Annotated in this window: 45 protein-coding genes (1 of these 45 cut by a window edge); 31 read left to right on the top strand and 14 right to left on the bottom strand. The window is 72.2% G+C overall.

Translation table 11 applies throughout. The features are described 5' to 3' along the window. The first annotated feature begins 122 nt into the window (after positions 1–122). Both Q0283_RS08995 and Q0283_RS08990 read left to right on the top strand, forming a co-directional pair. On the top strand, positions 123–398 hold the full coding sequence (locus tag Q0283_RS08995) for a hypothetical protein (RefSeq protein WP_298044278.1): 276 nt from the start codon (positions 123–125) through the stop codon (positions 396–398). Further along, a complete protein-coding gene (locus Q0283_RS08990; RefSeq protein WP_183526431.1) occupies positions 391–1140 on the top strand; it encodes a DUF3159 domain-containing protein in 750 nt (249 codons plus the stop codon). The genes Q0283_RS08995 and Q0283_RS08990 overlap by 8 nt, the downstream gene beginning before the upstream one ends. On the opposite strand, the gene Q0283_RS08985 is transcribed toward Q0283_RS08990, so the two are convergent. After that, positions 1116–1850: a TrkA family potassium uptake protein gene (locus Q0283_RS08985; protein WP_183526428.1), complete on the bottom strand. Its 735-nt coding sequence runs from the start codon at positions 1848–1850 to the stop codon at positions 1116–1118. The genes Q0283_RS08990 and Q0283_RS08985 overlap by 25 nt on opposite strands. Then, entirely contained in the window at positions 1847–2557 is a 711-nt protein-coding gene (locus Q0283_RS08980; RefSeq protein WP_183528398.1) for a TrkA family potassium uptake protein, read from the bottom strand. The genes Q0283_RS08985 and Q0283_RS08980 overlap by 4 nt, the downstream gene beginning before the upstream one ends. A 96-nt stretch (positions 2558–2653) precedes the next feature. Between Q0283_RS08980 and Q0283_RS08975 the strand changes: the two genes are divergently transcribed. From Q0283_RS08975 to acnA, 3 genes are all read left to right on the top strand, one after another. Then, positions 2654–4744 carry an APC family permease gene (locus Q0283_RS08975; RefSeq protein WP_183526425.1) on the top strand — a complete coding sequence of 697 codons (2091 nt, stop codon included), beginning with the start codon at positions 2654–2656 and terminating at the stop codon, positions 4742–4744. Positions 4745–4757: 13 nt separating this feature from the next. After that, a complete protein-coding gene (locus Q0283_RS08970) occupies positions 4758–6215 on the top strand; it encodes a class I SAM-dependent RNA methyltransferase (protein ID WP_298044276.1) in 1458 nt (485 codons plus the stop codon). Positions 6216–6495: 280 nt separating this feature from the next. Then, positions 6496–9195: an aconitate hydratase AcnA gene (gene acnA / locus Q0283_RS08965; RefSeq protein WP_010143314.1), complete on the top strand. Its 2700-nt coding sequence runs from the start codon at positions 6496–6498 to the stop codon at positions 9193–9195. 117 nt (positions 9196–9312) lie between these two features. Here the strand turns inward: acnA and cls are convergent, their stop codons facing one another. Then, positions 9313–10791: a cardiolipin synthase gene (gene cls, locus Q0283_RS08960; RefSeq protein WP_298044275.1), complete on the bottom strand. Its 1479-nt coding sequence runs from the start codon at positions 10789–10791 to the stop codon at positions 9313–9315. Positions 10792–10905: 114 nt separating this feature from the next. Between cls and Q0283_RS08955 the strand changes: the two genes are divergently transcribed. From Q0283_RS08955 to Q0283_RS08935, 5 genes are all read left to right on the top strand, one after another. Further along, on the top strand, positions 10906–12123 hold the full coding sequence (locus tag Q0283_RS08955; protein WP_298044273.1) for an AI-2E family transporter: 1218 nt from the start codon (positions 10906–10908) through the stop codon (positions 12121–12123). 149 nt (positions 12124–12272) lie between these two features. Continuing rightward, positions 12273–14264, top strand: coding sequence for a 1-deoxy-D-xylulose-5-phosphate synthase (dxs, locus tag Q0283_RS08950; RefSeq protein ID WP_183526415.1), 1992 nt, complete (start codon positions 12273–12275; stop codon positions 14262–14264). Next, positions 14261–14758: a hypothetical protein gene (locus Q0283_RS08945; RefSeq protein WP_010143312.1), complete on the top strand. Its 498-nt coding sequence runs from the start codon at positions 14261–14263 to the stop codon at positions 14756–14758. The genes dxs and Q0283_RS08945 overlap by 4 nt, the downstream gene beginning before the upstream one ends. An 82-nt stretch (positions 14759–14840) precedes the next feature. Further along, positions 14841–15815, top strand: coding sequence for an aldo/keto reductase (locus tag Q0283_RS08940; protein WP_298044272.1), 975 nt, complete (start codon positions 14841–14843; stop codon positions 15813–15815). Next, on the top strand, positions 15815–16105 hold the full coding sequence (locus Q0283_RS08935) for a PLD nuclease N-terminal domain-containing protein (protein WP_298044271.1): 291 nt from the start codon (positions 15815–15817) through the stop codon (positions 16103–16105). Before Q0283_RS08940 ends, Q0283_RS08935 begins: the two co-directional genes overlap by 1 nt. Before the next feature lie 20 nt (positions 16106–16125). Here the strand turns inward: Q0283_RS08935 and Q0283_RS08930 are convergent, their stop codons facing one another. The 6 genes from Q0283_RS08930 to msrB form a co-directional block, all read right to left on the bottom strand. Further along, positions 16126–16665, bottom strand: a complete 540-nt coding sequence (locus Q0283_RS08930) for a ubiquinol-cytochrome c reductase iron-sulfur subunit (protein ID WP_255459441.1) — start codon at positions 16663–16665, stop codon at positions 16126–16128. Between the two features lie 25 nt (positions 16666–16690). Then, entirely contained in the window at positions 16691–18910 is a 2220-nt protein-coding gene (locus Q0283_RS08925; RefSeq protein ID WP_298044270.1) for a 3-hydroxyacyl-CoA dehydrogenase NAD-binding domain-containing protein, read from the bottom strand. A gap of 123 nt (positions 18911–19033) precedes the next feature. Next, positions 19034–20233, bottom strand: a complete 1200-nt coding sequence (locus tag Q0283_RS08920) for an HRDC domain-containing protein (RefSeq protein ID WP_298044284.1) — start codon at positions 20231–20233, stop codon at positions 19034–19036. A gap of 82 nt (positions 20234–20315) precedes the next feature. Next, the gene (locus tag Q0283_RS08915) at positions 20316–20918 is read right to left on the bottom strand and encodes a DUF3000 domain-containing protein (protein ID WP_183526406.1); all 603 of its coding nucleotides are present in this window, start codon (positions 20916–20918) and stop codon (positions 20316–20318) included. 57 nt (positions 20919–20975) lie between these two features. Further along, complete coding sequence (locus Q0283_RS08910; RefSeq protein ID WP_183526403.1) at positions 20976–22046, bottom strand: low specificity L-threonine aldolase; 1071 nt, start codon at positions 22044–22046, stop codon at positions 20976–20978. Beyond that, positions 22043–22543 carry a peptide-methionine (R)-S-oxide reductase MsrB gene (gene msrB / locus Q0283_RS08905; RefSeq protein WP_183526400.1) on the bottom strand — a complete coding sequence of 167 codons (501 nt, stop codon included), beginning with the start codon at positions 22541–22543 and terminating at the stop codon, positions 22043–22045. Before msrB ends, Q0283_RS08910 begins: the two co-directional genes overlap by 4 nt. A gap of 104 nt (positions 22544–22647) precedes the next feature. Here msrB and Q0283_RS08900 point away from each other — a divergent pair, with 104 nt between their 5' ends. Beyond that, a complete protein-coding gene (locus tag Q0283_RS08900; protein WP_183526397.1) occupies positions 22648–24057 on the top strand; it encodes a S9 family peptidase in 1410 nt (469 codons plus the stop codon). Between the two features lie 28 nt (positions 24058–24085). Here the strand turns inward: Q0283_RS08900 and Q0283_RS08895 are convergent, their stop codons facing one another. Next, entirely contained in the window at positions 24086–26128 is a 2043-nt protein-coding gene (locus Q0283_RS08895) for a M3 family metallopeptidase (protein WP_298044267.1), read from the bottom strand. Between the two features lie 163 nt (positions 26129–26291). Here Q0283_RS08895 and Q0283_RS08890 point away from each other — a divergent pair, with 163 nt between their 5' ends. From Q0283_RS08890 to Q0283_RS08855, 8 genes are all read left to right on the top strand, one after another. Further along, positions 26292–27047: a YebC/PmpR family DNA-binding transcriptional regulator gene (locus Q0283_RS08890; RefSeq protein ID WP_298044265.1), complete on the top strand. Its 756-nt coding sequence runs from the start codon at positions 26292–26294 to the stop codon at positions 27045–27047. A 7-nt stretch (positions 27048–27054) separates the two neighbouring features. Beyond that, on the top strand, positions 27055–27759 hold the full coding sequence (gene ruvC, locus Q0283_RS08885; protein ID WP_298044263.1) for a crossover junction endodeoxyribonuclease RuvC: 705 nt from the start codon (positions 27055–27057) through the stop codon (positions 27757–27759). 90 nt (positions 27760–27849) lie between these two features. After that, a complete protein-coding gene (ruvA, locus tag Q0283_RS08880) occupies positions 27850–28491 on the top strand; it encodes a Holliday junction branch migration protein RuvA (protein ID WP_298044262.1) in 642 nt (213 codons plus the stop codon). A gap of 67 nt (positions 28492–28558) precedes the next feature. Continuing rightward, positions 28559–29659 (top strand): Holliday junction branch migration DNA helicase RuvB, encoded by a 1101-nt coding sequence (gene ruvB / locus Q0283_RS08875; RefSeq protein ID WP_298044283.1) that lies wholly within the window; start codon positions 28559–28561, stop codon positions 29657–29659. Between the two features lie 88 nt (positions 29660–29747). Next, on the top strand, positions 29748–30254 hold the full coding sequence (yajC, locus tag Q0283_RS08870; protein ID WP_298044260.1) for a preprotein translocase subunit YajC: 507 nt from the start codon (positions 29748–29750) through the stop codon (positions 30252–30254). Between the two features lie 65 nt (positions 30255–30319). After that, positions 30320–32086 (top strand): protein translocase subunit SecD, encoded by a 1767-nt coding sequence (gene secD / locus Q0283_RS08865; RefSeq protein ID WP_298044259.1) that lies wholly within the window; start codon positions 30320–30322, stop codon positions 32084–32086. Beyond that, positions 32083–33099 carry a protein translocase subunit SecF gene (gene secF / locus Q0283_RS08860; protein ID WP_298044258.1) on the top strand — a complete coding sequence of 339 codons (1017 nt, stop codon included), beginning with the start codon at positions 32083–32085 and terminating at the stop codon, positions 33097–33099. Before secD ends, secF begins: the two co-directional genes overlap by 4 nt. Before the next feature lie 327 nt (positions 33100–33426). Further along, positions 33427–35622, top strand: a complete 2196-nt coding sequence (locus Q0283_RS08855; RefSeq protein WP_298044281.1) for a bifunctional (p)ppGpp synthetase/guanosine-3',5'-bis(diphosphate) 3'-pyrophosphohydrolase — start codon at positions 33427–33429, stop codon at positions 35620–35622. Here the strand turns inward: Q0283_RS08855 and Q0283_RS08850 are convergent. Together Q0283_RS08850 and Q0283_RS08845 are read right to left on the bottom strand one after the other, a co-directional pair. Then, positions 35577–36272 (bottom strand): hypothetical protein, encoded by a 696-nt coding sequence (locus Q0283_RS08850; RefSeq protein WP_298044257.1) that lies wholly within the window; start codon positions 36270–36272, stop codon positions 35577–35579. The two genes, Q0283_RS08855 and Q0283_RS08850, sit on opposite strands and share 46 nt — an antisense overlap. A 94-nt stretch (positions 36273–36366) precedes the next feature. Then, entirely contained in the window at positions 36367–38166 is a 1800-nt protein-coding gene (locus tag Q0283_RS08845; RefSeq protein WP_298044256.1) for a DUF349 domain-containing protein, read from the bottom strand. Positions 38167–38340: 174 nt separating this feature from the next. On the opposite strand from Q0283_RS08845, the gene hisS reads away from it, so the two are divergent. Further along, positions 38341–39693 carry a histidine--tRNA ligase gene (gene hisS / locus Q0283_RS08840; RefSeq protein ID WP_298044255.1) on the top strand — a complete coding sequence of 451 codons (1353 nt, stop codon included), beginning with the start codon at positions 38341–38343 and terminating at the stop codon, positions 39691–39693. Here the strand turns inward: hisS and Q0283_RS08835 are convergent. Next, positions 39680–40978: an APC family permease gene (locus tag Q0283_RS08835; RefSeq protein WP_298044253.1), complete on the bottom strand. Its 1299-nt coding sequence runs from the start codon at positions 40976–40978 to the stop codon at positions 39680–39682. The genes hisS and Q0283_RS08835 overlap by 14 nt on opposite strands. Before the next feature lie 168 nt (positions 40979–41146). Here Q0283_RS08835 and aspS point away from each other — a divergent pair, with 168 nt between their 5' ends. Continuing rightward, complete coding sequence (aspS, locus tag Q0283_RS08830) at positions 41147–42979, top strand: aspartate--tRNA ligase (RefSeq protein WP_298044252.1); 1833 nt, start codon at positions 41147–41149, stop codon at positions 42977–42979. Continuing rightward, on the top strand, positions 42976–43200 hold the full coding sequence (locus Q0283_RS08825) for a hypothetical protein (RefSeq protein WP_183526363.1): 225 nt from the start codon (positions 42976–42978) through the stop codon (positions 43198–43200). Before aspS ends, Q0283_RS08825 begins: the two co-directional genes overlap by 4 nt. 32 nt (positions 43201–43232) lie before the next feature. On the opposite strand, the gene dtd is transcribed toward Q0283_RS08825, so the two are convergent. Continuing rightward, a complete protein-coding gene (dtd, locus tag Q0283_RS08820) occupies positions 43233–43685 on the bottom strand; it encodes a D-aminoacyl-tRNA deacylase (protein WP_183526360.1) in 453 nt (150 codons plus the stop codon). 31 nt (positions 43686–43716) lie between these two features. Here dtd and Q0283_RS08815 point away from each other — a divergent pair, with 31 nt between their 5' ends. From Q0283_RS08815 to aroC, 9 genes are all read left to right on the top strand, one after another. Beyond that, complete coding sequence (locus tag Q0283_RS08815) at positions 43717–45159, top strand: replication-associated recombination protein A (RefSeq protein WP_183526357.1); 1443 nt, start codon at positions 43717–43719, stop codon at positions 45157–45159. Between the two features lie 127 nt (positions 45160–45286). Beyond that, positions 45287–45796, top strand: a complete 510-nt coding sequence (locus tag Q0283_RS08810) for a general stress protein (RefSeq protein WP_183526354.1) — start codon at positions 45287–45289, stop codon at positions 45794–45796. Between the two features lie 349 nt (positions 45797–46145). Further along, positions 46146–46772 (top strand): 30S ribosomal protein S4, encoded by a 627-nt coding sequence (rpsD, locus tag Q0283_RS08805; RefSeq protein WP_010143281.1) that lies wholly within the window; start codon positions 46146–46148, stop codon positions 46770–46772. Positions 46773–46932: 160 nt separating this feature from the next. Next, positions 46933–47322, top strand: coding sequence for a hypothetical protein (locus Q0283_RS08800; protein ID WP_298044250.1), 390 nt, complete (start codon positions 46933–46935; stop codon positions 47320–47322). Then, positions 47319–50054, top strand: a complete 2736-nt coding sequence (alaS, locus tag Q0283_RS08795; protein WP_298044249.1) for an alanine--tRNA ligase — start codon at positions 47319–47321, stop codon at positions 50052–50054. Before Q0283_RS08800 ends, alaS begins: the two co-directional genes overlap by 4 nt. Next, positions 50051–50608 (top strand): Holliday junction resolvase RuvX, encoded by a 558-nt coding sequence (gene ruvX / locus Q0283_RS08790; RefSeq protein WP_183526344.1) that lies wholly within the window; start codon positions 50051–50053, stop codon positions 50606–50608. The genes alaS and ruvX overlap by 4 nt, the downstream gene beginning before the upstream one ends. After that, positions 50589–51968, top strand: coding sequence for an endolytic transglycosylase MltG (gene mltG / locus Q0283_RS08785; RefSeq protein ID WP_298044247.1), 1380 nt, complete (start codon positions 50589–50591; stop codon positions 51966–51968). The genes ruvX and mltG overlap by 20 nt, the downstream gene beginning before the upstream one ends. Then, positions 51961–52890, top strand: coding sequence for a shikimate dehydrogenase (locus tag Q0283_RS08780; protein ID WP_298044246.1), 930 nt, complete (start codon positions 51961–51963; stop codon positions 52888–52890). Before mltG ends, Q0283_RS08780 begins: the two co-directional genes overlap by 8 nt. Positions 52891–52939: 49 nt before the next feature. Further along, positions 52940–54018, top strand: the 5' portion of a protein-coding gene (gene aroC, locus Q0283_RS08775) for a chorismate synthase (RefSeq protein ID WP_298044244.1). It continues 163 nt past the right edge of the window; only the first 1079 of its 1242 coding nucleotides appear in the window; its start codon is at positions 52940–52942; its stop codon lies beyond the right edge, outside the window.

Raw genomic sequence — 54018 nt, 5'->3', positions numbered from 1 at the left:
CGCCGCGCCCAGCCGGACCCCGGGGGCCAGCCGGCTCCGGCCCAGCGGCCGCCGGAACGCGGCCCGGAGATCACGGAGGTCCGTTGATCGGTGGCACCGGAGCCGGGCCGTCCCATGGCACCGTGGTGCGCCGGGACGGCATGGTCGACAACGTCCGGCGTCCCGGCCGCGGCGCCCCGGCCCGTTTCGCCGCCGACCTCGTGACCCAGCCCGCCGGCCCCGGACAGGTGTCCGGGACCGGTGAACGGATCCGGCTCGTCTGGATCGGGCAGCGGTCCGTCCCCGGGATCGAGCCCGGCCGGTGGCTGCACGTCGAGGGCTTCCGGGCAGACCATGACGGCGTGCCCACCGTCTTCAACCCGCGCTACGAACTGCTGGCAGGTGCGCACCATGACTGATCCCCGACACCCGGACACCCCTGAGGAGGACGGCCGCCCGGCGGACCCGGTGGACGCGGCGCTGCGCCGGGTCGGCTCGATGGCCGCGACCACCGAGGACGGATCCCTGGACGTCCTGGCGACCATCGGCGGATGGAGGGGGCTGCTCGAGTCCGTGGTCCCCTCGGCGGTGTTCCTGGTGGCCTTCATCACCACCCAGCACCTCTGGGGTGCCGGCATCGCCGCCGTGGCCGTCGCCGCGGTCTTCAGCGTCGTCCGGCTCGCCCAGCGCCAGAGCCCGGTGCAGGCACTGGCCGGCCTCGCGGCCGTCGCCCTGTGCGTGGTGGTGGCCCTGAACACCGGGGAGGCCCGGGACTACTACCTCTGGGGCTTCCTCACCAATGCGGTCTACATCCTGGTGCTGACGGTGTCCGTACTGGTGCGCTGGCCGCTGCTCGGACTGGTCTTCGGCATCATCCGCGGCGAGGGCGTGGCCTGGCAGAAGGACCCACGACGCCGACGGCGCTACGCCCTGGCGACCTGGTTCCTGGTCACGGCCCTGGCCCTGCGACTGCTCGTTCAGGTGCCCCTGTACGCGGCCGAGCTGCTGACGGCGCTCGGCACGGCCCGGCTGGTGATGGGCCTGCCCCTGTATGCGCTCGCACTGTGGCTGGGCTGGCTGGTCTCCGCCCCGGCCGGCCGCTCACCGGCCGACGAGGACCGGCTGGAGCACCCGGGTCAGGGACCCTCGGCGCCGGCCTGATCGCGGGCGGCCCCGCGGCGGGGACGTCGGGCGGCCCGCGCCTGGCGCTCCTGTTCGGGGACCAGCAGGTCCCGCAGCCGGGCCTCCGACTCCTCGGTGGCGAGGAAGAACAGCTCGTCGGCCACCTCCAGCACGTCGTCGTCGCTCGGGGTGATGGGCCGGGTGTCCCGGATGATCGTCACCACGGAGACGTCCGCGGGCCAGGAGACCGAACCCAGCCGGCGCCCCTGCATCCAGTGACCGGCCGGGACGGTGAACTCCACCAGCGTGGTACGGCCCGAGCGCAGGGTCAGCAACCGCACCAGGTCCCCGGTCTCCACGGCCTCCTCGACCAGCGCGGTCATGATGCGGGGCGTGGACACCGCGACGTCGACGCCCCAGGACTCGTCGAAGAGCCAGTCGTTCTTGGGATTGTTCACCCGTGCCACGGTCCGGCCGACGCCGAACTCCGACTTGGCCAGCAGGGACACCACGAGGTTCGACTTGTCGTCACCGGTGGCGGCCACCAGGACGTCCGCCGTCTCCAGGTGGGCCTCCTTCAGCACGGCCAGTTCGCAGGCGTCACCCATCAGCCACTTCACCCCGCGCAGGCCCGAGCGGGTCACCACCTCCGGCTTCTGGTCCACCAGGAGCACCTCGTGCCCGTTCGCCAGCAGCTCGCGGCCGATGGACGACCCGACGGCGCCGGCACCGGCGATCACCACCTTCATGACCGCTCCCCGTCCTGGTCGTCCTGGACGTCCGGACCGGCCTCGAGGCCCGGCCCCGCGGCCAGGACCCGTTCGGCCTCGTCCTGTCCCGCGACGTCCATCACGGCGTGCAGGATGTCGCCCTGCTGGTAGAGGGTCTCGGGCCCCGGGACGATGCCCTCCCCGAATCGCGTGACGAAGGCGATCCGCACCCGCGCCCTCGACTCCAGCTCCGTCAGGGGCCGGCCGATCCAGGCCGGGGAGACATGGACCTCGGCCATGACGATGCGCCCGGAGGAATCGCGGAAGTCACCGGCCAGGTCGGTGTCCGGCAGGATGCGCCGCAGCACCTGGTCGGTGGACCAGCGCACGGCGGCCACGGTGGGGATGCCCAGTCGCTGGTAGATCTCGGCCCGGCCGGGATCGTAGATCCGGGCGACCACGTGCTCCACGCCGAAGGTCTCCCGGGCCACCCGGGCGGCGATGATGTTCGAGTTGTCCCCCGAGGACACGGCCGCGAAGGCGTAGGCGTCCTGGACCCGGGCCCGGGTCAGGGCGTCCCGGTCGAAGCCGACGCCGGTCACCCGCTGTCCGCCGAAGTGACGCCCGAGACGACGGAAGGCGTGCTCGTCCTGGTCCACGACGGCCACCGAGTGGCCCGCCCGCTCCAGGGTCAGGGCCAGGGAGGACCCCACGCGGCCACACCCCATGATCACGTAGTGGGCCATCCGGCCTCCCTCCTGCGTCAGGACGCCGCCCGAGCGACGGCGAGTCCAGTGTGCCACGCGGCCTCACCCCGGGGTGACCGGATGTACGGTTGAGCCGTGCCCAGGATCCTCGAGCCGGTCCGCCGACTGCTGGTCGGCAGGCCCTACGACACCGAGCGGCAGCGCAGCCGGCCCCTGGGGCGTGCCGTGGCGCTGCCGGTGTTCTCCGCCAACGCCCTGTCCTCCGTGGCCTACGCCCCGGACGAGATCCTGCTGACCCTCGCCCTGGGCGGCACGGCGGCCCTGGCCATGGGCCCGGACATCGGCCTGGTGGTGGTGGCCGTGATGCTGCTGATCGTGCTGTCCTACCGTGTGTCCATCAGCGCCTATCCGCGGGGCGGGGACTACGCCATCACCCGCGCCAACCTCGGCCCCTGGGCCGGGGTCACGGTCGGGGCGGCCATGATGATGGACCTGGTGTTCACGGTGGCCGTCTCGGTGGCGGCCATGGCGCACTACCTGGCGGCCGTGTTCCCGGTGCTGACCGGAGCCGAGCTGTGGGTGGCCGTGGTCGGCGTCGTGGTCCTGGCCCTGGCCAACATCCGCGGAGCCGGCCGGGGCCGGCTGCTCCCCGCCGTGCTGGTCTACCTGTTCCTGACCCTGCTGTTCGGGATGCTGGTGAGCGGGCTCGTCCAGGACCTCACCGGCACCCTCGGCGCGGCCCGGTCCGCGGACGTGGAACCCGTCCCGGACCCGGCGTTCGCCCAGGGGCTGGGCGGACTGGCCGTGGCGGTGCTGGCGGTGCGCGCCTTCTCGTCCGGTTCAGCGCTCGCCACGGGCGTGGAGGTCCCGGCCGCCAACGTGGACGCCATGGCACAGCCGCGGATCCGGACCGCGCGGTTCGTCATGCTGGCCATGGGCCTGCTCGCCGGCGCCTCCACCCTCGGGGTGATGTACCTGGCCGACCGCACGGACGTGGTCTTCGTCCTGGATCCCGCCACCCTGCGCACCGCCGGCGGGGGAGAGGTCCCGGCAGACTACGTCCAGAACCCGGTGCTCGCCCAGCTCGCCAACGCGGTGTTCGGGCAGGGCGGGCTCCTGTCCGGTGCCCTGGTGCTGCTGGTCGCCGTGCTGCTGCTGCTCGCCGGGCACTCGGCGTTCAAGTCCTTCCCGGAGCTGACCTCCCGGCTCGCCCGGGACGCCTACCTGCCCCGTCAGCTGCTCACCCGCGGGGACCGGCTCGGCTACACCAACGGGATCGTCCTGCTCACCCTGGCCGCGCTGGTCCTGGTGGTGGCCTTCCGGGCCCAGACGGCCCTGCTGGTCCAGCTGTACGTGATCGGCGTCTTCCTGTCCTTCACCGTCAGCCAGCTGGGGATGGTGCGGCACTGGACCCGCCAGCTCGCCCACACCCCGGGCGGCCGGCCGCGCCAGACGGTCCGGCTCCGGCGGGCGGTGAACCTGGTCGGTCTCGCCGTGACGGCACTGGTCGCCGTGGTGGTCCTGGTCACCCGGTTCACCTACGGTGCCTGGGTGGCCCTGCTGGCCATCGCCGTCATGGTCTCCGTGATGGCCCGCATCCGGGCCCACTACGACGCCGTCGCCGCGGAACTGGACCTCACGCCCGCGGAGGACGCCCGCGCGCTGCCCTCCCGCGTGCACGCCCTGGTGCTGGTGATGAGCGTGCAGCGCCCCACGCTGCGCGCCCTGGCCTACGCCCGCGCGTCGCGGCCGTCCAGCCTCGAGGCCGTGGTGGTGGACCTGGACAAGGCCGCCACCCGGAGGCTGCTGGCCGAATGGGACCGGTTGCAGCTGCCCGTCCCGGTCACCGTGCTGGCCTCCCCGTACCGGGAGATGGCCGAGCCGCTGATCCGCCACCTCCGCACGCTGCGCCGCAGTTCCCCGAGGGACCTGGTGGTGGTCTACATCCCCGAGTACGTCGTGGCCCGCGGCTGGCAGTCCCTGCTGCACAACCGCACCACACAGCGCATCAAGGAGCGGTTGCACCGGGAGCCCGGGGTGATGGTCGCATCCGTCCCGTGGCAGCTTTCCCGCAGGCAGGGGCCGGGTGCGGATACGCGACCGCTACCTGAATCCGAGGCGATCCCGCCGGGGACTGGACCCGGCCCAGTAGAGTCTTCGGTGAAGGACAGTGCGTCGAGGGTCGGCGAGACCGGCCCCCTCGACGCGGGTGCCCACGACCGCTGAGAGGACGTCGAGGATGACCAGTACCCGGGACACCAGCAGGTTCGACGGAGCCCTACGGCCCGTGGACGACGATTCCGGAGCCTATGACGTGCCCCAGCTGCTCGAACTCGAGGCCGGCCCCATGGCGCACGGCGGCCATTGCGTGGCCCGGTACGACGGCCGGGTGGTCTTCGTCCGCCACGCGATTCCCGGAGAGGTGGTCCGGGCCCTCGTCACCGAGGCGGGGGAGGGCGCCCGGTTCTGGCGTGCAGACGCCGTCGAGGTCCTGCAGGGCTCCGAGTTCCGCCGCACCCACCAGTGGAAGCTCGCGGACTCGCTGCGGGCCCATGCCGCCGGGCGACTGCCGGTGGGCGGGGCCGAATTCGGGCACATCGTGCTTCCGCACCAGCGCCGGCTCAAGGCACAGGTCTTCCGGGACACGGTGGCCAGGATCGCGGGCATCCAGCTCGACGTCCACGTCACCGGTGCCCCGGGGGACGACCCCTCGGGACTGCACTGGCGCACCCGCAATTCCTTCGCCGTGACCCCCACCGGCCGGCTCGCCATGCACGCCCACCGCTCCACCGTCCTGGTCCCGGTGCGGAACATGCCGCTGGGCGTGCCGGGACTGGACGCCCTGAAGCTGTGGGAACTGGACCTCACGGGCATCGAACGCGTGGAGGTCGCCACCCCCGCGGACGGCCAGCCCTCGCTCGTGGTGCTGACACCGGTTGAGGGAGCGGACATCGCCCAGCTCGGCGGCCGGATGCACCGCCAGACGGCACGGCTGCCCGAGGGGACCTCCGTGGTCCTGATGGGCCCGCCGGAGCGGCCCGGGGACCGGCCCACGCTGCACCGGTTGCGGGGGCGCACCTGGACGCAGGAGGTGGTGGAGTCCCGGATCGGCGGGAGGAAGACCTACCGGATCACCGGGGACGGCTTCTGGCAGGTCCACCGGGCGGCTCCCCAGATGCTGGTGGACGCCGTCCTCGAGGCGGCCGACCCGCAGCCCGGACAGGTCATCGCTGACCTGTACGCCGGGGCCGGTCTGTTCACCGCGTACCTGGCCGACGCCGTCGGGACGCAGGGACTGGTGCTGTCCGTGGAGGCCTCCCCGGGAGCCAGCCGCGACGCCCGGCGGAACCTGCACGGGGTCGAACAGGCCGCCGTGCTCAACGGCCTGACCGACCGGATCCTGGGTGGTTGGCTGAGGGATCCGGCGGCGCCGGTGAACGAGTGCGGCCTGGGCTCCCGGCACGTGGACACCGTGGTGCTCGACCCGCCCCGCGCCGGAGCCGGCAAGACCGCCGTGGAACGCATCCACCGGCTGGACCCCAAGCGCATCGTGTACGTGTCCTGCGACCCGGCCTCGTTCGCCCGTGACCTGGGCCTGCTGAACCAGGCCGGCTGGTCCGTGGAGGCCGCGGACGTCTACGACCTCTACCCGGACACGCACCACATGGAATCGGTCGCGCTGCTGGTCCGCCACTGACGCCCGCGGCGTCCGTCCACCGTGTCAGGAATCCCTGACGGGCCGTCAAGAAAGCCGTGTCACCGCCGGTGAATGGACGGATGACGGGCCGCCCTTCGGGATAGGATGGTCGGCGAGCCCCCTGTGACGGTGTCGACAGACCGCCGGCCCAGGACGGGCACCTGGCCGTCGCCACCGGTCCGGCATCGCCCGTACGCGGTGCCGGGAGAGCCGGTAGGCGCGGCAATGGCACTCAAGACCGGCCAATCGCCCTGACGCAGGGCGGGAAGAGGAGTCCTCCGTGACTACTGTTGACAGCTTCGGCTCCAAGGGCGTCCTGGACGTCAATGGAGCCGAGTACGAGATTTTCCGGCTCAACAAGGTGGAGGGTGCCGAGAAGCTGCCCTACTCCCTGAAGGTCCTGCTGGAGAACCTGCTCCGCACCGAGGACGGTGCCAACGTCACCGCCGAGTCGGTCAAGGCCCTGGCCTCATGGGATCCGAACGCCCAGCCGGACACCGAGATCCAGTTCACCCCGGCCCGTGTCATCATGCAGGACTTCACCGGCGTCCCCTGCGTGGTGGACCTGGCGACCATGCGCGAGGCCATCAAGGACCTCGGCGGCGACCCGACGCGCGTGAACCCGCTCGCCCCGGCCGAGCTCGTCATCGACCACTCCGTGCAGATCGACTCCTTCGGCAACGACCACGCCGTCGAGCGGAACATGGAGATCGAGTACCAGCGCAACGGTGAGCGCTACCAGTTCCTGCGCTGGGGCCAGACCGCGTTCGACGACTTCAAGGTCGTCCCCCCGGGCATGGGCATCGTCCACCAGGTCAACATCGAGAACCTCTCCCGCACCGTGATGACCCGCGAGGTCGACGGCGTGCTGCGTGCCTACCCGGACTCCTGCGTCGGCACCGACTCCCACACCACCATGGTCAACGGCCTGGGCGTGCTGGGCTGGGGCGTGGGCGGCATCGAGGCCGAGGCCGCCATGCTCGGCCAGCCGGTGTCCATGCTGATCCCGCGCGTCGTGGGCTTCAAGCTGACCGGTTCCATCCCCGCCGGAGCCACCGCCACCGACGTGGTCCTCACCATCACCGAGATGCTGCGCCAGCACGGCGTGGTCGGCAAGTTCGTCGAGTTCTACGGCGAGGGCGTCGGCTCCGTGCCGCTGGCCAACCGCGCCACCATCGGCAACATGTCCCCGGAGTTCGGCTCCACCGCCGCCATGTTCCCGATCGACCAGGTCACCCTGGACTACCTGCGCCTGACCGGCCGCTCCGAGGAGAACATCGCCCTGGTCGAGGCCTACACCAAGGAACAGGGCCTCTGGCACGATCCGTCCAAGGAGGTCCAGTACTCCGAGTACCTCGAACTGGACCTGGGCACCGTGGTGCCGTCGATCTCCGGCCCGAAGCGTCCGCAGGACCGCATCGAGCTGACCGACGCCAAGGACCAGTTCCGCAAGGACATCCACAACTACGCCTCGGAGGACGAGGCCGGTGCGGGCCGTCCGTCCAAGACCGTGCCGGTCTCCATGCAGGACGGCCGCCAGTTCGAGCTGGACCACGGCGCGGTGTCGATCGCCTCGATCACCTCCTGCACCAACACCTCGAACCCCTCGGTGATGATGGCCGCCGCCGTGCTGGCGCGCAACGCCGTCGAGAAGGGCCTGACCTCCAAGCCGTGGGTCAAGACCTCCGTCGCCCCGGGCTCGCGCGTGGTCACCGACTACTACGAGAAGTCCGGCCTGATCCCGTCGCTGGAGGCCCTGGGCTTCCACATCGTCGGCTACGGCTGCACCACCTGCATCGGCAACTCCGGCCCGCTGGAGCCGGAGATCTCGCAGGCCATCCAGGACCAGGACCTGTCCGTGACCTCGGTGCTCTCGGGCAACCGGAACTTCGAGGGCCGCATCAACCCGGACGTGAAGATGAACTACCTGGCCTCCCCGCCGCTGGTGGTCGCCTACGCCCTGGCCGGCACCATGGACTTCGACTTCGAGAACGACCCGCTGGGCCAGGACTCCGAGGGCAACGACGTCTACCTCAAGGACATCTGGCCGGACCCGACCGAGGTCCAGCAGATCATCGACGCCTCGATCGACACCGAGATGTTCACCCACCAGTATGGGACCATCTTCGACGGTGACGAGCGCTGGCAGGCCCTGGAGACCCCCGAGGGCGACACCTTCGCCTGGGACCCGAACTCCACCTACGTCCGCAAGCCCCCGTACTTCGAGGGCATGAAGGCCAGCCCGGAGCCGGTCTCGGACATCGAGGGCGCCCGCGTGCTGCTCAAGCTGGGCGACTCGGTGACCACCGACCACATCTCCCCGGCCGGTTCCTTCAAGTCGGACACCCCGGCGGGCCAGTACCTGCTGGCCAACGGCGTGGAGCGCAAGGACTTCAACTCCTACGGTTCCCGTCGTGGCAACCACGAGGTGATGATCCGCGGCACCTTCGCGAACATCCGCATCAAGAACCAGCTGCTGGACGGGGTGGAAGGCGGCTTCACCCGCGACTTCACCCAGGACGGCGCCCCGCAGGCCTACGTCTACGACGCCGCCCAGAACTACCAGGCCGCCGGCACCCCGCTGGTGGTGCTGGCCGGCAAGGAGTACGGTTCCGGCTCCTCGCGTGACTGGGCCGCCAAGGGCACGGCGCTGCTGGGCGTCAAGGCCGTCATCACCGAGTCCTTCGAGCGCATCCACCGCTCGAACCTCATCGGCATGGGCGTGCTGCCGCTGCAGTTCCCCGAGGGCCAGAACGCGGACACCCTCGGGCTCGTCGGCACCGAGACCTTCTCGATCACCGGGATCACGGCCCTGAACGAGGGCACCACCCCGAAGACCGTCAAGGTCACCGCGACGGCCGAGGACGGCAAGGTCACCGAGTTCGACGCCACCGTGCGCATCGACACCCCCGGTGAGGCGGACTACTTCCGCAACGGCGGCATCCTGCAGTACGTGCTGCGCCAGATCGCCGGCAAGTGACATCGCCCTGAGGTGAGGCCGGCCCCGACGCCGGCCCGCCGAGAGCGAGAGGACCGGGACCCCCAGCGGGTCCCGGTCCTTCGTCGTCCGGACACGTCCCGGGCGGACGCGGGACCGTCACTGGAGGGCGGAGGTGAGCCGTGCGAGCCCGTCCAGGACGGTGGAGCGCAGCGGTTCCCTCTCCCACTCGGCCAGGGTGAGCTCCCGGCTGATCTCGCGGTAGCCGTCCTCGACGCCGCGCATCTGCTCGACGAAGCCGGCCCCGCGCACGAGCAGCGACACCTCGAGGTCCAGGGCGAAGGACCGGATGTCCATGTTGCTGGAGCCGATGACGGCGGTGTCGTCGTCGATCGAGAGGTGCTTGGCGTGCAGGATGAACGGCGCGGGGTACCGGAAGATGCGGACCCCGGCCCGCAGCAGCGCGCCGTAGTAGGAGCGCTGGGCATGGAAGACCGGCCCCTGGTCACCCCATTCCGAGACGAACAGGTGCACCTCGAGACCGCGGTGGCAGGCGGACGTGATGGCGTACATCATCGCCTCGTCGGGCACGAAGTAGGGGCTGGTGATGATGACCCGGTGGCGGGCCGAGTAGAGCAGCGCGAGGAAGAGGTGCAGGTTGTTCTCGTACTCGAAGCCGGGCCCGCTCGGCACCACCTGGCATTCCAGCGCCGCCGGCGAGTCGTCGAACCCGACGGCGGGGGCGGCGACGTGCTCGCCGTCCAGGACCTCGTCGGTCTCGCAGTACCAGTCGGTCAGGAAGACCGCGTTGAGGCCACTGACCACCGGGCCGGTGGTCCTGGTCATCAGGTCCTGCCACTGCAGCCCGCGCCGCAGGTTCTTCGCCAGGTTGTAGCTGCGGTCGACCAGGTTCTGCGAGCCCATCCAGCCGATCCGGCCGTCGACCACGACGAGCTTGCGGTGATTGCGCAGGTCGGGGCGCTGCCATTGTCCCCTCAGCGGCCGCACGGGCAGCATGAACGACCACTGCACCCCGATCCGGTCGAGCTCCGCGACGGTCTCGCGGTGCCCGGGGGCGCGGACCGAGGCGACGTGGTCCAGGAGCAGGCGCACCACCACACCGCGGGCGACGGCGTCCTCCATCGCCCGGAAGAAGTCCCTCGTCGCCACGTCGTACGAGACGATGTAGAACTCGACGTGCACGAAGCTGGTGGCGCTGTCGATGTCGGCCGTCATGCCGACCAGCGAACCGGCGTAGTCGCCGACGAGCTCCGCCCGGCTGCCGCCCACGGCCGGCACGGCGCCGAGTGCCCGGTTGAGCTCCACCACCCCGTCGAACCACGCCGGCCGGCGGGCCCTGACCGCCTCGGGCACCAGGTGCACGTCCCGCACCCCGGCGGCGATCATCCGGTTGACCTCGGCCTGCCTCGCGCGCCGCTTCCGCGGCAGCTTCGGGCTGCCGATCAGCAGGAAGAACAGGATGCCGAGGTAGGGGACCAGGAGGATCGCCAGCAGCCACGCCATCGCCGCCGTCGGCTTGCGGTCGCGCGGGATGACAATGAGCGCGGCGATGCGGATGGCCAGGTCGACCGCGACGAGGACCACTGCGATGAGCACCGTCCCCTGCTGCGGCTCCATTCCGCCGACGATAGCGGGGGACGCCGAGGCGCTACATCACCCGATCAGGATGATGACCGCGCGCGGCGCCGTACCTACTCTGGCGATACCACTCGAGCACGAGACGAGGTCGCGATGAGCAGCACCGGTCCGCGCCTCGACGGCCGCACCGGCCGCTACCCCCGGGGGACGATCATCCTCCTCGGCGCAGCTGCCGCCGTCGTCGTGGGCGCGGGGATCCACGGCATCCGGGACATCCTGGCCCCCGTGCTGCTCACCCTCGTGCTCGTGATCTGCGCGAGCCCCGTGCGCGGCCGCCTCGAGAGGCTCGGGGTGCCGTCGGGGCTGGCCACCGGTTCGGTCATCCTCGTCGTGTTCGCGCTGCTGGCCGTGTTCACGTACACGCTGATCATCGCCTTCGCGCAGTTCGTGGCGATGCTGCCGACGTACGCCTCACAGTTCCAGGAGATCGGTGCCCAGATCGCCGCCGCACTGACCAGGCTCGGCATCGGGCAGGCCCAGATCCAGTCGTTCGTCGGCGGCCTGGACCCGGGCAGCATCGCCGCGGCCATCACCGGCGCCCTCGGAAGCGTCGCGAGCATCACGGGCGCGCTCGTCATCGTGCTCACCATGATGATCCTGATGGCGGCCGATGCCGCCTACGCCCGGACGATCCTGCGCCAGCTCAGTGAGCGACGGCCGGACCTGGTCCGGGCGCTGCGCGACTACGCCACGAACGTGCGGCGCTACATGGTGGTGACCACGGTGCTCGGCGTGGCGCAGGGTGCGCTCAACGCGACCGCGCTGTACATCATGGGGGTGCCCGCCGCCCTGCTCTGGGGGCTCCTGGCCTTCCTGTGCAGCTTCATCCCGAACATCGGCTACTTCTTCGCGATCATCCCGCCGATCGTCTTCGGCTTCCTCGTCGGCGGCTGGCCGACCGTGGTCTGGGTCGTCGTGGTCTACGGCGTCATCAACGGGGTGGTGCAGTCGATCGTCCAGCCCCGGGTGGTCGGGCAGGCCGTCTCCCTGAGCCAGACCGTCACCTTCTTCTCGGTGCTGCTCTGGGCCGCGCTGACCGGTCCGGTCGGCGCGATCCTCGCGATCCCGCTCACCCTGCTGGTCAAGGCACTGCTGGTGGACGCCAACCCGGAGGCCCACTGGCTGCGCCCGGTCATCGGCCCCACGGCGGAGACGCGGGAGATCCTGAGGTCCGAGGAGGCCGCGGCGAGGACGGCCCGCACATCGAGGCGGGCCGAGGCCCGACGTACCGGAACAGCCCGTCGCACCGGAACGGCCCGTCGCGGCACCAGTCCCCGGCGGGGCCCGACACCGTCCGCGCCGACCGCCTGATCGGGCCCGCGTGCGCATAGTACGATGAGGGAAGCAGCTGAGGCGTACTTTCCCCGGGGCGCTGGGTCCCGGGCCTTCCCCGGCTCCCCGGCCTCGTGGGAGGGGTCCCTCCGCGTCATCCCGTCCCCGGCCGAAAGGACCGCCAGCCCGTGGGCCTTCTCGAAACGATCCGTTCACCCCAGGACCTCAGCCGGCTCACGCCCAGCCAGGTCCGGAGGCTGGCGGAGGAGGTCCGGACGTTCCTGATCGCCAACGTCTCCCGCACCGGCGGTCACCTCGGTCCCAACCTGGGCGTGGTCGAGCTGACCCTCGCGATCCACCGGATGTTCGACTCCCCGCGGGACGCGGTGATCTTCGACACCGGGCACCAGTCGTACGTGCACAAGCTCGTCACCGGGCGGCAGGACTTCTCCACGCTGCGCCAGCAGGGCGGGCTGTCCGGATACGGCGACCGGGGTGAGTCGGTGCACGACGTCGTGGAGTCCTCCCACGCATCGTCCTCCCTGTCCTGGGCGGACGGCATCTCCCGCGCCTGGGCACTGCGCGGCGAGGGCGACCGGTACGTGGTCGCCGTGATCGGCGACGGAGCGCTGACCGGGGGCATGGCGTGGGAGGCCATCAACAACATCGCCGCGGACCGCGACCGCCGCGTCGTGATCGTCGTCAATGACAACGGCCGGTCCTACGCCCCGACCGTCGGCGGCCTGGCGAACCAGCTCTCGGCCCTGCGCCGGGCGTTCCTGGACAAGCTGCGCACCCACCGCACCTACGAGGACACCCTGGACTTCTGGAAGGGCCGGCTGCAGACCTCCGGTGCCGCCGGGCGCTTCGTCTACCGCTCCCTGCACGCCACGAAGAAGGGCATCAAGGACTGGTGGGCCCCGCAGGGCCTGTTCGAGGACCTCGGGATGAAGTACATCGGCCCCATCAACGGGCACGACCAGGATCAGCTCGAGGAGGCCCTGACCGACGCCCGGAACTACGCGGGCCCGGTCATCGTCCACGCCATGACGGAGAAGGGCCACGGTTACGCCCCGGCGGTCGCGCACGTGGACGACCAGTTCCACGCGATCGGCAGGATCGACCCGGAGACCGGCGAACCGGTGGCCTCGAGCTCCGGACCGTCCTGGACCTCGGTCTTCGGCGACGAGATCGTGGCGATCGCCGACGAGCGCCCGGACATCGTGGCCATCACCGCCGCCATGAAGATCCCCGTCGGCCTGGGCGCGATGGCCGAGAAGCACCCCCAGCGCGTCTACGACGTCGGCATCGCCGAACAGCACGCGGTCACCTCGGCGGCCGGCATGGCGTTCGGCGGGCTGCACCCTGTGGTCGCCGTCTACGCCACGTTCCTCAACCGCGCCTACGACCAGGTCCTGATGGACGTCGGCCTGCACCGCGCCGGCGTGACGTTCGTCCTGGACCGCGCCGGGGTCACCGGACCGGACGGACCCAGCCACCACGGCATGTGGGACCTGGCGCTGCTGCAGTCCGTGCCCTCGCTGCGGATCGCCGCGCCCCGGGACGCCGAACGGCTGCGCGAGGAACTGCGCGAGGCCGTGGCCGTGGAGGACGCCCCGACCGTGGTGCGGTTCTCGAAGGGCTCGGTCGGCCCGGAGATCGCCGCCCTGGAACGCCTGGACGACGGCGTGGACGTGCTGCTGCGCCTCGGCGCGGCCTCCGCGGAGCCCGGTGCCGAGCGCGACGTGTTGATCATCGCCGTCGGCGCCCTGGCCGAACTGGGCCTGGACGTGGCCGCACGGCTGGCCGACCAGGGCATCTCCGCCACCGTCATCGACCCGCGGTGGGTCCTGCCCGTGCGCCGCTCGGTCATCGAGATGGCCGCGGACCACCGGATCGTCGTCTGCCTCGAGGACGGGGTGCGGGCCGGCGGCGTCGGCTCCCGCATCCGGCAGGAGATGCGCGCCCGCGGCGTGGACACCGCCCTGAACGAGGTCGGCCTGCCCGTGGAGTTCCTGGCCCACGGCAGCCGCGAGCAGGTGCTCGAGCGCACGGGCCTGACGGCCCGCCAGGTCGCCCACGACACCGTGGCCCAGGTCCTCGGCACCAAGGTGCCGTTCGCCCGGCCGCTCACCGGCCAGGACACCGGCCCGATCCCGACGACGAAGGAGCAGTCTTGAGCATCGTCCGCACCTACCGGCGCAGCGAGTCCGACGGCCAGCCCCGGCTGGACTACCGCGAGGCCTGGTTCGCGCCCGGCAGCGGTGAGGTGGTGGTCCACCACGGCCGGGTGGGCACCACCGGCACGACGTCGGCCGAGAAGGTCGCGGACGACGTGGCCGGTGAGGAGCTGCTCGCCAGTTTCGCGGCGCAGTGCGCCGAGGACGGCTTCGCCGAGGTGCCCGCCGAGGAGATGGACCGGCTTCAGGTCGCCTACCGGCTCAAGGGCTTCGAGCCGACGCAGGTCGAGCGCGGCCTGGTGGTGCGGCTCCGCGGCGAGATCACGAACCAGCTGGCCTGGCGCGGACTGGGCGAGGTCGTCGGCGAGCGGCTCGAGTCGGGGCAGGTCGTCTTCGAGGTGACCACCCCGCACCGGCGCAAGGCCGCCGCCGAGATCCCGGCCGCGGCGAAGCTCGCGGGCGTCCAGGCCTCGCGCGTGACGACCTCCGCCTGAACCGCCCGGCCTGAACCTCCCGGCCTGGACCGTCCGAACCGCACCGCCCGATTCCGCCCTCTCCGGAAGGACCCTCCCACCCATGCAGTACCGCCGCCTCGGACGTTCCGGGCTGACCGTCTCCGTCGTCGGCCTCGGCTGCAACAACCTCGGCCGTCCCGGCACCGCCACGCTGGAGCAGGAGGGTACCGACGCCGTCGTGCACGCCGCCCTGGACGCCGGGGTGACCCTGTTCGACGTGGCGGACACCTACGGTGCCACCGCCGGCCTGAGCGAGGAACGGCTCGGCGCCGCCCTCGGCGCGCGCCGCGAGGACGTGGTGCTGGCCACGAAGTTCGGCATGGACGCCGGCGGGGCCAACGGACCCGACCTCGGGGCGCGGGGCTCCCGGCGCTACATCGTGCGGGCGGTGGAGGCGTCCCTGCGACGCCTCGGCACGGACTGGATCGACCTGTACCAGTTCCACACCCCGGATGATGCCACGCCCATCGAGGAGACGCTGTCCGCCCTGGACGACCTGGTCCGTTCCGGCAAGGTGCGGTACGTCGGGCACTCGAACCGGGCCGGCTGGCAGATCGCCGAGGCGGAGTTCGTGGCCCGGCAGCTGGGCACCGAACGGTTCATCTCCGCCCAGAACCACTACAACCTGCTGGACCGCCGGGCGGAGCTCGAGGTGATGCCGGCGGCCCGTGCCTACGGTCTGGGCGTGCTGCCGTACTTCCCGCTGGCCAATGGCATGCTGACCGGCAAGTACTCGGCCGGGTCGGCCCCGGAGGGCTCGCGGCTGTCCCACACCCGCACGCACATGGTCCGGGACGCGGACCTGGAGCAATTGCGGCGCTTCGGGGACTTCGCGCGGGAGCGTGGGCTGCACGAGGTGCACCTGGCCTTCTCCTGGCTGGCCGCGCAGGAACCGGTCGCCTCGGTGATCGCCGGCGCCACCCGTCCGGAACAGGTGCGCCAGAACGCCGAGGCGGTGCGCTGGGTGCCGACGCACCGGGAACGGGCCGAACTGGACGAGATCTTCCCGGCGGTGCCGAAGGTCGCGCTGTTCTAGTGGACTCCCTCTCCCTGACCGCGTTCGAGGTCCTGATGTGGATCGTGGCCATCGCCGTGGTGGCGGTGCTCGTCACCGCCCTGGTGTCCCTGTCGCGATCACCCCTGGACCCGGCCCGGCGGCTCCCGTGGGCCTTCGCGATGTTCCTGCTGCCGGTCATTGGCCCGGCGGTCTGGCTCTGGTGGCGTTTCTCCTACTACCCCCAGCGCAAGGCGGAGCAACCGCACTGGGACCCGAACCGCCGCGAGGTGATCGTCAACCCCCCGCGCCGGCCAGGAGCCGGGCGGTAGCCGCGCGGGACGGGACTGATCTAGAGCGTCACCATCACCCAGTCGCCGTCCACGGTGGCGGTGAACTCGGTCAGCGGCTTCTGTGCCGGCCCGCCGAAGGGCACCCCGGTGTCCACGGCGAAGTGGGAGCCGTGGCACGGGCAGGCGAAGACGTCCTGACCGGACTCCGTGGCCGGGGCGACCGTGCAGCCCTGGTGCGTGCAGACCGCTGAGAAGGCGTGGACGACGTCCTCCGCCTCACGTCGCAGCAACAGGGTGCGTCCCTCCACCTCGACCGAGGCGGACGTCCCCACGGGCAGCTGGTCCGCGGGCAGCGTCTGGGTCGGGGTGCCGCCCACGTGGTGGGAGGGCGCATCGGCCCGGTTGCGGATCTGGTCCGTGCACCCGGCCAGCCCCGCCGTGGCCAGCCCCGCCGCGCCGAGCACCGCGCCGCGTTCCAGGAAGGTCCTGCGGGAGGTGCCGCACCCGCACCCGGTGCCCGGGCCGGCGTCGGGGACGGGAGCCGTTCCGGAGGAACGGGGGGAGGGGGAACCGGGGCCTGGCTGGGCGGTAGTCGTCATCCCCCCATTATCAGCCCGCGCCGGCTCAGCCGTGGAACCTGGCGCCATTCACGCGCTGTGAGGCGCCCACGTCGTCCAGGTAGGGGGTGATCCCGCCCAGGTGCATCGGCCAGCCGGCGCCCAGGATCATGCACAGGTCGATGTCCCGGGCATCAGCCACCACCCCGTCGGCGAGCATCAGGCCGATCTCCTCGGCCAGGGCGTCCTGGACGCGCACGAGCAGTTCCTCGCCGGTCTGGGGGGAGTCGCCCTGATTCAGCAGCGCCGCCGTGCCGGCCGGGATCGTCTCACCCGAGGCGCCACCGGACTCGGCCTCGATCCGGTCTCCCGTGAGGTCCTTGGCCCAGAGGGCGGTCTTGCCCGCGTCGATGAGGCGCTGCAGGTTGGCCGAGACGGGGAAACGCGCGTCCCCGAAGGCGGCGTTGAGGGACTCGGTGACGTGCTGGGCGACCGGGATGCCCACCATGGCCAGCAACGTGAAGGGCGTCATCGGCAGCGCGAGGGAGTCGAGGGCGTGGTCCGCCGTGCCCGCCGGGGTGCCCTCGTCGAACGAGGCCTGCACCTCGCCCATCATGCGCAGCAGGACGCGGTTCACCACGAAGGCCGGGGCGTCCTGGACGAGCACGGCGGTCTTGCCCAGCGTCCGGGCCGTGCCGAACGCGGTGGCCAGGACCCCGTCCGTGGTGGCCGGGCCGCGGACGATCTCCAGCAGCGGCATGGCGGCCACCGGGTTGAAGAAGTGGAACCCGACGAGCCGTTCCGGGTGGTCCAGGTCCGCGGCCATCCCGGTCACGGAGAGCGAGGAGGTGTTGGTGGCGAGGATGCAGTCGGCCGAGACGATGGCCTCGAGCTCGGCAAGGACCTGCTTCTTGACGCCCATCTCCTCGAAGACCGCCTCGATCACGAAGTCGGCGTCCGCGTAGACGTCCTTGGACACGGAACCGGTGATGAGCCCGGCCAGCTCGGTCCCGGACCCGGCCGAGAGCCTGCCGCGGGAGACCAGCCTCTGCACCTGGGACCGGACGTGCGCCAGGCCGCGGTCCACGCGGGCCTGGTCGATGTCCGTCATCACCACCGGCACGCCCAGGCGCTGGGCGAACAGCAGGGCCAGCTGGCCGGCCATCAGACCGGCGCCGACCACGCCGACCTTGCGCACCGGCCGGGCGAGGGAGACATCGGGGGCCCCGGCGGGGCGCTTGGAGCGCTTCTGCACCACGTCCAGGAACGCGTAGACGGTGCGGTGGAACTCCGGGGTCTGGGTCAGGCGCGCCAGCGCCTCGCACTCGGCGGCGGCGGACTCGGCCCGGCTGCGGTGCCGGCCGGCCTCGAAGAGCTCCAGGACCGCGGCCGGTGCCGGGACGTGGCCGCCGGTCCTCGCGGCGACGATCCGGCGGCCCTCGGCGATGGCCTCGTCCCAGGCGGCATCCGAGCGGTCCCGGTCCCGCTGGGACTCCAGGGCCGCGAGGGTGTCCGCGTCCCCGGTCACGACGCCGGCGGCCCACGCCAGCGAGGCGTCCAAGAACCCGGTGGGGTCCGTGGGGTCCTCGGAGGGGTCGAACAGGGCGTCCGCCAGGCCGATCGAGTACGCGGTGCGCCCGTCGATGGAGCGGTTGTTGTGCAGCGGGTTGGCGAGCATCAGCGTCACCGCGTCCCTCGGGCCGGTGATCCGTGGGGTCTTCCACACCCCGCCCCAGCCGGGGACCAGGCCGATGAACGCCTCGGGCAGTCCCAGTCCCGTCGCGGCGGAGGACACCGTGCGGTACTGCGCGGCCAGCGCCAGCTCCAACCCGCCACCCAGTGCGAGGCCGTTGATGAACGCGAAGGAGGGTACGGGGAACTCGGTGAGCAGGTCATAGACCTCGTGGCCCAGCCGGGCCAGCAGTGCACCGTCGGTGGGTTCGGTGAGTTCCGTGATGGAGCCGAGGTCCGCACCGGCCACGAGGAACCCGGGCTTGCCGGTGACCGCGAGTGCGGCGATCTCCCCGGCGCGGGCCCGCGCGGCCTGGCCGGTGAGCACCTCACCGAGGCCGATCAGGGTGTTCGGGCCCAGGGTGGTGGGACGCCGCGGGCCGGCATGGTTGTCGAGCGTGATCAGGGCCAGGGTCCCGGCCCCGTCCGGGAGCACGAGGTCCCTGACCTCTGCCCGGGTGACGACCTCGTCCGGGAAGCGGGCCGCGAGGTCCCGGAAGGCCTCGAAGCGGTCGGGTGCGGTGGTCTCGGACGACGGGGCGGGCGAGGCGGGCATGCTGCTCCTGGGATCGGGACGTGTGGACGGTGTGGGCACCGCTCAGGTTACCGATCGGTAACTACAGGGGCAAGGGTGCGTCGGCGGTGGGCGGCCACGACCGCCGTCCGCGGGCCGCCGCGGTCACGCCGCCGGGTCGGGATCCAGGAGCGCGACCGTGATGATCGGCGCCGTGATCCGCACCTGCCACCGGCGGGCGCCGAGGTCCGCCAGCGCGGCCGAGACCGAGTCCAGGTCGATCGCCTCGGGCGGGGTCCAGCACACCCGGCGCAACGTGTCCGGGGTCAGCAGGTTCTCGGTGGGCAGGTTCAGTTCCTCGGCCTTGTTGCCCACCCACTCCTTGGCCGTCTTGAGTCTGCGGTCGGCCAGCGGATTGCGGTCCCTCCACACGCGCGGCGGGGGCGGGCCCTCGTTGGGCACGTGCAGTGCCGGCAGCCGGTCGGGGGTCCGTGCCGCCGCCTGCCCGGCCTGGATGGCCCGGAGCCAGCGCGGCGCCTCCTTGGCGGCGGCCCGTCCGTGGAAGCCCGGGGTCTTCAGCAGCGCGGGGACCGTGGAGGGCTGGGCCGCGGCCGCCGAGACGATCGCCGAGTCGGGGATCAGCCGCCCCGGGGCGGTGTCCCGGTTCCGGGCCAGCGCCTCCCGGGCCTCCCAGAGTTCCCGGACCACCGCCAGTTGCTGGGGCCGGCGCAGCTTGTGCATCCCGGAGGTCCGGCGCCACGGGTCCGTGCGGGGCCCTGGCAGGGGAGTGGTGCGGATGGCCTCGAACTCCTCCTCGGCCCAGCCGAGCTTGCCGGAGGCCTCGAGCATGCCCACCATGGCGGCGCGCAGTTCCACGAGCAGCTCGACGTCGAGCGCCGCATACCGCAGCCAGTCCTCGGGCAGTGGCCGCTTGGACCAGTCGGCGGCGGAGTGTTCCTTGGCCAGCGTGACACCGAGCAGTTGCTCCAGCACGGAGGCCAGCCCAACCCGGGGCAGCCCGAGGATCCGGCCCGCCAGTTCTGTGTCGAACAGCCGGTCGGGCCACATCCCCAGTTCCGAGAGGCAGGGCAGGTCCTGGGTGGCGGCGTGCAGGATCCACTCCACCCCGGCCAGGGACTCCTGGATGACCGCGAGGTCGTCGAACGCCTCCGGGTCGATGAGCCAGATGCCGGCACCCTCGCGCTTGATCTGGACCAGGAAGGCGCGTTGGCCGTAGCGGAACCCGGAGGCCCGCTCGGCGTCGACGGCCACCGGACCCGTGCCGGCCGCCAGCAGGCGGGCGCACCGCTCGAGTTCCTGCACGGTCTCGGTGACGAAGGGGATTCCTCCCGCCGGCTCCGTGATGAGCCGGGGGACCGCGGCCGCAGCCTCGGTCTGTGCCTCGGGCTCGGTCGTCTCCGGGATGCGGCTGGTCTCTGCGGTGATGTCAGTTCCTCCTGATGCGCGGCAGGGGCGTGACCCCGTCCGGGACCGGGGGCAGGCCGGCGAAGGCGCAGACCATGTCAGCCCAGGCCTCCAGGTGTTCGGTGGTGTCCGGACCCTCGGGGGTCCATGATGCGCGCAGCTCGATGTCGGTGGTGTCCGGCCGCGTGGCCAGTCCGCCGAAGCTCTCCGAGAGTACGCGCGTGGCCGTGCCGCCGGCCTCGGTGTAGCGGGCGTGGTGGGTCTCCAGTGCCTCGACGAGCCAGGTCCACGCCACGGCGCCGAGCATCGGATCACTGCCCAGGTCCAGCTCGAGCGAGGCGCGGATGTAGGTCACCACCCGGAACGTGCCCTGCCACACCTCGGAACCGGCCGGGTCGTGGAGCAGGATGAACCGTCCGGTGGCCAGTTCGGACGGGCCCAGGTCGGAGGGCTCGTGGACCTCGGCGGCCAGCGCCACGGCATACGGCGCCAGCCGGCCGGGGGCCGGGATCTCGTCCAGGGTGACCTCCTGCCGGTGCCGGGCGCGGCGCAGGCCCGCGAGCGCCTCGCGGAACTCCGTGGGAAGGCGCCGCGACTCTGCGGGATGGTGGCCTAGGGCAGTCACGGTGTCAACGTTAAAGCCCTGCCTGAGGGATGTCCGTGCGACGCGCCGTGGCGAGGCTCACCGCGTGGCGTCCAGTGCGGAGGACAGGGCGGCGGTGAAACCGTCCACGTCGTCGGCGGTCGTGTCCCAGGAGGTCATCCAGCGCACCTCGTTCCGGGAGCGGTCCCAGTCGTAGAACGCGTACCGGGAGCGCACGGCCTCGGCGACCACCGGGTCCAGCACGGCCAGCACCTGGTTGGCGGCCGGCTCCTGGGTGAGGGTGACGCCGTCGAGGGCGCGGACGCCCTCGGCCAGCCGTGCCGCCATCGCGTTGGCGTGCCGGGCCGATCGCAGCCACAGCTCGTCCGTGAGCAGCGCGACCAGCTGGGCCGAGACGAAGCGCATCTTCGAGGCCAGCTGCATCGAGGACTTGCGCAGGTACTCCACCGCCTTCCCGGCCCCCTGCGGCCCGGCCTGCACGGCGTCCGGGTTCAGCAGCACGATGGCCTCGGCCCCCAGGGCCCCGTTCTTGGTGCCCCCGAAGGAGACGATGTCCACGCCGGCGTCGGTGGTGAACGAGCGCAGCGAGGTGCCCAGCGCGGCGGCCGCGTTGGCCAGTCGGGCCCCGTCCATGTAGAGCGCCATGCCCAGGCCGTGCGCGTGGTCGGCCAGGGCCCGGACCTCGTCCGGGGTGTAGACCGTGCCCAGCTCGGTGACCTGGGCGATCTCGACGACGGCGGGCTGGGCGCGATGGACGAAGCCGAGGCCGTGGGCCTGGGTGTCGACCAGTGTGGGGGTGAGCTTCCCGTCCGGGGTCGGCACGGTGTAGAGCTTGGTCCGGGCCACGCGTTCGGGGGCCCCGCCCTCGTCCTGGTGGATGTGGGCGCTCTCGGCGCAGATCACCGCGCCCCAGGGGGGCAGCAGCGACTGCAGCGCGACCACGTTCGCCGCGGTGCCGTTGAAGACCGGGAACCCCTCGGCCCGCTCACCGAATTGCCCGCGGACCGCCTCCTGCAACCGTGCCGTCCAGGAGTCGTCACCGTAGGCGCTCTCGTGGCCGGTGTTGGCCTCGGCGATGGCCGCGAGCACCTCGGGGTGGACGCCGGCGTAGTTGTCCGAGGCGAAGCCGCGCGGGGCGGGTCCGCTCATGCGCCGGCCTTGGGCTGCAGAGTCAGGGACACCGAGTTCATGCAGTAGCGCAGGTCGGTGGGCGTGCCGAAGCCCTCGCCCTGGAACACGTGCCCCATGTGGGAGCCGCAGTTGGCGCAGCGCACCTCGATGCGCTCCATGCCCAGGGTGGAGTCGCGGATGTACTCCACCCGGTCCTCGGCCAGCGGGGCGAAGAAGGAGGGCCAGCCGCAGTGGGCGTCGAACTTGGTGTCCGAGCGGAACAGCTCCGAGCCGCACGCGCGGCAGGCGTAGACGCCCTCGGTCTCGGTGTCCCAGTACTCCCCGGTGAACGGGCGCTCGGTCCCGGCCTGGCGCAGGACCTGGAACTCGGCCGGGCTCAGGCGCTCGCGCCACTCCGCGTCCGAACGATCCCGCGCCGCCGGGTCACCGGCGGGACCGGGGGCGGCGGGCGAGGCGGGGACGGGGACGGAGTCGGGACTGCCGGGGGTGGGATGCGGATCACTCATGGTCCCCATAACACCACGGACCGGCCAGTTGTTTCCCGGGCCCGCCCGCGACGACCCGGCCGGCGACCCATCCGGTTGGCACACCGGTCCGCCCGGCGGACACAATGGAGCACATGAGCCCACGCACCACCTCCGCGCGTCCCTCCCCGTCCGGGCTGGCCGGCCTGACCGGCCGGTGGCGCGGCCGGGGCCGGAGCCTGCGCAAGGGCATCGGGAAGGCGGAGCCGGTGATGCGCTGGTCCTCGGTGGCCGCCGTGGCCGGCGTGGTGACCGGCTCGGTGGCCGCCGGCACCATCTCCGGGCTTGCCGGACTGTTCGCCCGGACCGTGGTGACGCCGGTGAAGACGCCGGCCGAGGACCTCGAGATCCTCGCCGTCGTCCAGGGCGAGTCCGGACTGGAGATCATCCTCCCGGTCAACGAGGAGACCACCGTGCCGGGGACGTACTCCCTGGTGTTCGACGGCGGCGCCGGCGTGGCGCGCATCGGGGCGGTGTCCTCGTTCGACCCGCGCGACGGCACCGTCCAGCGCGAGGTCGAGGAGGTGTACTCCGGGGACCTGTCCAGGGCCGTCCGGGGCCGGTGGGCCGGGTTCATCTACCCCGATCCGCGGACGCTGGGCTACGAGGCGCTGGACGTGAGGATCGCCGTGGAGAACGGCTCCGCCCCGGCCTGGCTGGTGCCGGCGGCCGGTGACCCCGCGCGCCGGACCGGCACGGCCACGGCGCACCCCGGTCCCGAGCAGGGCCCGGTGGCCGGCAGCCCCGCGCGCGTCCTGCCGGGGGAGGGCATCTGGGCGATCATGGTCCACGGCCGGGGCGCCAAGCGCACCGAGGGGATCCGCGCGATCGGCTCCGCCCGGGCCCTGGGCATGACCTCCCTGCTGATCTCCTACCGCAACGACGGGGACGCCCCGGCGGCCGGGGACGGGCGCTACGGCCTGGGGACCACGGAGTGGCGCGACGTCGAGGCCGCGGTCGCGTACGCGCTGGAGCACGGTGCCCGCGAGGTGGTGCTGTTCGGCTGGTCCATGGGGGCCGCCGTGTGCCTGCAGCTGGCCGACCGCTCCGAACTGGCCTCCTCCGTGGCCGCCATGGTGCTGGACGGCCCCGTCATCAACTGGATCGACGTGCTGGCCCACCAGGCGAGGCTGAACCGGCTGCCCGATGCCTCCGGGCGCCTCGGGCAGTGGCTCATGAGCAACCGGGCCGGCCGCTGGGCCACCGGACTGGCGGCCCCCGTGGACCTGAAGGCCATGAACTGGGTGGCCCGGGCCGACCAGGTGCGGGTGCCCACGCTGATCCTGCACTCGGAGGACGACGACTTCGTCCCCGTCGGGCCCTCGATGGACCTGGCCGCGAAGAACCCGCAGATGGTGAGCTTCGTGCGGTTCACGCTGGCCCGGCACACCCGGGAGTGGAACGTCGACCCGGAGAAGTGGGACCGCGCGGTGCGCCTGTGGCTGCACGCGGTGCTCACCTCGCCCCGGCCCGGCCTGTCCCAGCTGGTCGCGGCCGGGTCCTGAGCCGCCCGGCGCGGGACCGCCGGGCGGCTCAGCCCAGCAGCCCGCGGCGCCGCAGCAGGTGCTCCGGGTCCGCGTCACGGCCCCGGAAGGCCCGGTAGGACTCCAACGGGTCCCGCGTGTTGCCGCGGGAGAGCAGTTCCGCGCGGAAGCGCTCGCCGTTCTCGCGCGTCAGCCCGCCCCGGGACCGGAACCACTCCACGGTGTCCGCGTCCAGTACCTCGGACCAGATGTAGGAGTAGTACCCCGCCGCGTAGCCGCCCGCGAAGATGTGCTTGAAGTACCCGGTCCGGTAGCGGGGCGGGACCAGGGCGGGATCCAGCCCGGCGGCCTCGAGCGCCTCGTGCTCGAAGACGAGCGGGTCCTGCACCACCGTCCCCGGCGCCAGGGAGTGCCAGGCCAGGTCCAGCATGGTCGCGCCCAGGTACTCCGTGGTGCGGAACCCCTCGCCCCAGAGCGAGGACGCCTCGATGGCCGCCAGCACCTCGGGGTCGATCGCCTCGCCGGTGTCCACGTGGCGCGCGTACGCGGTGACGACCTCCGGCCAGTACATCCACATCTCGTTGACCTGGGACGGGAACTCCACGAAGTCCCGCGGCACCGCCGTCCCGGACAGGGAGGCATAGCGGGCCGTGGACAACAACCCGTGCAGCGCGTGCCCGAACTCGTGGAACAGGGTGGTCACCTGGTCCACGGTCAACAGCGCCGGCTCACCCTCGGCCGGGGCCGGGATGTTCAGGGTGTTGGTGACCACGGGCTGCTCGCCGAACAGCGTCGAGGCCTCGCGGAGGGAGTCCATCCAGGCCCCGCCGGACTTGGTCGGCCGGGTGAAGAAGTCCCCCACGAACAGGCCCAGCCCGGCGCCGTCGGCGTCCAGCACCTCCCACACGCGCACGTCCGGACGGTATCCCGGCAGCTCCGGGCGCTCGCGGAAGGTGATCCCGTAGAGGGCGGTGGCGGCGGCGAAGACGCCGTGGGTCAGGACCCGGTCCAGCTCGAGGTACGCGCGCAGCCCGGAGGCGTCCACGCGGAACCTCTCCCGCTCGATCCGGGCCGCGTGGAAGGGCCAGTCCCAGGGCTCCACCGGGTGTCCGGCCGCGGTCTCGACCTCCGCCCTCTCCCGTCGGGCATTCGCGGTGGCGGCCGGGATGATCCGGCCGAGCAGGTCCCGGACCGCCGCCAGGTCCGGGGCCGTCCGGTCCTGCAGGGCGTAGTCGGCCCAGCTGGAGTGTCCCAGCACCCCGGCCTTCTCGGCGCGCAGGGCGGCCTGTTCCACGGCCAGCGGCAGCGTGGAGTGCTCGTCGTCGGTGCTGCCCCGGTGCCAGGCGGCCTCGTGGACCCGCCGACGCGACTCCCGGACCTCGAGTGTCTCCAGCCAGGGCTGGGAGGTGAACATGGACAGCGTGAGGAGGTAGCCGTCGTCGTGCCCGGCGGTGCGGGCCGCCTCCGCGGCCGCGGCCAGGTCCTGTTCCGTGAGCCCGGCCAGCTCCGCCGCCGAGGCGAACCAGACGGCGGCGGCCGTGTTCCCCTCCACCATGCGGCGCCCGTACTGGGCGGAGAGCACGGCCAGGCGCTCGTTGATGGCGGCCAGGCGCCGCTTGGCGGCCGCGTCCAGGTCCGCGCCGCGCAGGCGGAAGGCCCTGAGGGTCTCCGTGGCGAGCCGGTGGTCCTCGCCGGTCAACGCCTCCGGGTCCACGCCGGCCAGCCGGCGGTAGAGACGCTCGTCGAGGTAGGTCGCGTCCTGGTGGGCCGACAGCTCCGGACTGATCTCCTCGTCGATCCGGTGGCGGGTGTCCGTGCCGTCGGCGGCCACCAGGTGGTGGAAGACCATGGACACCCGGCGCAGCGCCCGGCCGGACCGCTCGAACGCCAGGACGGTGTTCTCGAAGGTGACGGGGCCCGCGTCCGTGGCGATGGCCTCCAGCTCGGCCCGGTGCGCGGCCATGCCCGCCCGGAACGCCGGCAGGAAGTGGTGGTCCTGGATGGCGCCGAAGTCCGGCAGGCCGTAGGGGAGCGCGGACGGCGTGAGCAACGGGTTGGCATCGGTGCCGGCGGCGAGGGTGTCGGTCGTCATGGTCAGCAACTGTTTCACATCCACCGATCCGTGGACAGGGTGCTCGCTGCGCCGCGGCGGCGTCCCGCTAGACTCGTCAGCAGACTTCAGCCGGTACCCGCCGGACGTCACCAACAGCCGATCCCGGTCGTGCCGCGCGCGGCCGGGCAGGGGAGGAGAACACGTGGCAGGGCATTCCAAGTGGGCGACCACCAAGCACAAGAAGGCCGTGATCGACGCGCGTCGGGCGAAGGCCTTCGCCAAGTACGTCAAGGGCATCGAGGTCGCGGCCCGCGTCGGCGGCCCGGACCTGGACGGCAACCCCGCCCTCGAACTGGCCGTAACCAAGGCCAAGAAGCAGTCGGTCCCCAACGACAACATCGACCGTGCCATCAAGCGCGGCGCCGGGCTCACCGGCGAGGTCATCGACTACACCGAGATCATCTACGAGGTGCGCGGCCCCCAGGGCTCGGCGCTGATGGTCGAGTGCCTGACGGACAACAAGAACCGCGCCGCCGCCGATGTCCGCACCGCGGTGACCCGCAACGGCGGCACCATGGCCGACGCCGGCTCCGTCGCCTTCCTGTTCAACCGCACCGGGGTCGTCCGCCTGCCGGCCGAGGGGACCACCGAGGACGAGGTCCTCATGGCCGTCCTCGACGCCGGCGCCGAGGAGGTCGTGAAGTCCGGGGACTCCTTCGAGGTCCTGTGCGACCCCTCGGACATGTCCGCCGTGACCGCGGCGCTGGACGAGGCCGGGATCGAGTACGACACCGACGAGATGGAGTTCGTCGCCACCATGAAGGTCGACCTCGACGCCAAGGGCGCCAAGACCTTCCTGCACCTCGAGGAGGCCCTCGAGGACCTCGACGACGTGCAGGGCGTCTACTCCAACGTCGACATCGCCCCCGAGGTCCTCGCCCAGCTCGACGAGGACTGACCGGATCGTGGCTGGGGGTCCGGGACCGGTCCGCGCGGCCCGCCCGGCCGCGCGCCCGCTGCGCGTGCTCGGCGTCGACCCGGGGCTGACCCGGTGCGGCATCGCGGTCGTGGACGTGGCCCCGAACCGCACCGCCACGCTCGTGGGGGTGACCGTCGTCGGGACCGGGGCCGAGACCACGCTGGACAAGCGGTTGCTGGCCATCGACGAGGCGATCAACGAGTGGCTGGACCGGCACGCCCCGGACCACGTGGCCGTGGAGCGCATGTTCGCGCAGAACAACACCCCCACTGTGATGGGCACGGCCCAGGCCTCCGGCGTGGTCATCGCCGCCGCCGCGCGGCGGGGACTGCCGGTGGCCCTGCACACGCCCTCGGAGGTCAAGGCGGCGGTCACCGGCCACGGTGATGCCGGCAAGGACCAGATCGCGGCCATGGTGACCCGGATCCTGCGGCTGGACGCACCGCCGAGGCCGGCCGACGCCGCCGACGCGCTGGCCCTGGCCATCACGCACGCCTGGCGCGGTGGCCTGATGGGCCGGGGACTCGAGACCGGGAACCTCACCAGTCCCCGCAAGGACTCCCGCTTCCCGGCGTCGGCCGGACGGGCCGGGGCGGGCGGTCGCGGCGCGACGGCGGCCCAGCGGGCCTGGCTCGAGGCCGAGCGCCGGTCCCGCGGTTCCACCGGCTGGGGGAGCGGGTCCCGGGTCTGAGGGGCAGACAGGCTAGGCTGTTCGTAGATATCTTCGAACAGCGCCCGATGCGCCGCTGTCGTCCGACCCCGACCCTGGAGTGAGGCCCGCATGATCTCGTCCCTGTCCGGCACGGTGGAGACCGTGGGACTGAACCACGCCGTGATCAACGTGGCCGGCTTCGGCATGCAGTTCTCGGCCACGCCCCAGACGATCTCCCACCTGCACGTCGGGGACACCGGCCGGGTGCTCACCACCCTGGTGGTGCGCGAGGACTCCATGACCCTCTACGGGTTCGCCACCCCGGACGAGAAGGAGGTCTTCGAGGTGCTCATCGGCGTCTCCGGCGTGGGCCCCCGGCTGGCGATGGCCGTGCTCGCGGTGCACGATCCCGAGACCGTGCGCATCGCCGCCTCCTCCGGGGACGACAAGACGTTCACCCGGGTCCCGGGCATCGGGCCGAAGGGCGCCCGCCGGATCGTGCTGGAACTGGCGGACAAGCTCGTCCCCACCGGGGCCCCGGTGGCCGGTGGCCCGGACGAGGCCGGTCCCTCGACGGACACGCCCTGGCTGGACCCGGTGCTCGAGGCACTCACCGGCCTGGGGTGGACGGAGAAGGACGCCGACAAGGCCGTGAAGGACACGCTGCGGCACGAGCCGGAGCTCGAGGAGTCCGCGGACGTGGCCACGGTGCTGCGGGCCACCCTGCGGCACCTGGGCCAGGGCCAGTCCGCGCGGTCGGGACGCTCGTGAGGAACGCAGGAGGCAGGACATGACGGAACCAGTCAGCCCCCAGCCGGGGCAGGACGGCCCGGCCCGGATGGTCGGCGGCGGCGCCGACGGCGAGGAGCGTGAGCTCGAGGCGGCGCTGCGCCCGAAGAACCTCGACGACTTCGTCGGCCAGCACCGGGTCCGCCGCCAGCTCTCGCTCGTGCTGGAGGCCGCCCGGATGCGCGGCCGCTCCGCCGACCACGTCCTGCTCTCCGGCCCGCCCGGCCTGGGCAAGACCACGCTGGCCATGATCATCGCCGCCGAGATGAACGCGCCGCTGCGGATCTCCTCGGGGCCGGCCATCCAGCACGCCGGCGACCTCGCGGCGATCCTGTCCTCCCTCACCGAGGGCGAGGTGCTGTTCCTCGACGAGATCCACCGCATGTCCCGGCCCGCCGAGGAGATGCTGTACATGGCCATGGAGGACTTCCGGGTGGACATCGTGGTGGGCAAGGGCGCCGGTGCGACCTCCATCCCCCTGGAGATCCCCCCGTTCACGCTGGTGGGCGCCACCACCCGGGCCGGCCTGCTGCCCGGACCGCTGCGGGACCGGTTCGGGTTCACCGGGCACCTGGAGTTCTACAGCACCGAGGAGCTGGAGCTGGTGCTGCGGCGCTCGGCGCTGCTGCTGGACATGAAGGTCAACTCGGCCGGCTTCACCCAGATCGCCTCGCGATCCCGCGGCACCCCGCGCATCGCCAACCGGCTGCTGCGGCGGGTCCGGGACTGGGCCCTGGTCGGCGGCCTCGAGCAGGTGGACGCGCGGGCCGCCTCCGCGGCGCTGGACATGTACGAGGTCGACGCCATGGGGCTGGACCGGCTCGACCGGTCGGTCCTGACCGCGCTGTGCACCAAGTTCGGCGGCGGACCGGTGGGGCTGTCCACCCTGGCGATCGCCGTGGGGGAGGAGACCGAGACGGTCGAGACCGTGGCCGAGCCCTTCCTGGTCCGCGAGGGACTGCTGGGACGGACCCCGCGGGGCCGGATCGCCATGCCCGCGGCCTGGGAGCACCTGGGCCTGACGCCCCCGCCCGAGGCGCCGGGGGCGGCCTTCTGGACCGTGGCCGGGTCCGGGACGGCGAGCCCCGTGGACGGTGCGCCGGCCGGGACGGTCGACGCGCGGCGGGCCGACACGCTCTTCGACGCCTGAGGGGCCTCCCGGGGCGGCCGGAGGCGGGACACACCGTAGACTGGTGAAGTTGCCCTGTGCCCCCGACCCTGGAATGTGGTGTCCCGACGTGACCCTGTTGACTGACCTGACCACCGCCTCGATCGTCGCCGAAGGCGGAGCCGGGCAGAACCCCGGCCTGCCGTTCGACCCCTTCCTGCTGATCATGCTGCTGATCTTCGGCTTCCTGATCTTCAGCATGTTCCGCCGCAGCAAGAAGGCCCAGCAGCAGCAGCAGGAACTGCGCAGCAGCCTGGCCCCGGGCGTCGAGGTCATGACCACCATGGGCCTGTTCGGCACGATCGTCTCGGTGGACACGGAGGAGAACAAGGCCGTGATCGAGCTCTCCCCGGGCACCACCGCCACCGTGCACCTGCAGGCCATCGGCAAGGCCGTCGAGCCGGCCGCCGCGGCGCCGGCCGAGGCCGCGCCCTACGAGGCGCCGACCTACCACGAGGAGGCCCACGGGAACTCCGTCCCGGACTCCCCGGCCGCCCTGGACGAGACCCCGCGCCGTCCCGAGGACACCGACGGCACCGGACCGGACGACCAGCGGCCCGAGGGCAACCGTCCCTGATCCGACGGCCCCGCCGCCGACGAGCACCGTCCTTCCCACCGTGAACTGAAAGCCGTCAATCTCCCATGGCAGACAAGACCCCCCGAGGACGCGCCCGGCGCACGCTCTGGTGGCTCACCGGCCTGATCGTCGTCCTCACGGCGATCCTCGGCGTCGGTATCGCCACCCAGCAGGCGCAATGGGCCCCCAAGCTGGCACTCGACCTGGAGGGCGGCACCCAGATGGTGCTGGCCCCCGAGGTGGCCGGGGGCCAACAGGTCACCCAGGAACAGCTCGACCAGGCCGTGGAGATCATCCGCCAGCGCGTGGACGGTTCCGGCGTGGCCGAGGCGGAGATCGCTACCCAGGGCGGCAGCAACGTCGTGGTGTCCCTGCCCGGCGTGCCCGAGGCGGAGACCCGCGCCCTGATCCAGGCCTCGGCGAACATGGAGTTCCGGCCCGTCATCACCATGGGTCCCTTCGAGCCGGTCCCCGCGGACCAGCGCACCCCGGTGAAGGACTTCCCCGAGCCGAGCGCCGAGCCGCAGAACGGCTCCGACCCCAACTGGGTCACCCCGGAACTCGCCGCCGAGTTCGAGGCCTACGACTGCGCGGCGCAGATGAACAACCCGGACCGCAAGGAGTTCCCGGCCGACGGGCCGTCCATCGCCTGCCAGCCCGGTGACGAGGAGTCCGGCCAGCCGGGCGTGAAGTACCTGCTCGGCCCCGTGGAGGTCCAGGGCACCGACATCGCCGGTGCCGACTTCGGACTCGTCAACACGGCCACCGGGGTGTCCACCAACCAGTGGGCGGTCAACCTGTCCTTCAACGGCGAGGGCGCCGACGCCTTCCGCGAGGTCACCCAGCGGCTGACGCCCTACCAGGAGGGCGATCCGCGCAAGCAGTTCGCCATCGTCCTGGACGGCACGGTGGTCTCCGCGCCCCAGTCCAACGCGGTGATCACCGACGGACGGGCGCAGATCACCGGCAATTTCACCGAGCAGTCCGCCGCCGCCCTGGCCGAACAGCTCAAGTACGGCGCCCTGCCGATCAGCTTCACCATCGAGTCCGAACAGCAGATCTCCGCGACCCTCGGCGAGGACCAGTTGCGGCTGGGTCTGATCGCCGGGCTCATCGGCCTGGCACTGGTCGCCGCGTACTCGTTCTTCCAGTACCGCGTGCTCGGCCTCGTGACCATCGCCTCGCTCGTGGTGACGGGGCTGCTCACCTACCTGGCCATCGTCCTGCTGGGCTGGTCGGACAACTACCGGCTCTCCCTGGCGGGCATCGCGGGCCTGATCGTGGCCATCGGCCTGACCGCGGACTCGTTCATCGTGTACTTCGAACGCATCAAGGACGAGTTGCGGGCCGGCCGGTCGCTGCCGGAGGCCGTCGAGTACGGCTGGTCCCGGGCCAAGCGCACGATCACCGCCTCCAAGGCCGTGAACCTGCTCGCCGCCGTGGTGCTGTACTTCGTGGCCGTGGGCAATGTGCGCGGGTTCGCCTTCACCCTCGGCCTGACCGCGATCGCCGACCTGGTCGTGGTGTTCATGTTCACCCACCCCGTCATGCAGCTGCTGGCCCACACCCGGTTCTTCGGGGGCGGGCACCGGATGTCCGGCCTGGATCCCTCGCTGCTGGGCCGGGAGCCGTTGTACCAGGGCGCCGGCAAGGTCCGGCAGTTCCGGCCGAGCCCCGAGGCCACGTCCTCGAAGAAGGCCCGGAGGTCCGCCAAGGAAGCGGACCGCCGGCAGACGATCGCCGAGCGCCGGCGCGCCGAACAGATGTCCGGCGTCGGCTCGCAGGCGGCCGGGGCCACCACCCCGGCCGACCGGACGGAGGAACAGAAGTGAGTGCACTGGCACAGTGGGGTAACCGCCTCTACACCGGCAAGACGTCCTACCCGTTCGTCGGCAAGTGGAAGCTCTGGTTCGCCATCGCCCTGGTCCTGCTCGTGGTCGCGGGGGGCCTGACCCTGGCCCGCGGCGGGTTCAACCTGGGCATCGACTTCCGCGGGGGATCGGAGTTCACCGTCTCGAGCGTGCAGTCCACGGACGTCGCCGCCGGTGAGCGCGCCGTGAGCGAGGCGGTCCCGGAGGCCGAGGCGACGGTCACGAACATCGCCCCGGGCACCATGCGGATCCAGACGGACGAGCTGGACGACGACCAGACCCTGGCGGTGGGGCAGAACCTGCAGCAGGCCTACGGGGTGGGCGAGGACCGGGTGACCTCGACCTACATCGGCCCCACCTGGGGTGAGGCCGTGTCCCAGCAGATGGTGATCGGGCTGATCGTGTTCCTCGTCCTGGTCACGGTGCTCATGGCGATCTACTTCCGGACCTGGAAGATGTCCCTGGCCGCGGTGATCGGCCTGTTCTACGTCGTGGCCCTGACAGCGGGCATCTACGGGGCGACCGGCTTCGAGGTGACCCCCAGCGCCATCATCGGCTTCCTCACCATCCTCAGCTACGCGCTCTACGACACGGTCGTGGTCTTCGACAAGATCAGGGAGAACACCGAGCACAATCTCGAGGAGACCACCCGGACCTTCGGCGAGAACGTCAACCTCGCGATCAACCAGACCCTGGTGCGGTCGATCAACACCTCCGTGGTGGGCATCCTGCCCGTCGGGTCCATCCTGTTCATCGGGGCCTTCCTCCTGGGCGCGGGCACCCTGCGGGACATCGCCCTGGCGATCTTCGTCGGGATCATCGTCGGCACGCTGGCCACGATCTTCATCCAGGCCCCGCTCTACGCCCTGCTGCGTCGCGGAGAGGACCGGATCGCCGCGAACGACGCGCGGGTCCTCGAACGCCGTGCCGCCGGCGAGGGCGCCCCGGTGGGAACGGACACCGTCCCGGCCTGACGTCGCCGGAGCCGGACGGACTAGACTGGAGTATCCCGCGCGACGGGACGCGAGAACGTACAGTGCGGCACTCGCCGCGAAGCGGCGCTTGTCGCGGGAAGGCAGGCAGTTGTGAGTGCAGACTCCGCCCCGCCCGGCACGGCGCACGACGGCGGGCCGGCGCCCGCCGAGCGGCGTTCCAGCACGGCGTCCTACACCTCTGCCACGCCGACCTCCCAGCCGGCCGACGTCACGCCCGCCGAGCTCGAGCCCGCCCCGCCCGGCCCCTCCCCGGCGGCGATCGTCTCCCGGCGGCCCCGCAGCAGGCTGGCCCGGCTCACCGGGCGGATGGCGAACGACTACTCGCCGATCCTCGAACCGCTGATCCGTACGCTGAAGGTCCGGCACCCCAAGGAGGACCTGGACCTGATCATCCGGGCCTTCGAGGTGGCGGACAAGGCGCACGCCGGCCAGCGGCGCAAGAGCGGCGACCCGTACATCACCCACCCGGTGGCGGTGGCCACCATCCTGGCCGAACTGGGCATGACGGGCACGACCCTGGCGGGGGCGCTCCTGCACGACACGGTGGAGGACACCAGCTACTCCCTGGAACAGTTGCGCCGGGACTTCGGGGACGAGGTCGCCCACCTGGTGGACGGCGTCACGAAGCTGGACAAGGTCAAGTTCGGCGACGCGGCGCAGGCCGAGACCGTCCGCAAGATGGTCCTGGCCATGGCCGACGACGTCCGGGTGCTGGTCATCAAGCTGGCCGACCGGCTGCACAACGCCCGGACCTGGCGGTACGTCGCGCCGGAGTCCAGTGCCCGCAAGGCCAAGGAGACCCTGGAGATCTACGCGCCGCTGGCCCACCGGCTCGGCATGAACACCATCAAGTGGGAACTGGAGGACCTCTCCTTCGCCGCGCTGTACCCCAAGGTCTACGCCGAGATCGTCCGGCTGGTGGGGGAGCGCACCCCTGAACGGGAGAAGAACCTGGCGGCCCTGCGCGGCCAGATCGAGCGGGACCTGAAGGACGCCAGGATCCGCGCGGTCGTCACCGGCCGGCCCAAGCACTTCTACTCGATCTACCAGAAGATGATCGTGCGCGGGAAGGACTTCGACGAGATCCACGACCTGATGGGCGTGCGCGTGCTCGTGGACTCCGTCCGGGACTGCTACGGCGCCCTGGGCGTCCTGCACTCGAAGTGGAGCCCGCTGCCGGGCCGCTTCAAGGACTACATCGCGATGCCCAAGCTGAACATGTACCAGTCGCTGCACACCACGGTGATCGGTCCAGGCGGCAAGCCGGTGGAGATCCAGTTGCGGACCCACGAGATGCACCGGCGCGCCGAGTACGGCGTGGCGGCGCACTGGAAGTACAAGGACCAGGCGTCCACCCCCTCGGCCGGCACCGGGGACCAGACCCCCGGCTGGCTGCGGTCGGTCATGGACTGGCAGAAGGACACCACGGACCCGAACGAGTTCCTGGAGTCCCTGCGGGCGGAGATCGACGCCGCCGAGGTCTTCGTCTTCACGCCCAAGGGCGAGGTGATGGCCCTGCCGGCCGGCTCGACCCCGGTCGACTTCGCCTACGCGGTGCACACCGAGGTGGGGCACCGGGCCATCGGCGCACGCGTCAACGGCAAGCTGGTGCCCCTGAACTCCGAGCTGCACCACGGCGACTGGGTGGAGATCTTCACCTCCCGGACCGAGGGCGCCGGCCCCAGCCAGGACTGGCTGGGCTTCGTGCGCAGCCCGCGGGCACGGAACAAGATCCGCCACTGGTTCTCGAAGGAACGCCGCGAGGAGGCCATCGAGAAGGGCAAGGAGCAGCTGACCCGTCAGCTGCGCAAGATGAACCTGCCGCTGCACCAGCTGATGAGCGCGGAGTCGCTCTCGCGGGTGGCCGGGGAGATGAACCTGCCGGACATCTCCACGCTCTACGCCTCGATCGGCGACTCGCACGTCTCCGTCCAGAACGTCGTCGAGCACCTGCAGAAGCTCATCGCCGCCCCCGAGGACGTGGAGTCGCTCGACACCGCGCCCATCACCACGATCGCGGCCCCGACCCGGCACCCGGACTCCGGCGTCATGGTCCAGGGCTCCGGGGACGTGATGGCCAAGCTGGCCCGGTGCTGCACGCCGGTGCCCCCGGACGAGATCATCGGCTTCGTCACCCGCGGTTCCGGCGTCTCGGTGCACCGGGCCGACTGCCGCAACATCAACCAGTTGCGCAGCGAGCCGGACCGGATCGTGGACGTCTCCTGGGCACCCACCCAGGCCTCGGTGTTCCTCGTCGAGATCATGGTGGAGGCCCTGGACCGCAAGTCGCTGCTCTCGGACGTCACCCGGGTGCTGGCCGAGCACCACGTCAACATCCTCTCGGCCTCGGTGAACACCTCGCGCAGCCGGGTGGCGATCAGCAAGTTCGTCTTCGAGATGGGCGATCCGAAGTTCCTGAGCCACGTGCTGTCCTCCGTGCGCCGCATCGACGGTGTCTACGACGTGTACCGGACCGCGGGCCGGTCCTCGACCGGGGCCTGACCCCCGCCGGAGGCGCCCGTCCGGTCCCGGCCGAGCAGGTCCCGCAGCGCGGCCCGGGCGGCGCTCATCCCGGGCCGTCCCCGGCGGGCCCGGAACCGCTCGCGCAACCGGACGGGGTCGCAGCGGGGCAGGAGCAGGGCTGCGACGGCCCGTTCCGGCCCCGTCGGACCGGCGCGCAGCAGGTCCTCGACCGTCCGCTCGACCGTGGTGCACCACAGTCCGTGGACCGGCGTGACCTCCGCGCGGTGCGCGGCGTCACCGCACTCCGGGTCCGGGGCGAGCCCGGACTGCTCCAGGCGCAGACCCACGGCACCGGGGTGCAGCGGACGGCGGTGGTACCGGTCCACCGAGGCCTCCAGGACACCGGGTGCCTCGCCCCCGGCGTGGACCCAGGCCGCCGTCCCCCCGATGGCCACCCAGGCCCCGGTCAGGACCGGTTCGGCCAGCCGGAGCACCGCCGCGGCGCGCGTCCGGACGCCGTCCCCGCCGCCGTGCCCCGCGGGGCCTGCGTCCGCGGGCAGGTACAGGTCCCCCATGACATGGACGAGCAGGCCGGACAGCTCCATGCCGCGCAGCTCGGCGGCGGAGAAGGGCAGCCCCGGGACCAGGAACTGCTCCCGGGGCCCCTGCCGAGCCGTCGTCGTCACCACCCCACCAGACTGGCAGCACGAGTGAGGGCCCGGCACCAGGCCGGGCCCTCACTGTGGACAACTCACCCCCGGGAGGGGGCGGTGGAGGAGAGGGTCAGCGCAGACCCTGCGCCGACTGCTGCAGCGTCTGCAGCCACATCCGCCGCGCGTCCAGGGCGTCCTGGGCCTTCTTGATGGCGCGGGCGTCACCCTTCGCCTGGGCCTTGGCGAGGTCGTCCTCGAGCTCGGCGACCTTGTCCTCGAGCTGGCTCAGCGCGGAGTTGGTCCGGGCCTTCGTCTCGGGGTTGGTCTTGCGCCAGTGCTCGTCCTCGGCGGACTTCAGGCCCTCCTCGAGCTTGCGGAACGCCGACTCCATGCGGGTCACGTCCTTGCGGGGCACCCGTCCGGCGTCCTCCCACCGGCCGCGCAGCTCGTTCAGTGCCTTGCGTGCCGCCTTGACGTCCTTGACGGGGAGCAGCTTCTGGCCCTCGGCGAGGATCTGCTCCTTGAGCTTGAGGTTCTCGCCGTACTCACGGTCGATCTCGTCGTTGGTGGCCTTGCGGGCGTTGAAGAAGACGTCCTGGGCCGCCCGGAAGCGCGCCCAGAGGGCGTCGTCCTCCTTGCGGGAGGCCCGGGGCGCGGCCTTCCACTCGTCCATCAGGTCGCGGTAGGCGCCGGCCGTCGCTCCCCAGTCGGTGGACGTGGACAGCGCCTCGGCGCGCGCGATCAGCTTCTCCTTGACCGACTTGGCCTGGGCATTGGTCGCGTCCAGCTGGGAGAAGAAGGCCCGGCGGTGCTTGTCCAGGGTGGTCCGGGCCGTGCGGAACCGCTTCCACAACCCGTCCTCCACGGCCTTGCCGAGGCGGGGACCGGCCTTCTGGGCGGCCTTCCAGTCCTCGAACAGCTCGGCCATCCGGGCGCTCGTCTGCTTCCACTGCACCTGGGCGGGGTCCTTGGCCGCGAGGGCCTCGGCCTCCGCCACGATGGCCTCCCGCGTGGAGAGCTGCTCGGCCTGGGCCTTCTCGAGGGCGATCCGCTCCGCGACCTTGAGGTCGTCCAGGCGCGTCTGCAGGGCCTCCACGCGGGCGCGCAGGGCGGGCATGTCCCCGACCATGCCGCGCTCGGCGATGGTCTGGCGCAGGTGGCCCAGGGTCTTCTGGATCTCACCGGCCGGGGCGCCGGCGGCGACCCGCTGCTCCAGCAACATCAGCTGGGAGACCACCTCGTCGTACTTCCGCGAGAAGTAGGCGATCGCCTCCTCGGCGGTGCCGTCCGGGAACTGCCCCACCGGGTGCCGTTCCTCGCCGTCGATCAGGGTGACGTGGCCGTCGTCGCTGACGGTGGCGAACTTCGCCGCCTCCTCCACCGGGGTGGAGTAGTCCGGAGCCGACAGGGGGGTCACCGGGGCCGTGGGAGTGCGTCCGGGCGCCGCCGGGCGACCGGGGCCGGCCGCCGGCTTGGGCTTGCCGGAGGGCTTGGGCTTGCCGTCCGGCTTCGGTGCACCGGGCCGGCCACCCCGCGGCGAGGGCGTGTCCGGGGCCGGCGTGTCCGGGGTCGGGGCGGCCGGGGCCGCGGCGGCGGCCTGCGGTGCCGGCTCATCGGCAGCGGGCTCCTCCGGGGCCGGCTGACCTGCCGGGGCCTCATGGGGGACGTCCGACGCCTCCACCGCGCCCACGGACGCCAGGACGGCCTCCGTCTCGCTCTCCGCCAGGGACCCGGCGGGTGACGGTCCGGGCGCACCGGCGGGAGCCCCGGTCGAGGCCTCCTGCGCGGTCGCCGGTGCGGCCTGCTCGGGGGCCTGGTCCAGGGACGGGTCCGTGGGCTGGTGCACGGCGTCCTGGGGAGCCTGCTCCGCGGACTGCTCCGCCGGCTGGGGGGTGGTCTGCTGGTCGTCGGGTTGCTGACTGGTCGTCACCGCTGGAACTCCCTGTTGGTGCCCTGCACCGGCTGGCGGCCGCAGGGACGTCTGGACACGATCAGGTCCAGCGTACCGGTTGGACCTAGAATGGGATGCCGAACACCCGCGGCACCCGCCTGACCGGAGTCGCGCCGGTACGTCACCGCACCCGTCCCAATGCAAAGGTCGTCCATGTCCCGCAAGGCTTCCCTGTCCGGTTTCCATGAATGGCTCCCCGCCGAGCGGATCGTTGAGCAGCATGTCCTGGACACCCTGCGGACCACGTTCGAGCTGCACGGCTTCTCCTCGATCGAGACCCGGGCCGTGGAGACCCTGGGGCAGCTGCTGCGCAAGGGCGAGATCGACAAGGAGGTCTACGCGGTCTCCCGGTTGCAGGGCGATCCGGCCGAACGCCCCGACGGGGCGGAGGACCTCAACCGGCTGGCCCTGCACTTCGACCTCACGGTGCCGTTCGCCCGCTACGTCGTGGAGAACGCCGGCCACCTGTCCTTCCCGTTCCGCCGGTACCAGATCCAGAAGGTCTGGCGCGGTGAACGCCCCCAGGAGGGCCGCGCCCGGGAGTTCACGCAGGCGGACATCGACGTCGTCGGCGACGGCACGCTGCCGTTCCGCTACGACGTGGACGTGGCGCTCGTGATGGCCGAGGCCCTGGCCGCGCTGCCGATCGGCGACTTCACCATCCGGGTCAACAACCGCAAGCTCGCCGAGGGCTTCTACCGTGGCCTGGGGCTGACGGACACCGCCGGCGTGCTGCGCAACATCGACAAGCTCGAGAAGATCGGTCCCGACGAGGTCTCGCGCCTGCTGCAGTCCGAACTGGGCGCCAGCGCCGACCAGGCGGCCCAGGCCCTGTCCCTGGCCGCCATCCGCACCGAGGACACCTCCTTCGTGGAGCAGGTCCGCGCCCTCGGGGTGACCCACGACCTGCTGGACGAGGGACTCGAGGAACTGGCCGCCGTCGTCGGTGAACTGCACCGCCGGGTCCCGGGCCGCGCCGTCGCCGACCTCTCGATCGCCCGCGGCCTGGACTACTACACCGGCACCGTCTACGAGACCGTGCTGACCGGCCACGAACAGCTCGGCTCCATCTGCTCCGGCGGGCGCTACGACGCCCTGGCCGCCAAGGGCAACCGCACCTTCCCGGGCGTGGGACTGTCGATCGGCGTGACCCGGCTGCTGATGCGCATGTTCTCCACCCAGATGGCCTCGGCCTCTCGCTCCGTGCCCACCGCCGTGTACATCGCCCTGACCCACGACGACGACTGGTCGGCCGCGCAGGACACCGCCCGCGCACTGCGCTCCCGCGGCATCGCGACCGAGGTGGCGGTCTCCGCGGAGAAGTTCGGCAAGCAGATCAAGTACGCGGACCGCCGGGGCATCCCCTTCGTCTGGTTCACCCGCACCGAGGACGACCGGACCGTCCACGAGGTCAAGGACATCCGCTCCGGTGAACAGGTCCCGGCCGACCCGGGATCGTGGATGCCGCCGCAGGAGGACCTGCGTCCCCGGGTCACCGGCGCCTGAGCCCCACCACGGCCCGGCCGGCCAGGCCCACGGCGAAGACCGCGAGCATGACCAGCACCGACTGGACCGGCAGCGTGAAGGCCAGGAGCAGGCAGGCCGCCGCGCCGAGCAGGTTCAGCCACCGGGGGCCCGGCACCACGCGTTCGGTGAGCGTGAGGGCGGAGACGTTCGCCACCGCGTAGTACACCAGCACGCCGAATGAGGAGAACCCCACGACGGTCAGCACGTCCGTGGCCAGCAGCAGCACGATGACCACCGCCGCCGCCGTGAGCTGGGCGACCCACGGCACGCACGTCCGTGCCGAGATCCGCGCCAGCGGCCGCGGCAGGTCGCGCTCCCGGGCCATCGCCAGGCCCGTCCGGGAGATCCCGGCCGCCAGGTTCAGCATCGAGCCCAGGCAGGCCAGCGCCGCCCCGGCCACGGCCAGCCACGCCCAGTCCGGCCCGAGCACGACCTCGACGGCGTCGCGCACCGCGGTGGGGGTCTGGCCCAGCCCCTGGAGACCGAGGACGGCCTGCAGGCTCAGGGCCAGCAGCAGGTAGAGCACGAGCGTGAACGCCAGCGCACCGAAGACGGCCCGGGGGATGGTGCGGCGGGGATCGCGCACCTCCTCGCCCATCGTCGCGATGCGCGCGTAGCCGGCGAAGGCGAAGAACAGCAGTCCGGCGCCCTGCAGCACCCCCAGCGGGGTGGGGTCCGCACCGGACGGGCCCCCGCCGGGAGCCGGGACGGGGCCGGGCGTGACGCCCACGAACCCGGCCACGATCAACACGGCGAGCAGGGCCAGCACCGGGGTCACGATCAGCACGGTCGCCTGCACCGTGCGGGTGATGCCCAGCAGGGTGATGCCCGTGATCACCACGACGGAGGCGATCGCCACCCACCGGGCCGTCCGGTCCGGGGCCCCGGACGCCGTCGGGACCAGGTAGAGGGCCAGGGTGTACGCCATCGCGGCGATGGAGGCGGACTTGCCGGTGACGAAGCCCCAGCCGGCCACGAAGCCGGCCCACTCGCCCAGCTGGCGCCGCCCGTACACGTAGGCCCCACCGGAGGTCGGGTGGACGGCCGCGAGCTGGGCCATGGCCGTGGCGTTGACCCACGCGGTGGCACCGGCCAGGACCAGGGCGAGCACCAGGAGCGGCCCCGCGGTGGAGGCCGCCAGGCCGAGGGAGGTGAACACGCCCGCACCGACCATCGACCCGACGCCGATGACGATCGCACCGGGCAGGCCCAGGTGGCGCTGCAGGGCGGCCGGGGGACCGGCGGTGGGGTGGGTCTGGGGCATGGCGTGTCCTCCGTCGGGGAATCTGTCCCGGGCCACGGACTAGAATCATCCCCGGAGCCGGACGGCGGCGGGACGTATCGAGCCCGCGCGGTGCTGACGGCTGAAGACCTATCACACCAGATCGACACCAGACCAACATCCCGGTGAACCGGGACCGGAAGGACCCTCGTGCTGCGCACCCACCAGCTGGGCGAGCTCAACGCCTCGCTCATCGGACAGAACGTCACCGTCACCGGTTGGGTGGCCCGTCGCCGGGACCACGGAGGGGTCGCCTTCGTGGACCTGCGGGACGCGTCCGGGTTCGCCCAGGTCGTGGTCCGGGACGAGAAGGACTTCGACCCGCTGCGCAACGAGTTCGTCCTCCAGGTCACCGGCACGGTGGAGCGCCGGCCGGAGGGCAACGAGAACCCGCACCTGCCCTCGGGTGAGGTCGAGCTCATCACGGACACCGTGACCGTGCTCAACACCGCCGCCCCGCTGCCCTTCCAGGTGGACGAGCACGTCGAGGTCGGCGAGGAGGCCCGGTTGCGCCACCGCTACCTGGACCTGCGCCGCCCGGAGCCGGCCCGCATCATGCGCCTGCGTTCCGAGGTGAACCGCACCGCGCGCAACCTGCTGCACGACGAGGGCTTCATCGAGGTCGAGACCCCCACCCTGACCCGTTCCACCCCGGAGGGCGCCCGGGACTTCCTGGTGCCGGCCCGCCTCGCGCCGGGCTCCTGGTACGCCCTGCCCCAGTCCCCGCAGCTGTTCAAGCAGCTGCTGCAGGTCGGCGGCATCGAGAAGTACTTCCAGATCGCCCGCTGCTACCGGGACGAGGACTTCCGGGCGGACCGCCAGCCCGAGTTCACCCAGCTGGACATCGAGGCCTCGTTCGTGGAGCAGGACGACATCATCTCCCTCGGCGAGCGGATCGTGAAGGCCGTGTGGTCGCTGGTCGGCGTGGACGTCCCCACTCCCATCCGCCGGATGACCTACCGGGAGGCCATGGAGAAGTACGGCTCGGACAAGCCCGACCTGCGCTTCGGCCTGGAACTGACCGACCTCACCCAGTACTTCGCGGACACCCCGTTCCGCGTCTTCCAGGCCCCCTACGTGGGCGCCGTGGTCATGCCCGGCGGGGCCTCGCAGCCGCGCCGGACCCTGGACGCCTGGCAGGAGTGGGCGAAGCAGCGCGGCGCCCGGGGACTGGCCTACGTGCTCGTGCAGGAGGACGGCTCCCTGACCGGCCCGGTCTCCAAGAACATCTCCGAGACGGAGAAGGCCGGACTGGCCGGGGCCGTCGGCGCGCAGCCCGGGGACTGCGTCTTCTTCGCCGCGGGCGAGGCCAAGCCCTCCCGCGCCCTGCTCGGCGCGGCCCGCGTGGAGATCGGCCACCGCGTCGGCCTGGTCAAGGACGCCGGGCCGGACGTCCCCGCGGCCGAGGCCGACTGGGCCTTCGCCTGGATCGTGGACGCCCCCATGTTCGAGCCGGCCGCCGACGCGGTGGCCTCCGGTGACGTGGCCGTGGGATCGGGTGCCTGGACCGCCGTGCACCACGCCTTCACCTCGCCGAAGCCGGAGTTCCTCGACACCTTCGACACGGACCCCGAGAACGCGCTCTCCTACGCCTACGACATCGTGGTGAACGGCCACGAGGTCGGGGGCGGGTCCATCCGTATCCACCAGGCCGAGGTCCAGAAGCGGGTGTTCCACCTGATGGGCCTGGACAAGGAGTCCGCCCAGTCCAAGTTCGGGTTCCTGCTCGAGGGCTTCAAGTACGGCGCGCCGCCGCACGGCGGCATCGCCTTCGGCTGGGACCGCATCGTGGCCCTGCTGGCCGGGGCGGACTCGATCCGCGAGGTGATCGCCTTCCCGAAGACCGGCAACGGCTACGACCCGCTGACCGCCGCCCCCGCACCGATCACCCCGCAGCAGCGCAAGGAGGCCGGCGTGGACGCGAAGCCCGAGCCGCAGCAGCCGGCCGAAGCCGGGCCGGCCGCGGACGGCGCCCGGGCGTGACGCAGCCGCCGGCCGGCACGGGCCCCGCGGACCCCGATCCGCGGGTGGTCCCGCCCACGGCGGTGCGCCTGCTGCCGTTGCTCGTGGTGACGTTCGGCCTGAGCATGCTGATCGACCTCACGACCGAGTGGCCCATGCTGCTGCGCTGGCTCGTCGCGGGGGCCGGGGGAGTCACCGCCGCGGTGGTCTCCGTGCGGATCTGGGCGGCGCGCCGGCGCTGATCGGGTGCCGGTGCGCCCGGCCCGCCCGGGCGCTAGCCCCGCCGCGACCCCGTCAGGTCGTCGGTGTCCACCCACACGGTGAAGGGCCCGGAGTTGACCAGGGACAGCTCCATCATCGCCCCGAAGACGCCGCGTTCGACGTGGATCCCCTGCCCGGCCAGCTCCGCCGTGAACCGCTCGTAGAGCGGCTCGGCCAGTTCGGCGGGTGCCGACCGGGTCCAGGACGGCCGGCGTCCCTTGCGGACGTCCCCGTAGAGCGTGAACTGGCTGACCACCAGGGCCCCGGCCCCGGCGCTCAGCAGCGACTGCTCGTCGTCGAGCACGCGCAGCCCCGCCACCTTGGCCGCCAGCTGGCAGGCCTCCGCCTCCGTGTCCTCCACGGACACGCCCAGCAGGACCACCAGCCCCGGTCGATCCAGCCGGCCGACCACCTCGCCGTCGACCGTGACGGAGGCGGACGTGGTGCGCTGCAGGAGTGCTCTCATGCCTCCATGGTGGCTCATCTAGGCTGGAGCGGTGAGTGATCTGTTCAGTGCCCTCAGCGGTTCCGGTGACGCCGAGGAGCCCGACGACGGCGCCTCCGAGGCCGTCCGGGCGCGCCCGGGCGCCCCGCTGGCGGTGCGGATGCGGCCGAGGTCCGTGGACGAGGTGGTCGGCCAGCAGCACCTGCTCCACACTGGGTCGCCGTTGCGCAAGCTGGCCGAGGGCGCCGGTGCCGGCCGCGGCTCGGGCGCCGGGCCGTCGTCGTTGATCCTGTACGGGCCCCCGGGAACCGGCAAGACCACGCTGGCCCACGTGATCGCCCGCGGTCCCGGACGCACCTTCGTCGAGCTGTCGGCCATCAACTCCGGCGTTAAGGACGTCCGGGCGGTCATGGACCGCGCCCTGGACGACCGCGACCTCTACGGCCGGACGACCGTGCTGTTCCTGGACGAGATCCACCGCTTCAACAAGGCCCAGCAGGACGCGCTGCTGCCGGGCGTGGAGAACCGCTGGGTGGTGCTCGTGGCCGCGACCACGGAGAACCCCTCCTTCTCGGTCGTGGCGCCGCTGCTGTCCCGGTCGCTGCTGCTGACCCTCAAGCCCCTGACGGACGCGGACATCGGGGACCTGCTGGACCGCGCCGTGACGGACGAGCGCGGCCTGAACGGCACGGTGGCGCTGGCCGAGGAGGCCCGGGAGTACCTGGTGCGGATGGCCCAGGGCGATGCCCGGCGCGCGCTGACCACGCTGGAGGCCAGTGCCGGTGTGGCGCTGGACCGCCGGGAGGAGGACGGCACCCCCACGATCACCGTGGAGGACGCCGCCCAGGCCATGGACCGCGCGGTGCTGCGCTACGACAAGGCCGGCGACCAGCACTACGACGTCATCAGCGCCTTCATCAAGTCCATCCGCGGCTCGGACGTGGACGCCTCCCTGCACTACCTGGCCCGCATGCTCGAGGCGGGGGAGGACCCCCGGTTCATCGCCCGCCGGCTGATCATCTCGGCCTCGGAGGACGTCGGCATGGCCGACCCCACCGCGCTGCAGACCGCGGTCGCCGCGGCGCAGGCCGTCCAGCTCATCGGCATGCCCGAGGGCCGGCTCGTGCTCGCCGAGGCGGTGGTGCACCTGGCCACCGCCCCGAAGTCCAACGCCTCCTACACCGCCATCAACGAGGCCGTGGCCGACGTCCGCGCCGGACTGTCCGGCGAGGTGCCCGCGCACCTGCGCGACGCCCACTACCCGGGTGCCGCCGGTCTCGGCCACGGAAGGGGGTACGTCTACTCCCACGACGCTCCGCACGGGGTGGCGCGCCAGCAGTACGCCCCGGACCCGTTGCAGGGCAAGGACTACTACCGGCCCACCCGCAACGGGGTGGAGCGGAACCTGGGGGACCGGGTGCAGAGCCTGCGGTCCATCATCCGCGGCACGCCGCCCCCTGCGCGCAAGCCCGACGAGCAGGGCGCCGAGGGCTGACACCGCTCCCGGTGGACGCACCCGCGCCCCGGGGGCCCGGCCGGACCTAGGATGGAGTCGATCCTGTCCGCACCGTCCGGGTCCGGGACAGTCCTCCCAGCGGCCCGGGGAAACCGGAGGCCGTCCCATGACCACTCCCGCCAACAACCCCGCGTCCCGCCTGGTGCCCAACACCGCGGAGGTCGACTACCGCATCCTCAAGACCGTGACCACGTACGAACAGGCCCAGGAACTCGTGGACCGGTTGTCGGACGGCGGCTTCCCGGTGGAGAAGACGCGGATCGTGGGCACCGGGCTGCGCTCGGTCGAGCAGATCACGGGACGGCTGACCACCGCCCGGGCCGCCGGCCAGGGTGCCCTCGGCGGCCTGTGGTTCGGCCTGATGATCGGCATCCTGTTCGTGATCTTCGCCCCGGAGTCCGGCCTGCTGATGATCCTGCTGGCCGTGGGCTTCGGTGCCGTCTGGGGGGCGATCTTCGGGGCCATCGGCCACGCCGCGACCCGCGGCAAGCGCGACTTCTCCTCGGTCCAGGTGATGGAGGCCGAGTCCTACGACGTGCTGGTGGAGGCCTCGCACGTCGCCCAGGCCGCCCAGGTGGCGGAGGGCCGGCCGATGCCCGAGACCCCCCGGGGCTGAGGGGCGCCCGAGCTGAGATGAGCCCGGCCGCCCCGCACGGTGCCGGCACGGACGGCCCCCGGGAACTGGTAGAGTAGTCCGCTGTCTGGCAAGCGCCGCCAGCATTCCCCCGTGGTGGACCGGTCCTCGTGGCCGCGGTCACCGCAGGTCCCGTCCCGGCCGGTCCGCTCCTGCGGACCGCCGACGTGCGGCGCTGCAGCGATGACGGGCAGCGGCATGCCCCTCAGCTCTCCGCAGGACGCGACGGAGGCCAGGTTCCGGTCTGTACTTGTCACACCGTGGGAGTCCCCACCTGTGCCTGGACCGGAGATCACACCAGAACCGTGCCGCCTGACAAGAAAGGTCCCTCGTGGCTTCCAACCTCCGTTCGCGCCGTACCGTGCGCCACTCGCGCGCCCTCGGCATCGCCCTGACCCCCAAGGCCGAGAAGTACATGGAGCGCCGTCCGTACGGCCCCGGCCAGCACGGCCGTGCCCGTCGCAAGGCAGACTCCGACTACTCGGTCCGCCTGAAGGAAAAGCAGCGCCTGCGCGCCCAGTACAACATCCGTGAGGCGCAGATGCGCCGCTACTTCGAAGAGGCCAAGCGCACCGAGGGCCTGACCGGTGAGAACCTGGTCGAGCTGCTCGAGATGCGCCTGGACGCCCTGGTGCTGCGCGCCGGCTTCGCCCGCACCATCGCCCAGGCCCGCCAGATGGTCGTGCACCGCCACATCATGGTCAACGGCGCCCGCGTGGACCGTCCGTCCTTCCGCGTGAAGGAGGGCCAGCTGATCCACGTGCACTCCCGCTCCGAGAAGATGGTCCCGTTCCAGATCTCCGCCACCGGTGCGCACCAGGAGGTCCTGCCGACCGTCCCGGGTTACCTGGACGTCGAGATCGACAAGCTGCAGGCCAAGCTGGTCCGCCGCCCCAAGCGCTCCGAGGTCCCCGTGACCTGCGAGGAGAACCTCGTGGTCGAGTACTACGCGCGCTGATCCGCACGTGACGCAGGACCCGGTCTCCCCGAGGGGAGGCCGGGTCCTCGGCGTTAACGGGGGTGCACGCGGTCCCGCGGCCGTGCGCCCGTGCCGGTTTCAGCGTCCGGCCCACGCCACCGGTAAGGTAGACCAGTCACCCCTCCGGAAAGGACCTGTCGTGATCAAGCGCGTACTGCTGCTGGGCGTCGGCGCCGCGGCCGGATGGCTCGGCCACACCGCCTACAGCAAGGGCCGCGATGCCGCCGCCCTCAAGGCCGAGGAGACGCTCCGGAACACCCTGAACCCGGAGAACATCGGCCGCAACGCCGGCCAGGCCGCGGCCACCGCCCTGGCCGCCAGCGCCCGGTCCTTCGCCTATCAGCTGCGCGAGGAGGTACCGGCCTGGAAGACCGTGTCCTCCACGCTGGCCGGTGCCGCGCCGCGGACCACGGCCGGGGATGTCCCGGCCGCAGCCCACGAGACCATCCCCGGCACCGCCACCTCCGCCCCCGCCGCGTCCGGCACCGCCGGCCGGTCCACCCGCCCCGACTCACGGAAGCAGTCATGAAGTCCCAGGAAATCGCCAGCCGCTGGCTGGAGTTCTTCGAGAAGAAGGACCACACCGTCGTCCCCTCGGCCTCCCTGGTCTCCCCGGACCCGTCGTTGCTGTTCACGATCGCCGGCATGGTCCCCTTCATCCCCTACTTCCTCGGGCAGGAGACCCCGCCGTACCCCCGCGCGGCCACCGTCCAGAAGTGCATCCGCACCGCGGACATCGAGGAGGTCGGCAAGACGGTCCGGCACGGCACCTTCTTCCAGATGTGCGGCAACTTCTCCTTCGGCGACTACTTCAAGGAGCAGGCCATCCCCTTCGCCTGGGAGCTGCTGACCAGTTCCCGCGAGGAGGGCGGCTACGGCCTGGACCCGGAGCGGCTCTGGATCACCGTCTACGAGGAGGACGACGAGGCCGAGCGGATCTGGCGGGATGAGGTGGGCGTGCCCGCCGGTCGCATCCAGCGCATGGGCAAGGCCGACAACTACTGGAACACCGGCCAGCCCGGTCCCGGCGGTCCCTGCTCGGAGATCTTCTACGACCGCGGGCCCGAGTACGGGGTCGAGGGCGGTCCCGCCGCGGACGACAACCGCTACATGGAGATCTGGAACCTGGTCTTCATGCAGTACCAGCTCTCCACGGTGCGCACCAAGGAGGACTTCGACGTCGCCGGGGAACTGGCGAACCGGAACATCGACACCGGGCTGGGCCTGGAGCGCCTGGCGATGGTCCTGCAGGGCGTGGAGAACATGTACGAGACGGACCAGGTCCGTCCCGTCCTGGACCGCGCCGCCGAGCTGGCCGGCCGTGAGTACACCTCCACCGAGGACCCCCGGGACCCGCACTACGCCGACGACGTCCGGCTGCGCATGATCGCCGACCACGTGCGCTCCGCGCTGATGCTCATCACCGACGGCGTGGTGCCGGGCAACGAGGCCGGCGGCTACGTGCTGCGCCGGCTGATCCGCCGCGCAGTGCGCGCGATGCGGCTGATGGGCGTCACCGACCCGGTGCTGCCCGAGCTGCTGCCCGTGTCCCGGGACGCCATGGTGGGCACCTACCCCGAGGTCGGTCGCGACTTCGAGCGCATCTCGCGGATCGCCTACAACGAGGAGAAGGCCTTCCTGCGGACCATCACCGCCGGCACCGCCCGCATGGACGGTGCCGTGGCCTCCGCCCGGGTCCAGGATCCCGAACGCCCGGGCATCTCCGGCGCCGACGCGTTCGAGCTGCACGACACCTACGGCTTCCCGATCGACCTGACCCTCGAGATGGCCGCCGAGGCCGGGGTCAGCGTGGACGAGGAGGGCTTCCGGAGCCTGATGGCCGAGCAGCGCGACCGTGCCCGGCAGGACGCCAAGTCCAAGAAGTCCGGCCACGTGGACGCCTCCGCCTACCGCGAGCTGGTCGCCGAGGGAGACACCGTCTTCACCGGGTACACCGAGCACACCACCGAGTCCCGGATCCGCGGACTGCTCGCCGGGGGCCGGCAGGTCGCCTCGGCGACCGCGGGCCAGGAGCTCGAACTGGTCCTGGACGCCACGCCGTTCTACGCGGAGTCCGGCGGCCAGGCCGCGGACACCGGCCTGATCACCGGTGACGGGTTCGTCCTGGAGGTCCTCGACGTCCAGGCCCCGCTGAGGGGGCTGAGCGTGCACCGGGTCAGGGTGCGGCAGGGCGAGGTGCCCGCGGGCGCCACGGCCGTCGGGGCCATCGACCTGCAGCGCCGCCTGGACGCCCAGAAGGCCCACACCGGCACGCACATCGTGCACGCCGCGTTGCACCAGGTCCTCGGTCCCGAGGCCACCCAGTCCGGGTCCTTCAACAAGGAGGGCTACCTGCGCTTCGACTTCCGCTGGGGCGAGGCGATGTCCGAGATGGCCCGCACCGAGGTCGAGGACGTCTCCAACGTCGCCATCCGGGACAATTACCCGGTGCTCACCCAGGAGATGTCCCTGTCCGAGGCACGCGAGCTCGGGGCGATGAGCCTGTTCGGCGAGAAGTACGGGGACCGCGTGCGCGTGGTCGAGGTCAACGGCGCCTGGTCGCGCGAGCTCTGCGGCGGCACCCACGTGGGCGCCACCGCGGAGATCGGCTCCCTGGCCCTGCTCGGCGAGCAGTCCGTCGGCTCCGGCAACCGCCGCGTGGAGGCCCTCGTCGGCCTCGACGCCTTCCGCCACCTGGCCACCGAGCGGACCCTCGTCAACGAGCTGACCGGCATGCTCAAGGTCCCGGCCGACCAGGTGCGGGACCGCGTGGCCGCCACCCTGGGCCGGCTCAAGGAGATCGAGAAGGAACTGGCCGCCCTGCGGGCCGCGCAACTGCAGGCCGAGGCCGGTCGCCTGCTCGACAAGGCCGTGGACATCTCGGGCGTGAAGGTGCTGGCCCACGACGCCGGCCAGGTCGGTTCGGGCGACGAACTGCGGACGCTGGCGCTGGACCTGCGCTCCCGGCTCGAGAACGCGAGCGGCAACGCCGCCGGCACCGCCGTCGTCGCGGTCCTGGCCGGTGTGGCCAAGGGCCGCCCGCTCGTGGTCGTGGCCACCAGCCAGGCGGCGCGCGAGTCCGGCCTGAAGGCCGGGGCCCTGGTGAAGACCGCCTGCTCCGTGCTCGGCGGCGGCGGTGGTGGCAAGGACGACGTCGCCCAGGGCGGCGGCCAGGACACCACCCGGATCCTCGAGGCACTCGAGGCCGTGAGGCAGTCCATCGTCGCGACCGTCCCGACCGCGGGCGCCGCGGGCGCGTGAGCGAGGCACCGCTGCCACCGCCCGTCCTCCCGCGTGGCGTCCGACTCGGGGTCGACGTCGGGCGCGCGCGCGTCGGGCTGGCCGCCTCCGACCCGGACGGCATCCTGGCCACGCCGGTGAAGACCCTTAGGCGCGACGCGCGGAAGGGGTCCGACCGGCGCATGATCGTCCGGGAGGCCCTGGACCGGGACGCGGTCACGGTCTACGTGGGCCATCCGGTCAACCTGCAGGGGCACCCCACCGCCTCCACCCAGGACGCCGTGGACTACGCCGGCGCGCTGGCTGCGGAGCTGTTCCGGGCCGGCAGCCGCGCCGGAGTCCGCCTGATCGATGAACGGCTGAGCACGGTGACCGCCCACCGGCAGTTGCACGAGGCCGGCCGGAACAGCCGGCAGCACCGTGAGGTCGTGGACCAGGTCGCCGCGGTGCAGATCCTTGAGCAGGCCTTGACTATGCAACAATCACTCCAGCGGGACGCGGGTCGTCCCGTCCCCATCCCTGCCGGTGATCCGAACGAAGGAGAGGACGTCACGCGTGACCAACCTGACTCCTGAAGACCCCGAGGACACCGGCGCGTCGGCGGACGCCCAGCCCGGGAACGAGTCCGCGGCGGAGAGTGACCCCGAGACCCGGGGGCATGGCTCCGAGGGCGGGGACAACCCCGACTCCGCCCAGGACGGCCAGGACCTGGACGAGGACCGCCGCCAGTACCCGGAACAGCGCGGCGAGGTCCACGGCGCGCCGGCGACCCCCGTCATCGTCCGGCCCTCCAGCCGGCAGGGGTACCAGACGGTGACCATCAACCCGGACCGCGCCAAGGACGCCGGCCAGCAGGCCAAGAGGGAGGCCCGGCGCAAGCGCCGCCGCCGGCGCAACATCGCCCTGGTCTCGGCCTTCGGCGTGTTCGTGCTGCTGCTGGTCGGCCTGTCCCTGGGGGTCCGGGGACTGCTTCCCTCACCGGCCGCCAAGGACTATCCCGGCCCCGGCGGTGAGGAGGTCGTCTTCACCGTGAACCAGGGTGAGGGCGCCCTGGCGATCGGCACGCGACTGGAGGACCAGGACATCGTGGCCAGCCGGGAGGCGTTCATCGAGGCGGTCAACCAGTCCCGGTCGGAGAACTCCATCCAGCCCGGCGAGTACCCGCTGCGGTCGCAGATGAAGGCCTCCGACGCCGCCGCCATCCTGCAGCGGGAGGGCGTGGGCCAGGTCCACTACGTGGCCATCAACCGGGGCATGCGACTGAACGAGGCCTTCGAGGCGATCTCCACCTCCACGGGCATCCCGGTGGAGGACCTCGAGGCCGCGGCGAAGGATCCCACGGAGTTCGGGCTGCCCGAGACGGCGCCCAGCCTCGAGGGCTACCTGGCGCCGGGGGAGTACCGCTTCGACATCGAGGCAGAACCGGCCGAGATCCTCACCCTGCTGACCGAACCGACCTTCGCCACCCTGGAGGCGGACGGCGTGACCGACGAGGCCGAGCAGCTCCGCACGCTCACGATCGCCTCGATCCTCGAGGCGGAGGCGCTGCCGAAGGACTACGCCACGGTGGCCGGGATCATCGAGAACCGCCTGCACCCGGACAATCCGGAGACCGACGGCAAGCTGCAGATCGACGCGACCGTGATCTACGGACTGGGCCAGCGCCAGCTCCAGTTCACCCAGGAGGAGAAGGAGGACGCCTCGAACGAGTACAACACCTACGTCCACCGCGGCCTTCCCCCCGGACCGATCGGCGCGCCGTCCACGGAGGCGATCGATGCCGCGTCCAGCCCGGAGGACAACGAGTTCTACTACTGGGTGACCACGAACATCGAGACTGGTGAGACGAAGTTCGCCCGGGACTACGCCACCCACCGGACGTACCAGCAGGAGTACCGGGACTACTGTGCCGAGAACAAGGAGATCTGTGGCTGAACCGGTGCACCGCTGGAACGCGGGCGTGCTCGGGCATCCCATCGCCCACTCGAAGTCCCCGGACCTGCACGCGGCGGCCTATCGCGTCCTGGGCCTGGACATCGACTACCGGGCCCACGACGTCACGCCGGAACACCTGTCCGGATTCGTGGCCGGGCTCGGTGACGCGGCCGCGTCGGGGGCGGACTGGCTCGGCCTGTCCGTGACGATGCCCCTGAAGGCCCCGATGGTCGGGCTCATGGACTCGGTCTCGCCCCGCGTGGAACGGCTCGGCGTGCTCAACACGGTCGTCCGTGGGGCCGACGGCTCGTTGTCCGGCCACAACACGGATGTCGACGGCATCGTCCGGTCCCTCGCCGCCGCCGGATTCGACCGGCGTGCCACGGGTGGCCGGATGGGCATCCTGGGCGGTGGGGGCACGGCCGCGGCGGCCATCGCCGCCGCCGCGCAGCTGGGACTGGACGGGATCGAGGTCTTCGTGCGGAACCCGGACCGGGCCGTGGGGCAGGCGACGCTGGCGCGCGCCTTCGGCCTGGAGGCCGCGGTGCGCACCCTGGCGGACTTCCCGGCCGCGGCGCCCGGGTTCCGCGCGGTCGTCTCCACGCTGCCGCCCCGTGCCGCCGACCCGACCGCGGCGGCGCTGGCCGCCGCCGGCCCCGCCGGCACGCGGGGGCTGCCGCCCCTGCTGGACGCCGCCTACGACCCATGGCCCTCGGCCCTGGCCGCGGCCTGGTCCGGTCGCGGCGGGGACGTCGTCAGCGGGCTGGAGATGCTGCTGTACCAGGCCGTCGAGCAGGTCCGCCTCTTCACGGCCCGCGTCCGGACGGGCACGGCCAAACCCGACTGGGCCGCCGTCACCGGTGCGATGGCCGCGTCGATCGGCCTGCCCGCGCGAGAGCCCGCGCCGCCGGCCGGGTCCTGATCCGTCACACCGTCCGGCGCGCCCGGCGGTGCGTGAGAGAATCAAGTCCATGGTGCGCTGGTTGACAGCGGGCGAATCACATGGGCCCGCACTCGTTGGAATCATCGAAGGGCTGCCCGCGGGCATCCCCCTGACGACCGCCATGGTCCAGGAGGCCCTCGCGCGCCGCCGGCTCGGCTACGGCCGAGGGGCCCGGATGAAGTTCGAGCAGGACCAGGTGACGCTGCTCGGCGGCGTCCGCCACGGCTCCACGCTCGGCTCGCCCGTGGCGATCGAGATCGGCAACACCGAGTGGCCCAAGTGGGAGAAGGTCATGTCGGCCGATCCCGTGGACGCCGAGGAGCTGGAGGGCCTGGCGCGCAACGCCGCCCTCACCCGCCCGCGGCCCGGTCACGCCGACCTCGCGGGCATGCAGAAGTACGGCTTCGACGAGGCCCGCCCGCTGCTCGAGCGGGCCTCGGCCCGCGAGACCGCCGCCCGCGTGGCCCTGGGCACGGTGGCCGGCTCCTTCCTGGCGCAGCTGGGCATCCGGACCGTCTCGCACACCACGGCGGTCGGCACCGTCTCGGTGCCGGAGGACTCGGCACTGCCGGGCCCGGACGACGTGGTGGCGCTGGACGCCGACCCGTTGCGCTGCTTCGACCAACTGACCTCCGACGCGATGGTGGCCGAGGTGGACGCCGCCCACAAGGAGGGTGAGACCCTCGGCGGCGTCGTCGAGGTCCTGGCCTACGGTGTGCCCGTGGGGCTGGGCAGCCACGTCCACTGGGACCGTCGGCTGGACTCCCGGTTGTCCGCCGCCCTCATGGGCATCCAGGCCATCAAGGGCGTGGAGGTCGGGGACGGCTTCACCACCGCAGCCCGCCGCGGCACCGCCGCCCATGACGAGATCATCCGGGGCCAGGACGGCCACCCGCTGCGCACCTCGAACCGCGCCGGGGGCATCGAGGGCGGCATGAGCACCGGGGGAGTGGTCCGCGTCCGCGCCGGCATGAAGCCGATCGCCACCGTGCCCCGCGCCCTGAAGACCGTGGACACCGCCACCGGACAGGACACCCGGGCCCATCACCAGCGCTCGGACGTCTGCGCCGTCCCGGCCGCGGGCGTCGTCGCGGAGGCCATGGTCGC

The organism is uncultured Citricoccus sp. (genome assembly GCF_937871995.1).
In the GTDB taxonomy this organism is placed as follows: Bacteria; Actinomycetota; Actinomycetes; order Actinomycetales; family Micrococcaceae; genus Citricoccus.
Note: the sequence above shows the minus strand (reverse complement) of the source record. Positions and strands in the feature narration are given on the sequence as shown.

What these genes read in the sequence shown, in the direction of transcription:
- Q0283_RS08970 (WP_298044276.1), top strand. Translation starts at nt 4,758, where the DNA reads ATGACCAGTACCCGGGACACCAGCAGGTTCGACGGAGCCCTACGGCCC.
- Q0283_RS08810 (WP_183526354.1), top strand. Translation starts at nt 45,287, where the DNA reads ATGACCACTCCCGCCAACAACCCCGCGTCCCGCCTGGTGCCCAACACC.
- Q0283_RS08900 (WP_183526397.1), top strand. Translation starts at nt 22,648, where the DNA reads ATGAGCCCACGCACCACCTCCGCGCGTCCCTCCCCGTCCGGGCTGGCC.
- Q0283_RS08895 (WP_298044267.1), bottom strand. Translation starts at nt 26,128, where the DNA reads ATGACGACCGACACCCTCGCCGCCGGCACCGATGCCAACCCGTTGCTC.
- dtd (WP_183526360.1), bottom strand. Translation starts at nt 43,685, where the DNA reads ATGAGAGCACTCCTGCAGCGCACCACGTCCGCCTCCGTCACGGTCGAC.
- msrB (WP_183526400.1), bottom strand. Translation starts at nt 22,543, where the DNA reads ATGGGGACCATGAGTGATCCGCATCCCACCCCCGGCAGTCCCGACTCC.
- Q0283_RS08940 (WP_298044272.1), top strand. Translation starts at nt 14,841, where the DNA reads ATGCAGTACCGCCGCCTCGGACGTTCCGGGCTGACCGTCTCCGTCGTC.
- hisS (WP_298044255.1), top strand. Translation starts at nt 38,341, where the DNA reads ATGTCCCGCAAGGCTTCCCTGTCCGGTTTCCATGAATGGCTCCCCGCC.
- ruvA (WP_298044262.1), top strand. Translation starts at nt 27,850, where the DNA reads ATGATCTCGTCCCTGTCCGGCACGGTGGAGACCGTGGGACTGAACCAC.
- Q0283_RS08990 (WP_183526431.1), top strand. Translation starts at nt 391, where the DNA reads ATGACTGATCCCCGACACCCGGACACCCCTGAGGAGGACGGCCGCCCG.
- cls (WP_298044275.1), bottom strand. Translation starts at nt 10,791, where the DNA reads ATGGAGCCGCAGCAGGGGACGGTGCTCATCGCAGTGGTCCTCGTCGCG.
- Q0283_RS08910 (WP_183526403.1), bottom strand. Translation starts at nt 22,046, where the DNA reads ATGAGCGGACCCGCCCCGCGCGGCTTCGCCTCGGACAACTACGCCGGC.
- Q0283_RS08980 (WP_183528398.1), bottom strand. Translation starts at nt 2,557, where the DNA reads ATGGCCCACTACGTGATCATGGGGTGTGGCCGCGTGGGGTCCTCCCTG.
- Q0283_RS08930 (WP_255459441.1), bottom strand. Translation starts at nt 16,665, where the DNA reads ATGACGACTACCGCCCAGCCAGGCCCCGGTTCCCCCTCCCCCCGTTCC.
- Q0283_RS08855 (WP_298044281.1), top strand. Translation starts at nt 33,427, where the DNA reads ATGGCGAACGACTACTCGCCGATCCTCGAACCGCTGATCCGTACGCTG.
- secD (WP_298044259.1), top strand. Translation starts at nt 30,320, where the DNA reads ATGGCAGACAAGACCCCCCGAGGACGCGCCCGGCGCACGCTCTGGTGG.
- Q0283_RS08835 (WP_298044253.1), bottom strand. Translation starts at nt 40,978, where the DNA reads ATGCCCCAGACCCACCCCACCGCCGGTCCCCCGGCCGCCCTGCAGCGC.
- Q0283_RS08925 (WP_298044270.1), bottom strand. Translation starts at nt 18,910, where the DNA reads ATGCCCGCCTCGCCCGCCCCGTCGTCCGAGACCACCGCACCCGACCGC.
- alaS (WP_298044249.1), top strand. Translation starts at nt 47,319, where the DNA reads ATGAAGTCCCAGGAAATCGCCAGCCGCTGGCTGGAGTTCTTCGAGAAG.
- Q0283_RS08985 (WP_183526428.1), bottom strand. Translation starts at nt 1,850, where the DNA reads ATGAAGGTGGTGATCGCCGGTGCCGGCGCCGTCGGGTCGTCCATCGGC.
- Q0283_RS08955 (WP_298044273.1), top strand. Translation starts at nt 10,906, where the DNA reads ATGAGCAGCACCGGTCCGCGCCTCGACGGCCGCACCGGCCGCTACCCC.
- ruvB (WP_298044283.1), top strand. Translation starts at nt 28,559, where the DNA reads ATGGTCGGCGGCGGCGCCGACGGCGAGGAGCGTGAGCTCGAGGCGGCG.